The organism is Pseudomonas sp. OA65, from assembly GCF_017498305.1.
GTDB lineage: Bacteria > Pseudomonadota > Gammaproteobacteria > Pseudomonadales > Pseudomonadaceae > Aquipseudomonas > Aquipseudomonas zanjanensis.
Genome location: NZ_JAGDEZ010000043.1, coordinates 1 through 50022 on the forward strand (window position 1 = coordinate 1; position 50022 = coordinate 50022).

Annotated in this window: 41 protein-coding genes and 1 pseudogene; 22 read left to right on the plus strand and 20 right to left on the minus strand. The window is 60.5% G+C overall.

Translation table 11 applies throughout. The annotated features are described in order from the left end of the window. Nucleotides 1-225: 225 nt before the first annotated feature. Nucleotides 226-1593, minus strand: coding sequence for an HD domain-containing phosphohydrolase (locus tag J3361_RS24760; RefSeq protein ID WP_207966754.1), 1368 nt, complete (start codon nt 1591-1593; stop codon nt 226-228). 228 nt (nt 1594-1821) lie between these two features. On the opposite strand from J3361_RS24760, the gene J3361_RS24765 reads away from it, so the two are divergent. The 6 genes from J3361_RS24765 to J3361_RS24790 all read left to right on the plus strand — a co-directional run bounded on the left by J3361_RS24765 (nt 1822) and on the right by J3361_RS24790 (nt 12191). Beyond that, entirely contained in the window at nt 1822-4113 is a 2292-nt protein-coding gene (locus J3361_RS24765; RefSeq protein ID WP_207966755.1) for an EAL domain-containing protein, read from the plus strand. Next, nucleotides 4110-5984, plus strand: a complete 1875-nt coding sequence (locus J3361_RS24770) for a GGDEF and EAL domain-containing protein (RefSeq protein WP_207966756.1) — start codon at nt 4110-4112, stop codon at nt 5982-5984. The genes J3361_RS24765 and J3361_RS24770 overlap by 4 nt, the downstream gene beginning before the upstream one ends. 42 nt (nt 5985-6026) lie before the next feature. Next, the gene (locus tag J3361_RS24775; protein WP_207966757.1) at nt 6027-6986 is read left to right on the plus strand and encodes a cytochrome c peroxidase; all 960 of its coding nucleotides are present in this window, start codon (nt 6027-6029) and stop codon (nt 6984-6986) included. Continuing rightward, nucleotides 6983-8785, plus strand: coding sequence for a DAHL domain-containing protein (locus J3361_RS24780; RefSeq protein WP_207966758.1), 1803 nt, complete (start codon nt 6983-6985; stop codon nt 8783-8785). Before J3361_RS24775 ends, J3361_RS24780 begins: the two co-directional genes overlap by 4 nt. Further along, entirely contained in the window at nt 8782-10188 is a 1407-nt protein-coding gene (locus J3361_RS24785) for an ATP-binding protein (protein WP_207966759.1), read from the plus strand. The genes J3361_RS24780 and J3361_RS24785 overlap by 4 nt, the downstream gene beginning before the upstream one ends. Before the next feature lie 383 nt (nt 10189-10571). After that, nucleotides 10572-12191, plus strand: a complete 1620-nt coding sequence (locus tag J3361_RS24790) for an FMN-binding glutamate synthase family protein (protein WP_207966760.1) — start codon at nt 10572-10574, stop codon at nt 12189-12191. A gap of 70 nt (nt 12192-12261) precedes the next feature. Here J3361_RS24790 and J3361_RS24795 read toward each other — a convergent pair whose 3' ends face one another. The 6 genes and pseudogenes from J3361_RS24795 to J3361_RS24820 all read right to left on the minus strand — a co-directional run bounded on the left by J3361_RS24795 (nt 12262) and on the right by J3361_RS24820 (nt 17416). After that, the gene (locus J3361_RS24795) at nt 12262-13788 is read right to left on the minus strand and encodes a glucosyltransferase domain-containing protein (RefSeq protein ID WP_207966761.1); all 1527 of its coding nucleotides are present in this window, start codon (nt 13786-13788) and stop codon (nt 12262-12264) included. A gap of 142 nt (nt 13789-13930) precedes the next feature. After that, nucleotides 13931-14092 (minus strand): annotated as a pseudogene (locus tag J3361_RS24800) (glycosyltransferase); the annotation flags it as partial. After that, nucleotides 14089-14463, minus strand: a complete 375-nt coding sequence (locus tag J3361_RS24805) for a GtrA family protein (protein WP_207966762.1) — start codon at nt 14461-14463, stop codon at nt 14089-14091. The pseudogene J3361_RS24800 and the gene J3361_RS24805, both read right to left, overlap by 4 nt. Nucleotides 14464-14506: 43 nt before the next feature. Further along, nucleotides 14507-14872: a polysaccharide synthesis protein GtrA gene (locus tag J3361_RS24810; RefSeq protein WP_207966763.1), complete on the minus strand. Its 366-nt coding sequence runs from the start codon at nt 14870-14872 to the stop codon at nt 14507-14509. A gap of 175 nt (nt 14873-15047) precedes the next feature. Then, on the minus strand, nt 15048-16466 hold the full coding sequence (locus J3361_RS24815; protein WP_207966764.1) for an amino acid permease: 1419 nt from the start codon (nt 16464-16466) through the stop codon (nt 15048-15050). Nucleotides 16467-16954: 488 nt separating this feature from the next. Next, entirely contained in the window at nt 16955-17416 is a 462-nt protein-coding gene (locus J3361_RS24820; RefSeq protein ID WP_207966765.1) for a transposase, read from the minus strand. An 820-nt stretch (nt 17417-18236) separates the two neighbouring features. On the opposite strand from J3361_RS24820, the gene J3361_RS24825 reads away from it, so the two are divergent. Continuing rightward, nucleotides 18237-21344 (plus strand): transglycosylase domain-containing protein, encoded by a 3108-nt coding sequence (locus J3361_RS24825; protein ID WP_207966766.1) that lies wholly within the window; start codon nt 18237-18239, stop codon nt 21342-21344. 21 nt (nt 21345-21365) lie between these two features. On the opposite strand, the gene J3361_RS24830 is transcribed toward J3361_RS24825, so the two are convergent. Beyond that, nucleotides 21366-21875, minus strand: coding sequence for a CS1 type fimbrial major subunit (locus J3361_RS24830; protein ID WP_207966767.1), 510 nt, complete (start codon nt 21873-21875; stop codon nt 21366-21368). Nucleotides 21876-21959: 84 nt separating this feature from the next. Between J3361_RS24830 and J3361_RS24835 the strand changes: the two genes are divergently transcribed. After that, nucleotides 21960-22115, plus strand: coding sequence for a hypothetical protein (locus J3361_RS24835; protein ID WP_207966768.1), 156 nt, complete (start codon nt 21960-21962; stop codon nt 22113-22115). A 5-nt stretch (nt 22116-22120) separates the two neighbouring features. Here J3361_RS24835 and J3361_RS24840 read toward each other — a convergent pair whose 3' ends face one another. The 7 genes from J3361_RS24840 to J3361_RS24870 form a co-directional block, all read right to left on the minus strand. Beyond that, complete coding sequence (locus J3361_RS24840) at nt 22121-22630, minus strand: CS1 type fimbrial major subunit (RefSeq protein ID WP_207966769.1); 510 nt, start codon at nt 22628-22630, stop codon at nt 22121-22123. Nucleotides 22631-22734: 104 nt separating this feature from the next. After that, nucleotides 22735-23220, minus strand: a complete 486-nt coding sequence (locus tag J3361_RS24845) for a CS1 type fimbrial major subunit (protein WP_207966770.1) — start codon at nt 23218-23220, stop codon at nt 22735-22737. 44 nt (nt 23221-23264) lie between these two features. Continuing rightward, nucleotides 23265-24008, minus strand: coding sequence for a molecular chaperone (locus J3361_RS24850; protein WP_207966771.1), 744 nt, complete (start codon nt 24006-24008; stop codon nt 23265-23267). Nucleotides 24009-24069: 61 nt separating this feature from the next. Beyond that, entirely contained in the window at nt 24070-25302 is a 1233-nt protein-coding gene (locus tag J3361_RS24855; protein WP_207966791.1) for a hypothetical protein, read from the minus strand. A 62-nt stretch (nt 25303-25364) separates the two neighbouring features. Beyond that, nucleotides 25365-26771 (minus strand): hypothetical protein, encoded by a 1407-nt coding sequence (locus J3361_RS24860; RefSeq protein ID WP_347709642.1) that lies wholly within the window; start codon nt 26769-26771, stop codon nt 25365-25367. Nucleotides 26772-26801: 30 nt separating this feature from the next. Beyond that, nucleotides 26802-29336 carry a CS1-pili formation C-terminal domain-containing protein gene (locus J3361_RS24865; protein ID WP_207966772.1) on the minus strand — a complete coding sequence of 845 codons (2535 nt, stop codon included), beginning with the start codon at nt 29334-29336 and terminating at the stop codon, nt 26802-26804. A gap of 115 nt (nt 29337-29451) precedes the next feature. Further along, nucleotides 29452-29943, minus strand: coding sequence for a CS1 type fimbrial major subunit (locus tag J3361_RS24870; RefSeq protein WP_207966773.1), 492 nt, complete (start codon nt 29941-29943; stop codon nt 29452-29454). A gap of 431 nt (nt 29944-30374) precedes the next feature. On the opposite strand from J3361_RS24870, the gene J3361_RS24875 reads away from it, so the two are divergent. The 4 genes from J3361_RS24875 to purT all read left to right on the plus strand — a co-directional run bounded on the left by J3361_RS24875 (nt 30375) and on the right by purT (nt 33707). After that, a complete protein-coding gene (locus J3361_RS24875) occupies nt 30375-30935 on the plus strand; it encodes a PadR family transcriptional regulator (protein ID WP_207966774.1) in 561 nt (186 codons plus the stop codon). Between the two features lie 4 nt (nt 30936-30939). Continuing rightward, a complete protein-coding gene (locus J3361_RS24880; RefSeq protein WP_207966775.1) occupies nt 30940-31725 on the plus strand; it encodes a siderophore-interacting protein in 786 nt (261 codons plus the stop codon). A gap of 242 nt (nt 31726-31967) precedes the next feature. After that, nucleotides 31968-32435 carry a preQ0 transporter gene (locus tag J3361_RS24885; RefSeq protein WP_186709959.1) on the plus strand — a complete coding sequence of 156 codons (468 nt, stop codon included), beginning with the start codon at nt 31968-31970 and terminating at the stop codon, nt 32433-32435. A gap of 90 nt (nt 32436-32525) precedes the next feature. Further along, nucleotides 32526-33707 carry a formate-dependent phosphoribosylglycinamide formyltransferase gene (gene purT, locus J3361_RS24890; protein ID WP_207966776.1) on the plus strand — a complete coding sequence of 394 codons (1182 nt, stop codon included), beginning with the start codon at nt 32526-32528 and terminating at the stop codon, nt 33705-33707. A 222-nt stretch (nt 33708-33929) separates the two neighbouring features. Here the strand turns inward: purT and J3361_RS24895 are convergent, their stop codons facing one another. After that, nucleotides 33930-36344, minus strand: a complete 2415-nt coding sequence (locus J3361_RS24895) for a glucose/quinate/shikimate family membrane-bound PQQ-dependent dehydrogenase (protein ID WP_207966777.1) — start codon at nt 36342-36344, stop codon at nt 33930-33932. Nucleotides 36345-36828: 484 nt separating this feature from the next. Here J3361_RS24895 and J3361_RS24900 point away from each other — a divergent pair, with 484 nt between their 5' ends. Together J3361_RS24900 and J3361_RS24905 are read left to right on the plus strand one after the other, a co-directional pair. Continuing rightward, nucleotides 36829-37059, plus strand: a complete 231-nt coding sequence (locus J3361_RS24900) for a VF530 family protein (RefSeq protein WP_207966778.1) — start codon at nt 36829-36831, stop codon at nt 37057-37059. A gap of 6 nt (nt 37060-37065) precedes the next feature. Further along, nucleotides 37066-37719 carry a Pr6Pr family membrane protein gene (locus tag J3361_RS24905; protein ID WP_207966779.1) on the plus strand — a complete coding sequence of 218 codons (654 nt, stop codon included), beginning with the start codon at nt 37066-37068 and terminating at the stop codon, nt 37717-37719. A gap of 205 nt (nt 37720-37924) precedes the next feature. On the opposite strand, the gene J3361_RS24910 is transcribed toward J3361_RS24905, so the two are convergent. From J3361_RS24910 to J3361_RS24920, 3 genes are read right to left on the minus strand one after another with little or no spacing between them, the layout of a single operon-like run. Continuing rightward, on the minus strand, nt 37925-38134 hold the full coding sequence (locus tag J3361_RS24910) for a DUF1289 domain-containing protein (RefSeq protein ID WP_207966780.1): 210 nt from the start codon (nt 38132-38134) through the stop codon (nt 37925-37927). Then, a complete protein-coding gene (locus tag J3361_RS24915) occupies nt 38131-38655 on the minus strand; it encodes a gamma carbonic anhydrase family protein (protein WP_207966781.1) in 525 nt (174 codons plus the stop codon). Before J3361_RS24915 ends, J3361_RS24910 begins: the two co-directional genes overlap by 4 nt. Before the next feature lie 16 nt (nt 38656-38671). Further along, on the minus strand, nt 38672-39271 hold the full coding sequence (locus J3361_RS24920; protein ID WP_207966782.1) for a CoA pyrophosphatase: 600 nt from the start codon (nt 39269-39271) through the stop codon (nt 38672-38674). A 145-nt stretch (nt 39272-39416) separates the two neighbouring features. Here J3361_RS24920 and J3361_RS24925 point away from each other — a divergent pair, with 145 nt between their 5' ends. Next, complete coding sequence (locus tag J3361_RS24925; protein WP_207966783.1) at nt 39417-39968, plus strand: NUDIX hydrolase; 552 nt, start codon at nt 39417-39419, stop codon at nt 39966-39968. Between the two features lie 42 nt (nt 39969-40010). Then, nucleotides 40011-40517, plus strand: coding sequence for a L,D-transpeptidase family protein (locus tag J3361_RS24930; protein WP_207966784.1), 507 nt, complete (start codon nt 40011-40013; stop codon nt 40515-40517). A gap of 259 nt (nt 40518-40776) precedes the next feature. Here the strand turns inward: J3361_RS24930 and J3361_RS24935 are convergent, their stop codons facing one another. Next, entirely contained in the window at nt 40777-41229 is a 453-nt protein-coding gene (locus tag J3361_RS24935; protein WP_207966785.1) for a hypothetical protein, read from the minus strand. A 290-nt stretch (nt 41230-41519) separates the two neighbouring features. Here J3361_RS24935 and J3361_RS24940 point away from each other — a divergent pair, with 290 nt between their 5' ends. The 6 genes from J3361_RS24940 (at nt 41520) to nagE (ending at nt 49621) form a co-directional block, all read left to right on the plus strand. After that, nucleotides 41520-41684 carry a nucleoid-structuring protein H-NS gene (locus J3361_RS24940; protein ID WP_207966793.1) on the plus strand — a complete coding sequence of 55 codons (165 nt, stop codon included), beginning with the start codon at nt 41520-41522 and terminating at the stop codon, nt 41682-41684. Nucleotides 41685-42448: 764 nt separating this feature from the next. After that, on the plus strand, nt 42449-43180 hold the full coding sequence (locus tag J3361_RS24945) for a GntR family transcriptional regulator (RefSeq protein WP_207966786.1): 732 nt from the start codon (nt 42449-42451) through the stop codon (nt 43178-43180). Nucleotides 43181-43197: 17 nt separating this feature from the next. Beyond that, nucleotides 43198-44304, plus strand: coding sequence for an N-acetylglucosamine-6-phosphate deacetylase (gene nagA / locus J3361_RS24950; protein ID WP_207966787.1), 1107 nt, complete (start codon nt 43198-43200; stop codon nt 44302-44304). Next, a complete protein-coding gene (locus tag J3361_RS24955; RefSeq protein WP_207966788.1) occupies nt 44285-45307 on the plus strand; it encodes an SIS domain-containing protein in 1023 nt (340 codons plus the stop codon). Before nagA ends, J3361_RS24955 begins: the two co-directional genes overlap by 20 nt. 51 nt (nt 45308-45358) lie before the next feature. Beyond that, a complete protein-coding gene (ptsP, locus tag J3361_RS24960; RefSeq protein WP_207966789.1) occupies nt 45359-47872 on the plus strand; it encodes a phosphoenolpyruvate--protein phosphotransferase in 2514 nt (837 codons plus the stop codon). Nucleotides 47873-47905: 33 nt separating this feature from the next. Next, the gene (gene nagE / locus J3361_RS24965) at nt 47906-49621 is read left to right on the plus strand and encodes an N-acetylglucosamine-specific PTS transporter subunit IIBC (protein ID WP_207966790.1); all 1716 of its coding nucleotides are present in this window, start codon (nt 47906-47908) and stop codon (nt 49619-49621) included. Nucleotides 49622-50022: the final 401 nt, after the last annotated feature.

A 50022-nucleotide genomic window follows, 5' to 3' on the forward strand; every position in this document is an offset into this window, starting at 1 on the left:
GATAGCCGCGCTGGGCCATGGATGGCCCTTCGCGGCGGCCCACGGAGCAATGCCGGAGTGAGGGCATGCCGAGCCCTAGCGAGGCACCGAGTGGTGGGGCAAAGCGTTTTTGGTTACTTTTGGCGCTTTTCCAAAAGTGACCCGCCGTCAGGGCGGAACCCTAAGCCGCCGTTACCGCAGCAACGGATATGCACCCAATCCAATCCAATCCAATCCAACCCCCAGTCACCCCAAAATCGGCTTCGGCGCCAAAGGGTCGGCCGCCTCCTCGGGAATCTTGACGAACACGCTGTACCGCGCCCCCTCCATCGCTTCAAAGGCAATGAGTTTTTCGATCAACGGCCCGCTCAGGACCTTGCCAGCGTTGAGCAGCAACATACCGTTATCGGCATTGAGATTGCGCGCCAGGATCATCCCCGCAGTCAACTCGCGCGTAGTGGAGACTTGCACCGTCGGATCCGACAAGGTCACGTCTTCCAGGTACTCGGCACAGGCCTTGATGAAATCCTCGACCATGTCCGGGTCGTACAACTTGCCGGCGTACTTGCGGATGTAGACCAGCGCTTCGTCGCTGTTCATCTGCCGCTCCAGGATCAACCCGCGCTGCAGCTCGATGAAGTCCACCGCCAGCTTCAACAGCCGCGAACCGAACGGAATGGCCTCGCCCCGTAGGTGCTCGGGAAAGCCACTGCCGTCCCAACGCTCCTGATGATGCAGAATGATCCGCGCCGCGTCCTTCATCGGGTCCAGGGTCATCAGCAGCGACTCGCTCTGCTTCGGATAGGCCCGATAGAGGTCGAGTTCGTTGTGGTGCAGCAAATCGGCGGGCGTGACCATCATGTTGTCGGTCCAGCTCAGCTTGCCGATGTTGTAGAGCGCCGCCGCCATGGTCAGGTCGCGGTCGGTGGACTCATCGAGAAAGTTGAGCCGGCTATAGACCCGAATCAACTCGATGATCTGCCGGTTGGTCTGCTTGGCCTTGGGCAGGCGCAGGTTGGCGATCAGCGAAAACACCTCGGTGCTGGTCACATAGCTGCGCTTGAGCTCGTCATAGGCCAGGTCGAGCATGTCGGCGGTCTGCTGCAGCTCGGAGGTGCGCGACGCCACGCGTTTTTCCAGGGTGGCGTTCAGGGTCTTGAGTTGCTGGTTCTGCTCGCGGTTCAGCGCTTCGAGGCGCTGGCGCTCGCTTTCGGAATGCTGGTGGGCCAGAGCCTGGCGCAAGGCCTGCACCAATTCTTCGTCGTTCCACGGCTTGCTGAGGTAGCGGTAAAGCTGCCCCTCGTTGATGGCCTTGGTCATCATGTCCACATCGGCATAACCGGTGAGCAGGATGCGCAAGGTCGATGGATACAACTTGCGGATCTCGGCCAGCAGCGTGGCGCCATCCATGTTCGGCATGCGCGCGTCGGTCATGACCAGGTCGACCGGCCGCTCCTTGAGGATTTCCAGGGCCTTGGCGCCACTGTCGGCCAGCAGGATCTCGTACGGCTGGCTGCGCAATAGCCGACGCAGGCTATTGAGAATCGACTCTTCGTCGTCGACCAGCAGTACCGCTGGCTTTCTTACCGGAACATCCGGCGATTGATCTTCCATTTGCAACCCCCTCCTGATTCACGACAACCGTTCTACCTTAGCCCCAAAACACAGGCTAGTAGATTGCGAAAATTTAGACACATTTGCCATCAGTGGCCGAGCGCATCCCGAGCAGACGACTATGCTCTACCCCATGAAGGGCCATGTATAGGCCGAATACTCATGCCAGCGAAAGGGATAGCAGATGTCTCCAAGGTTCAATAGTCAGCATCAAAACGGTGCACGGCCATGAGCCTGCCTTTGGATAAAACCAATCGGCGGATCCTGATCGTCGACGACACCCCGACCATCCATGAGGATTTTCGCAAGATCCTCAGCCCGCAGATGAACGCCGAGGACAACCTGAGCAGCGCCGAAGAGGCCCTGTTCGGCGCACCAGTGGCAGTCTCCAGCATGAGTTTCGTGCTCGACTCGGCATTCCAGGGCATGGAGGCCTTGAACAAGGTCGAAGCGGCGCTGGCCCAAGGGCAACCCTACGCCATGGCGTTCATCGACATGCGCATGCCACCGGGCTGGGACGGCCTGGAAACCATCGAACGGCTATGGCGCGCCGACCCCAAGCTGCAAGTGGCGCTGTGCACCGCGTATTCGGATTATTCCTGGGAAGATATTTCCGAGCGCCTCGAACTGGGCGACCGCCTGCTCATCCTGAAAAAACCCTTCGACGCCATCGAGATCCGCCAGATGGCCAGCGCCTTGACCGTCAAATGGCAGATGACCGAAGACGCAGCGCTGAAAATGGACATGCTCGAACGAGCGGTCGAGGAACGCACCCGTGAGTTGGCCGACGCCAATATCATCGTGCAGAACAGCCCGACCATCCTCTATCGCTTGCGGGGCGAGCCGCCGTTCCCATTGATGTACATCTCCCACAACATCACCAAGTTCGGCCATGTCGCGGCGCAACTGATCGACTCGCCGGACTGGGCAGAAACCCTGATCCATGCCGATGACCAGGCCAAAGTCCAGGAGGCCATGGTGCGCGTCCTCGACCGTGACACCGTGGGGGCGTCCATCGAGTTTCGCATGCGCACCGGCGACGACACGTTCCGCTGGGTGGAGAACCGCTACATCCCGGTGCGCAACGACCAGGGCCTGCTGCTGGAAGTGGAAGGCATCATCCTCGACATCACCGAACGCAAGCTGGCCGAAGAAAAGATCGCCCTGCTCGCCCGCACCGACGGCCTGACCGGGCTGGCCAACCGCGCCACCATGATCGAGCGCTTGCACCAGGCCTTCGCCGCCGCGCGTCGCGGGGCCGCGCCGTTTGCCATGTTCTACCTGGACCTGGACCACTTCAAACGCATCAACGACACCCTGGGCCATCCCATCGGCGACCTGCTGTTGCAGGAAGTCGCCGTGCGCATCAAGGCCTGTACCCGGGAAAACGACGTGGTGGCGCGCCTGGGCGGCGACGAGTTCGCTCTGCTGCAACTGGACGTGCATGAAGCGACCCATTGCGCCGCGCTGGCGGGCAAGATCCGCGACGCCCTCGTGGCGCCGTACTCCCTGGACGGCAACGACGTGCGGATCTCGGTGAGCATCGGCATCGCCCTGTACACCCCGCAGAGCCTGAGTGCCGACAGCCTGATGGCGCAATCCGACATGGCCCTGTACCGCTCCAAGGAAAAGGGCCGCAACCAGTACCACTTCCACAACGAGGAGATCAACCAGGAAGTCACCGACCGGGTCGCCCTCGCCAACGACCTGCGCCAAGCCATCGAAAACCACGAGCTGCACCTGCACTACCTGCCGGAAGTCGACCTCGGCACCGGCAAGATCCTCGGCATGGGCGTGCAGGTGCGCTGGAACCACCCCGAACGGGGCTGGCTGGAGCCGGCGGCCTTCATGCCCGCTGCCGAGAAGACCGGGATCATCATTGGCCTGGGGCATTGGGTGCTGGACCAGGCCTGCCAGCAAATGCGCCAGTGGCGCGACCAGGGCATGGCGCCGCCGGTGATCGCCATCGACCTGTCCCTGACCCAGCTCAAGACCGGCCCGGAACTGATCTACGACGTGCTGCGCACCACCGCGCGCTGGGAACTGGCGCCCTGGGACCTGCGCTTCGACGTCACCGAAGCCACCCTGGCCCAGACCAAGTGGACCCACAACGACGTGCTGCCGCGCCTCTGCGAATTGGGTGTGCAGATCGCCATCGATGATTTCGGCACCGAATATTCCTCGTTCGACTACCTCAAGACCTACCGGGTCAATCACCTCAAGCTCGCCCAGCGGTTCCTGGACAGTGCCAGTGACAACCCCGAAAACGCCACGACCTTGCGGGCGATCATCAACTTTGCCCGGGACGTGGGCATCGGGATCATTGCCGAGGGCGTCGAGACCCAGGAGCAACGCACCACGCTGATGTCCAGCGGCGGGGCGATGCAGGCCCAGGGGCATTACTTCAGCACCGTGGTCGACAGCGGCCAGGCCGCCGAATTGCTCAAGGCCGGCACCATCATTCCCGCGACAGACCACTGGACCCGACCAGCGAGCCAGCTATCGGAGAGCAATCCATGAACCCCATGTCGGTACCTGCCAACCGGCGAATCCTGGTGGTGGACGACACGCCGGCGATCCACCAGGACTTTCGCAAGATCCTCAGCCCCAGCGCCGGCCTCGATGACTCGCTGGACGACACCGAGAGCCTGCTGTTCGGCACCCCGCAGGTCAGCCGGCTGCAGTTCCAGATCGACTCGGCCTACCAGGGCGAGGAGGCGCTGGAACTGGTCAAGCGCGCCCAGGCCGAAGGCCAGCCCTATGCGTTGGTGTTCGCCGACATGCGCATGCCGCCGGGCTGGGATGGCCTGCAAACCATCGAACGGCTGTGGGAGGCCGACCCACGGCTGCAAATCGCCCTGTGCACGGCGTTCTCGGATTACTCCTGGGAAACCATGTCCGAACGGATCGAGTTCGACGATCAGTTGCTGATCCTCAAGAAGCCCTTCGACACCCTGGAAATCCGCCAGATGGCCAGCGCCATGACCTGGAAATGGCAACTGGCCCAGGATGCGGCGAGGAAAATGCGCAGCCTGGAACGCACGATCGAAGAGCGCGTCCAGGAATTGCTCAAGGTCTCCCACCTGCTGCAATACGACGTGCTCACCGAACTGCCCAACAGCATGTTGCTCGGCGATCGCCTGACCCAGGCCATGGCCCAGTGCCGTCGGCACGACCGGCAACTGGCGGTGATGTTCCTCGGCCTGGACCGCTTCAAGCGTATTAACAATGCCCTGGGCCATCCGGTGGGTGATGAGATGCTCAAGCGCGTGGCGCGGACGTTGGCGACCGTGGTGCGCGAGTCCGACTCGGTGTTTCGCTACGGCTCCGATGAATTTGTCGTGGTGCTGGGGGACATTGTCGATCCGCAGCAGATCAAAGGCGTGGCCGACAAGCTGCTGGCGGCCATCAGTTCCCCGCAACCGATCGACGGCCATGACCTGAGCGTCACCGCGAGCCTGGGCATCAGCGTCTACCCGAGCGACGGTTTCGACGCCGTGGCGCTGATCAAGAAAGCCGAGACGGCGATGCGCAACGTCAAGGAGACCGGCCCCAACGACTACCGCTTTTTCACCGAGGATATGAACCGCCGGGCACGGCAGCAGCAGACCATCGAATCGGGCCTGCGCCTGGGCCTGCAACGCAAGGAATTCGTGCTGCATTACCAGCCCAAGCTCGACCTCAAGAGCGGCAAGGTGGTCGGCGTCGAGGCGCTGGTGCGCTGGGACAGGCCGGGGCACGGCATGGTCTACCCGTCGGATTTCATTCCGGTGGCCGAGGACAGCGGCCTGATCGTCCCACTGAGCCAATGGGTGCTCCAGGAAGCCTGCCAGCAGGCCTGTCGCTGGCAAGCCGAGGGCATGCGCCCGCTGTACCTGTCGGTGAACGTCTCGGCCATCGACTTTCGCCAGCGCGGCTTCGTCGAAGGCATCGCCCGCACCCTCAAGGAAACCGGCCTGGAACCGACACAGTTAGAACTGGAGATCACCGAAAGCGTACTGATGCAGAACGTCGATACCACGGTCGCCATCCTCAAGGCCATCAAGCAGTTGGGGATACGTCTGGCCATCGATGACTTCGGCACCGGCTATTCGAGCCTGAGCTACTTGCAGAAATTTCCGGTGGATGTGCTGAAGATCGACCAGTCGTTCGTCGGTGACCTGAGCATCGACAGCAACGATGCCAAGCTGGTGAGCACCATCATCAGCCTGGGCAAGAGCCTGAATCTGCACATCATCGCCGAAGGGGTGGAAACCCTTGAGCAGCTTGAATTTCTCAAGCAGCACCAATGCGAGGAAGTCCAAGGTTATTACTTCAGCAAGGCCGTCGAACCACAGGCCTTTGCCGACTGGATGACCGAATGGGAAAAACGCCAGAACCCGTTTTCGTGAACACCGGAGTGTCCTCAACCAACGTTTCAAGGAAAACATCCCATGGCGTTACATGGACTGACTCTGGCGCTCGGCCTGCTCGTGGGAATGAGCGTGGCCGCGCACGCCGCCCCACTGGACGAACCCCTCAAGCCCCTGCCACCGATCCCGACCCTGGACCCCAAGCGCGTCCAGCTGGGGCTGCGGCTGTTCAATGACCCGCGGCTGTCGGTCAACAACACGCTGTCCTGCGCCAGTTGCCATCGCCTGGAGAAGGGCGGCGCCGACGACAAACCGTTTTCCCTGGGCTTCGACGGCAAGCCGGTAGAGGTCAATACGCCGACCGTGTTCAACGCTGGCCTGAACTTTCACCAGTTCTGGGATGGCCGCGTCGATACGCTGGAAGAACAGGTCCACATCGTCGTGACCAGCCCGGCGGAAATGGGTAGCACCTGGGAGGCCGTGGTCAAGCGCATCGCCGATGATCCGGGTTATGCCAAGGATTTCAAGGACGCCTACCCCGACGGGGTGACCAAGCCCAATATCCAGGGCGCCCTGGCCGATTACGAACGCACCTTGCAGACACCCAATTCGCGCTTCGACCAGTACCTGCTGGGCAATACCGATGCCCTCACGCCCCGGGAAAAATTCGGGTACCAGCGGTTCAAGGAATACGGCTGCATTGCTTGTCACCAGGGCGTGAATATCGGGGGCAACATGTTCCAGAAGTTCGGCATCATGGGTGACTACTTCGTTGACCGCGGCAACCCCACCCGGGCCGACGAAGGACGCTTCAACATAACCGGTGATGAAAATGATCACCAGGTTTTCAAAGTACCGAGCCTGCGTAACGTGGCCGTTACCGCACCCTATTTCCATGACGGGTCGGCGCCAACCCTGGAGCGCGCGGTAGAGGTCATGTTCAAGTACCAACTGGGTCGTGAGCCCCTCAAGAACGATACGACGTTGATCGTCGAGTTCCTCAAGACCCTGACCGGTGAATGGGAGGGCAAGCCCCTATGACAGTCCTCCGTCGCCTCGGCCTGGCCTTCATTGGCGTCTTGCTGGCGGGCATCCTGTTATTCATGTACGTCAACTCGGGCGCCCAACAGGCCGCCTCGTACATTGAATCCCGGGACCTGATCCGCCTGCTCAAGCAACAGGACGCCATCTGGGACAACGAAATCCTCAAGTCGCGGATCGCCCTGACCCACAACTACGACCCGCTGGTCTCCCCGCTGCACGAAATGACACGCCTGTGGCAACGCCTGGACGCCATCGAGGCGGAGCCGGGCCGGCATGGGCCGTCACTCTGGGAGGCCCAGCGCGACGAATACCTCAAGCTGGTCAAGGAAAAGACCCGCTTGGTGGAACAGTTCAAGTCCCATAACGCGGTGTTGCGCAACTCCCTGGCCTTCCTGCCCACCGGCGAGGACGATATCCAGGGCCAGTTCGCCCGGCTGCCCGACACGTATCGGCTGGAGTTGCAGAACGTTGCCATCGACACCTACGACCTGTTGCTCAGCAGCATGGAGTTCGCCCAGCTCAGCTCCCCTGATATCGCGGCTGAGGTCCTGCTGGGGTTGAACCAGTTGGAGGTCAACAAGGAGCGCCTGCCTGAGGGACTGCTCAACTCCGTCGAAGTCCTGCGCAGACACATCGGGGTGATCCTGCGGGAACAGCCAAAGGTCAATGAATTATTAATGGGCATCGAAATGGTCCCCTTGGCCGGCCGCCTGGACACCATTACCAACCTACTGGAGAAAGACCAGGCAAAAGCCGCGGCCAAATACGAGCGCAACCACGTTTACCTGCTGGTGTTCGCCACGCTCCTGGTGTTGATCCTGATCTGGCTGGGGATCCGGCTGATCCGCAGCTTCGCCGAGATCAAGCGGGTCAACAACGCCCTGCAAACCGCCAACGACGAGCTGGAACAACGGGTCGAAGAGCGTACCCGCCAACTCAAGGACACCCAGAGCGAGCTGATGGACACCGCCCGCCAGGCCGGCATGGCGGAAATCGCCACCAACGTGCTGCACAACGTCGGCAATGTGCTCAACAGCGTGAACATTTCCGCCGACTTGGTCAGCCGTAAACTGCGCAGCAGCAAGGCCCTGGGGCTGGGCAAGGCGATGCAATTGATCAATGAGCACACCGACGACCTCGGCCACTTCCTCACCGAAGACGCCAAGGGCAAGCTGCTGCCCGGCTACCTCAACCAACTGGTGGAGGCCATCGCGTCGGAGCAGCAGAGTTTGACCGATGAGCTGGCGCAGTTGAGCAAGAGCGTGGACCACATCAAGGACATCGTCGCCACACAGCAATCCTATGCCGGGGCCAACAGTCTGCTCGAACCCCTGGTGGTCAGCGAGCTGCTCGAAGACGCCCTGCGCATGAACTCCGGCGCCCTGACCCGCCACCATGTTACGGTGATCAAGGAATACGGTGATGTGCCGCGGATCATGGGCGACAAGCACCGCTTGCTGTTGATTCTGATCAACCTGATCAGCAACGCCAAATACGCCATGGCCGGGGTGTCCAACCATGCGCGGAACATGACGCTCAAGGCGGACGTCGTCAATGGCGAGACCCTGCAGATCAGCGTCAAGGACGAAGGCGAAGGCATTCCGGAGGAGAACATGACGCGCATCTTCGCCCATGGCTTTACCACGCGTAAGGAAGGCCACGGCTTTGGCCTGCACAGCTGCGCATTGGCGGCCATTGAAATGAACGGCCACCTCACCGCCCACAGTGAGGGGCCAGGAAAAGGGGCGACATTCCAATTGCAGGTGCCCCTGAAACTTGCAGAAGGTGAGCCATGAACAGTATGAGTAACCGTCGCATCCTGTTGATCGACGACACACCCGCCATTCATGAAGATTTCCGCAAGATCCTCACCCCAGAGGATGACAGCAGCACGGACTTGCAGGACATGGAAAGCGCGCTGTTTGGCGAAGCGCCAAAACCTGCCGCCACCGTGTTCGAACTCGACTCGGCTTATGGCGGGCAGGAAGGCCTGAACAAGTTGCTGGAGGCATCGGCAAAAGGGCGTCCTTATGCCCTGGCCTTTGTCGACATGCGCATGCCCGAAGGCTGGGATGGCGCCAAGACCATCGAAGAACTCTGGAAGCGCGACCCGCTACTGCAAGTGGTGGTCTGCACCGCCTACTCGGATTACTCCTGGGATGAGCTGCTCGACCGCCTGAATGGCCACGACCGCTTGTTGATCCTGAAGAAGCCGTTCGACAACATCGAAGTCCAGCAGATGGCCAACACCCTGACCACCAAGTGGGAAATGACCTCCCGTGCGCAGTTGAAAATGAACAAGCTCGAAGACTTGGTGGAGCAACGTACCCAGGCGTTCAAACAGGCCAGCGAACTGCTGCAAATGGAGATCGACGAACGCAAGATGCTGGAAACCCAGTTGGTGCAATCGGAAAAACTCGCCTCGCTGGGGCAGTTGGCGGCCGGCGTGGCCCACGAAATCAACAACCCGATCGGTTTCATTTCTTCGAACCTGGGGGCGCTGGACGGCTACTTCAGCAAGCTCCAGGAAATGCTCAGCGCCTACAGCAGCGCCGAGGAGGCCATCGCCTCGCCGGAGCTGGTGGTGAATTTGAGAAAGCTGCGCGAACAGGTGGAGCTGGATTTCCTGGTGGAGGACATACCCCTGCTGATCAAGGAATCCAAGGATGGCATCGGCCGGGTCGGGCAGATCGTCAAGGACCTGAAGGACTTCTCCCGCGTCGACTCCAGCCAGGAATGGCAGATGGCCAATTTGCAGCAAGGCATGGATTCGACCTTGAACATCGTCGCCAACGAGATCAAGTACAAGGCAGACGTGGTCAAGGAGTACACGCCACTGCCGGAGGTGGAATGCCTGCCGTCGCAGATCAACCAGGTGATCATGAACCTGATCGTCAACGCCGCCCAGGCCATCGGCCCCGAACGCGGGACCATCACCTTGCGCAACGGCGTCGGTGACGAAACCGTCTGGATAGAAGTGGCGGACAACGGCTCGGGCATTCCTCCCGAAACCCTGCAGAAAATCTTCGACCCGTTCTTCACCACCAAACCGATTGGCCAAGGCACCGGGCTGGGGCTGTCGTTGTCCTACGGCATCGTGAAAAAACACCACGGCGAGATTACCGTCCGCAGCGAAGTCGGCGTCGGCACCACCTTCCGCGTGGAGCTGCCGGTGCGGCAGATGAAGCAGGCGAGCTGAGCCCCGCACCGCACAGCTGCTGCGGGAGAGCTTTTGTGGCGAGGGGATTTATCCCCGCTGGGCTGCGAAGCAGCCCTAAAGCAGTGAACTCAATCTTCCTGACACACCGAGTTGCCTGGCTTAGGGGCTGCTGCGCAGCCCAGCGGGGATAAATCCCCTCGCCACAGATAAATCCCCTCGATCTGTGGGAGCAAAGCTTGCTCGCGATACAGGCGCCTCGGTTTCTGAAGTACCGAGTCGTCCCCAATCGCGGGCAAGCCTTGCTCTCACAGCCCCTTTGCTGCCACATCCTTCTCATAACAATCCCCTCCTCATAGGGTTGCCCGCCGTTTCGCTGCCAGCGCAGAATGCCTGCGCCCCCATCGCGCCCCCAAGGAACCCGCATGAGCCTGTCGCTGCTGAGCCGTTACGCCTTCTTCGCTGGCTGTGTCATCTTCACCCTCGCCAGCCTGCCGTTCCTGCAACACGACTGGCTCTGGCCCATTGCGCTGGTGACCGGGCTGTTGAGCCTGCTGGGGCTGTTCGATCTGCTGCAGAGCCGCCACGCCGTACGGCGTAACTATCCAATCCTGGGCAATATCCGCTACCTGGTCGAAGGCATCCGCCCAGAGATCCGCCAGTACCTGCTCGAATCCGACAGCGATGCCCTGCCCTTCTCCCGCGCCCAGCGCTCGCTGGTGTACTCCCGGGCCAAGAACGAAAGCGCCGACAAACCCTTCGGCACCTTGATCGACGTCTACCAGACCGGTTTCGAATTCATCGGCCACTCCATGCGCCCGGCGCCGTTGAGCGACCCCAGCGGCTTTCGCGTGACGGTCGGCGGCCCGCAATGCACCCAGCCCTACTCGGCCTCGGTGTTCAACATCTCGGCCATGAGCTTCGGCTCCCTGAGCGCCAACGCCATCCGGGCATTGAATCAAGGCGCCAAGCTCGGCAACTTCGCCCACGACACCGGTGAAGGCAGCATCAGCCCCTACCACCGCGAACACGGTGGCGACCTGACCTGGGAACTGGGCAGCGGCTATTTCGGTTGTCGCACCAGCGACGGACGCTTCGACCCCGAGCGTTTCGCCGCCCAGGCCCGGAACCCGCAGGTGCGGATGATCGAAATCAAGATGAGCCAGGGCGCCAAGCCCGGCCATGGCGGGATCCTGCCCAAGCACAAAGTCACTCGGGAAATCGCCGAGACCCGCGGCATCCTCATGGGCGAGGATTGTATTTCGCCGTCCTGCCACAGCGCGTTCTCCACGCCGATCGAACTGATGCAGTTCGTCCAGCAACTGCGAGAACTGTCCGGCGGCAAACCGGTGGGTTTCAAGTTCTGCCTGGGGCATCCATGGGAATTCATGGGCATCGCCAAGGCCATGCTGGAAACCGGGATCCTGCCCGACTTCATCGTCGTCGATGGCAAGGAAGGCGGCACCGGCGCCGCGCCCGTGGAGTTCACCGACCACATCGGCGTGCCGTTGCGCGAAGGCCTGCTGTTCGTGCACAACACCCTGGTGGGCCTGAACCTGCGGGACAAGATCAAGCTCGGCGCCAGCGGCAAGATCGTCAGCGCCTTCGACATCGCCAGCGTCCTGGCCATCGGCGCCGACTGGGCCAACGCCGCGCGCGGCTTCATGTTCGCCATCGGCTGCATCCAGTCGCAAAGCTGCCACACCAACAAATGCCCCACCGGCGTCGCCACCCAGGACACCCTGCGCCAACGCGCCCTGGTCGTCCCGGACAAGGCCCAGCGGGTCTACAACTTCCACCGCAACACCCTCAAAGCCCTGGCCGAAATGCTCGCCGCCGCCGGGCTCGAGCATCCGTCGCAATTGCAGCCCAAGCATTTGGTGCGGCGCATGTCGGCCACCGAGGTGAAGTTGTTCTCGCAGTTGCATGTGTTTTTGAAGCCGGGGGAATTGCTGACGGGCGAGGTCAATGGGGCGTTTTATTCGCGGATGTGGCAGATGGCGCGGGCGGATAGTTTTGAGCCGCGGGAGGTGGTGGCGGCATGAATAATCCCGCAGCAAACCGTTTTCGACACTATGGAATTTCAACACAAACTGTAGAGAAACTTTCCCAATGTTAATCAGCCAGATCGCGGCAGTTAACAGTGCTCCGATTGATCCGCGCGGGCTCTTTCATAACGATGAAACCATAGTCTCCCAGTAGATAAATCCGGTAATACTGATTGTCCATCACGGGCACATATCCTAGATAGCCGACGTGGGTCGCATTACGCCGCTCACGTTCGACCGCCACGTTGGTGATGCCCATTAACGGTAAGTTTTTCGAAAGCATAAAGTAGTCGATGTTGAGCAGATAATGCAGAACCGGCAGCTGTTTGAACGAGCCGCAAGCGCTTGCCAACCAAGAGTCAGAATAAGTGACGGATATGTAAATCCGCTTGGCTTTGTACAGCGCCCGGTGCGAAGTGATGTCATGCCCTAGACTGTAAAGCGCTCCATTGGCGAAGGTTTTTTGTAAGGTCAACACTCGGCCATAAGCGAAGGACAGCGAAAGCGTTGCCAAAAGCGGAATGACCAGCAGCAGCGGCAGTCGACGATGAATCGGCGCAAGGGCCAGATAAGCAAGATAAAACAGCAATAGCAACAGCACCCCGAAGCCCATCAGGGTGCGAGCACCTTCATTGAAGTCGCGAAAAAACAGCGTGATGCCAGGTACCAACAGAGCCAATAAGGGCAGCGTCAGCAAACAACCCAGCAGCGTCATCACAGTTTTCCAACGTTGCCCTTCAAGCGCGCACACCCGGCAGCTCAATCGTACGAAACCGATCAGCGCACACAGGACCAACACAGAGAATATCCAGGTGTATCCGCCGTGAAACAACAGCGCTGCCTTCTCCACCACCCGTCCAATATTGGTGCTGATCTGCAGAAGCGGATCGGCTTTCCAATTCAATAATGCAGTCCGCTCGGTTCTCATGAACATGACGGCGGCAGCGAAGTAAATCAGCATCGCCAAGCCAAGCTGAGCCAGCTTCCAACCCAACATTTGCAACCACTGTAGGCATGACTCCCGTTTGTATGCCGCCCTGAGCAGTTCTAGGCAACACAGGCCCAGAAACACATTGAAGCTTATCTGATAGAGCCCGAATGCCAGCACCAACAACGCCGTTGGCATCCACCACTGACGAATTCGCGATGCACTCTGAAAAGTAATTGCGTAAATAACAGCGACCAGACTCAGCGCCATACCGGGACCATCGTATTGATACGACAGGTTCTGCAACAGGAAGGGGTTGTACCAGAGGGGCAACGTAACCAGGCAGCACGCCAGTGTCGGCTGAGGAAAGTAATAAAAGGTCAGGCGAGTCAAAGCCAGGGACATAGCCAACACGGCGAGCAACAAAGGTAGCGGAAAAATGTCCGGCGCGGCGGCGGTGAAGGACAACGCTTGATACAACAAATCACTGAACCAACGTCCTTGGTCAGTCCAAGCAGTACCCGCTTCCAGCGTCCGCCAGTTATCGTCGATATAGCGAAAATCAGCGAGGATCAACGGCAGGACGTACAGCAAGCTTGCTGATAAAAAAAACAGCGCGATCTGTTGCCGATTGAGTTCGCGATAGACAAGATCGCTGATTCTCATTTCATCGCCCCCATGATCGTTGCGGTCGATTGATCACTCGCCGCCCCCTGCGATCAAGGATTACAGGTAAACAACTGGTTTTGTCCACACGGAGCAACTGCGCCAGGATTCATCCCGGGGCTTTCAAGTTATCAGTCTGCACAATGTCGCGAGCCAGAAATCCAGTCTGCTCAACGCTGCCATCGTTGATAAACACGATCTCGACGCTGTATTCGACCAGCGCCGGATGCTGGCGAACGCTTTTGTAGAACAACTCAAGGGTCTGCTCTTCATTGAACACCGGAACAACCAGCGAGATTTTCATGGGCGGTGTCCACGAAACACCAGGAACCGGGAGAGCAGGAAACCGAACACCAGACTCAGCAGGGAAAATACCGCCACCGTGAGTAACCCATGGAGCCGCCAGCGGTCTCCCAGATAACCCACGGCATAACTGAGCACTCCCATGACGCACAGGAAAACCACATACCCCGTCACCGAGTGTTTGGCCTCGAAGGTATAGAGCGCATTGAGGTAATAGGAAAAGGACGCCGCCACACAGAACGCAGCAAGATTACTGATCGACTGATCAAGACCGATTGCCACGCGCAGTACAAAAAATATCTGCCAGTGAACCAGCGTATTGGCCAACCCGACCAGTGAATAAGTGAGGAAAACACGCCAGATCGCTTTCATGCTCGGCCCCGAACGTTTCGGTGCTTCACTTGCGCAAAGACGGTCATACCCGCTGACGACCACGAAGCAACTTGAACCGGAAAAAGCTGTACCCCGTCGTCAGGTTCAGCAAGAAGTACAACGCCAGCGTCTCCCATCCAGGCAAATTCAGGGCGTCGCCGATCGAACCGATACCGTAGCTCAGCGCGCCCGTTATGCAATTGAGCAGGAGATAGCCACTCCATGATTCCTGGGGCCCGAAGATGTAAAGCGCACTCACATAAAACGAAAACGCCGATGCCACACAAAACGCCGCGAGGTTACTGGTTGCCTGAGTCAGGCCAACGGCGTCATACAGCAAGAAAAAAACCTGGCCATGGATCAGTCCATTGACCAGTGCGATAGCCATCAACGCAGAAAAACCGTTCATTGTGCAGCCTTGCCATTTGCCAGTTGGCGGGCTTCCAAGCTAGGTCAGGGTATTGCGGTGGTCTACTGTCAGATCTTACAGGTCGGGCAACTGTTCCGACGGACGGTCTGGCTCACGCCTACAAAAAAGCCCCGGTCATCTGACCAGGGCTTTCTTTACCTCGCGCTTTATCTTACTAAACCGAACGCACGGCTCCCCGTACATTCCCGGTCGGCTGTAACTTGAACGTGTAGAACAACACTGTCAGCAATACGAGGAACGCCGGGCCGATATACAGCGCCACGCGCGTGTCGGGGAAATACGCCATCAAGCCCACCACCAACACCAGGAACGCCAGCGCCAAATACGAGCTGACCGGATAGAGCCACATGCGATATTTCAACGCCGCCCGCTCGGAAGCGCTCAAGCCTTTGCGGAATTTGAGCTGGGCCAGCAGGATCATCACCCAAGTCCAGATCGCGCCGAAGGTGGCAATGGACGTCACCCAGACGAAGACTTTTTCCGGCACCAGGTAGTTGAGCAGCACGCCCAGCAGCAACGCAGCGATAGACAGCAGCAGTGCGCGGCGTGGTACGCCATTGCTGGAGGTCTTGGCGAAACCGGCCGGGGCCTGGCCGTTCTGCGCCAGGCTGTAGAGCATCCGTCCGGTGCTGAAGATCCCGCCGTTGCAGGAGGACAGCGCGGCAGTGATGACCACGAAGTTGATGATGCCGGCGGCGGTCTTGATGCCCAGGCGCTCGAAGGTCATCACGAACGGGCTGCCCTGGGTGCCGATTTCGTTCCATGGGTAGATCGACAGGATCACGAACAACGCGCCGACGTAAAACAACAGGATCCGCCAGAACACCGAGCCGATGGCGTTGGGGATGGTTTTCTGTGGGTTCTTCGCTTCACCGGCGGTCAGGCCGATCATCTCCACGCCCAGGTAGGCGAACATGACCATTTGCAGGGACATCAACACGCCCGACACACCGTTGGGCATGAAACCGCCGTGGGCCCAGAGGTTGGAAATGCCGAGGGCCACGCCGTCGTTACCGAAGCCGAAGGCGATGATGCCGACGCCGCCGATGACCATGGCGATGATGGTGACAATCTTGATCAGGGCAAACCAGAATTCGAATTCGCCGAAGGCCTTGACCGCGATCAGGTTGATCGAGCCCATGCTGACCAGCGCGGCCAGGGCCCAGATCCAGCGGGGCACGTCGGGGAACCAGACGCCCATGTACACCGCCACGGCGGTGATTTCCGCCACGCAGGTCACCAGCCAAAGGAACCAGTAGTTCCAACCGGTCAGGAAGCCTGCCAGTGGGCCGAGGTAATCCTGGGCGTAGCGGCTGAACGAACCGGCCACCGGGTTGTGCACGGCCATTTCACCGAGGGCGCGCATAATCACCAGGATCGCCAGGCCACCGATGATGTAGGACAGCATGATCGCCGGGCCGGCCATTTCGATGGCCTTGGCCGAGCCGAGGAACAGCCCGACACCGATGCAGGCGCCGAGCGCCATCAGGCGGATATGCCGCTCACCGAGTTCACGTTTGAGCGGACCACCCTGGGCGGTCTCGCCATGGGGCAGATGATTGCCGACTGGCATAAGGGATAACCTCGTCTTGTTATTGGATTAGCCACCGAGTGTCCAAAGCCACAGGCCGGTAAGCCTGCCGCCTTGCCGAAACCGGGTCTGTCTTGTGGGCAGACCGTCCTGTGGAACGACAACCTCAGGATCAGCGGGTCGTGCAGTATAAAAAGCCAGGGATAGAGAGTTTCACTGTAAAACCTGGAAAATTCAGGGATAAGCCTGGCCCTGATTCGGGTTTCCGAGAGGACTTGTCTGGGATCCAGGTCATACAGAAAACGCCGTCGAGTATTGCACAGTGATGGTGCAGCGTCATGTTCTGGCATGGGGCGATGGCTCTAGTGCAAGGCTTTCAGGCATCAATACCCTGGGATTCAAACACCCCCATCCCTGTGGCGAGGGAGCTTGCTCCCGCTCGGCTGCGCAGCCGCCCGCTTCTAAAAGCTGAAAAGCGAGGGCGGCTTCGCCGCCCAGCGGGAGCAAGCTCCCTCGCCCACAAAAAGCGGCTAAAGCCACACTGTGTCCCAGAGAGGGTAATCGCCGATACGATCTACCAACCCTGCACGAAGCGGATTGGCGATGATGTAGCGGGCGAAGGGCTTCAGATCCTCGTTGTCGCGGACCGCGCGGTCATGGAAGCCGCTTTGCCAGAAGGCGCCCTTTCTGTTCATTGCTCGATTGATTGTGAGGGTGCTGCGGGATTTGACTGTCTGCATCACTTTTGTGAGCTGAGCTTGCTCCAGTTGCACCAGCCAATGCAGATGGTCCGGCATCACAACCCAGGCCAGCGAATTGACCTGACCTCGCTCATGAGCCAGGCGCATTTCTGCAATCAGTAAGCGGCCTAGTCGCCAGTCCTTGAAGATCGGTGTGCGTCGGTGAACGACCGTAGTAACGAGATAACCTCGCCCCGGTTCCGAAGAACGTCCGCGGCGTAAGCGATGAGAGTTTGGGTGCGAAGGACGCATTCCTTGGCTTCCTGTGGTTGGGGGTCTACTTACGGTAGCCTCACCCGCGACGATCCGACACGATGATAGTTGAGCGACTTTTCCGAAGACGGCGTAGTACCTGTGGCGAGGGAGCTTGCTCCCGCTGGGTGGCGCAGCCGCCCTCGCTTTTCAACCGCTGAAACTCTTCAGCCTGCCACCTTTGCGGCTGCTGCGCAGCCGAGCGGGAGCAAGCTCCCTCGCCACAAAAGCCCCCTCAGATCATGACAACTCCAAGCCCCCTGTGCACTCTTCGTGAAGGGCTGGCCCCATCCTTCATGGAGGGCAGGCCCCCATCCTGAAGGCATACCTACCGTGGCGAGGGAGCTTGCTCCCGCTGGGGGGCGCAGCCGCCCTCGTTTTTCAAGCGCTGAAACTCTTCAGACATGCCACCTTTGCGGCTGCTGCGCAGCCGAGCGGGAGCAAGCTCCCTCGCCACAAAAAGCCCCCTCAGATCATGACAATTACAAGCCCCCTGTGCACTCTTCGTGAAGGGCTGGCCCCATCCTTCATGGAGGGCCGGCCCCCATCCTGAAGGCATACCTACCGTGGCGAGGGAGCTTGCTCCCGCTGGGGGGCGCAGCCGCCCTCGTTTTTCAACCGCCGAAACTCTTCAGCCTGCCACCTTTGCGGCTGCTGCGCAGCCGAGCGGGAGCAAGCTCCCTCGCCACAAAAGCTCATCAGCCAATGACCTCTGACAAGCGTTCGCATGTCGGCTGTCCACAATTTCCCCTCCCCCCACGCCAACCACCGTCTAAGCTTCAAGCAAGTCCGATCAATCTGCTTAATGGATCAGTCGACTATGGGCGCTTTGTGGCAAACCGATTCGAATGAACCTGTGGTCCCGACTGAACGTATGGAAGAAGCGCCTTTACCTCAAGAAAAACGCCGCGCACGGCATGGCTGGCGGGCGTTCTGGTTGTTGTTGCTGATTATCGTCGTGGTGGTCGGCCTGGCGGCGGCCAAGGAAATGCGCACGTCGCGGTTTCAGGCCCGGGAGATCAGCAAGTACGCCGAGTCCCTGAGCTATTCGGTACAGCCGGGGCCCAGCGATGCCATCGCCTATCCGGGTGCAGGCCCGTTCGACCGGCGCTTGGGCTACAGCGCGCTGGGGGAATTCCTGCCGCGGCTGTTCAAGCGCGACTACGTGATCGAGGCCCAGGCGAGGTTCTCGCCGGCCTTGATGGACTACGTCGAGAAAGGCCTGTTCGTGCCTTATGTGGAAAAGATCCAGGCCGGGCTGACCATCACCGATTGTCGTGCCGCGCCGGTCTATCAGTTCAAGTACCCGCAGCAACTGTATGCAAGCTTCGAAGCGATCCCGCCCGTGGTGGTGCAGAGCCTGTTGTTCATCGAGAACCGTTTTCTGCTCGACCCCAAGCAACCCTTGGCCAACCCGGCCGTGGACTGGCCACGCTTCGGCATGGCGGCCTGGTCGCAAGTCGCCAAGCTGTTGAGCCTGCCGGGGCAGTCCGCCGGCGGCAGCACCTTGGCGACACAATTGGAGAAGTACCGCCACTCGCCTGAAGGCCTGACCGTGTCCGGCGCGGAGAAAATCCGCCAGATGATTTCCGCCAGCGTGCGCGCCTACCAGGCCGGCCCACAGACCCTCGAGGCGCGGCAGCGGATCATCCGCGACTACCTCAACAGCGTGCCGCTTTCCGCCGTGCCGGGGCATGGCGAGGTCCATGGCATGGCGGAAGGGCTGCGGGTCTGGTATGGCGCGGATTTCAAACGGGCCAATGAGCGCTTGTTCAGCACCGCCACCGACCCCAAGAGCCTGGCGGAAAAAGGCCTGGCCCTGCGGGAAATGCTGTCGTTGATGATCGCCCAGCGGCGCCCGTCCCATTATCTTTCGAAGGGTCATGATGAACTGGCGCGCCTCACCGACAGCCACATCCGCCTGCTGGCACAGAACGGCGTGATCGACGCCGCGTTGTCCGAGGCGGCCCTGGCCAGCAAGGTCAGCTACCGCGACTGGGTCCAGGACCCGACCGTCCAGCCCATCGAAACCAACAAGGGCATCAGTGCCGCCCGCAGTCGTATCGCCGCGCTGCTCAACCGCCCGCTGTACGACCTCGATCGCCTCGACCTCTCCGCCACCAGCACCTTGCAAAGCGATTTGCAGGCCCAGGCCACCGAGTACCTCAAGCGTTTGGCCGACCCGGCCTTCGCGACCGAGATCGGCCTGATGGGAGAACGCCTGCTGACCCCCACCAGCACCACGCAGGTGCGCTACAGCTTCACCTTGCTGGAACTGACCCCGGACGGCTCCCGGGTGCGCGTACAAACCGATAGCACCGACCAACCTTTCGACATCAACGAAGGCAGCAAGCTGGAACTGGGCTCCACCGCCAAGTTGCGGGTGCTCACCACATACCTGCAGATTATCGCCGAACTCCACGAGCGTTATGCCCAGCAGACCCCGGCAGCCTTGAAGAAAACCGAGATCGCCGACCAGGACCGCCTGTCCCGCTGGGCGGTGGACTACCTGATCGAAAACACCGACCGCAGCCTGCCGAAGATGCTCGAAGCAGCGCTGGACCGCACCTATTCAGCCAGCCCCGGCGAGGCGTTTTTTACCGGCGGCGGGCTGCACACTTTTCATAACTTCCGCAAGGAAGACGACGGCCGCCTGCCGACGCTGCGCGATTCCTTGCGCGAATCCATCAACCTGCCGTTCATTCGCCTGATGCGCGACCTGGTGCGCTACGCCACCTACGCCGGCCCCAACAACAGTTCCGAACTGCTCAAGGACGACAAGGACCCGCGCCGCCAGGAATACCTGGCCCAGTTCGCCGATCGCGAAGGCACTTCGTTCCTGCTCAGGTTCTGGAAGAAGTACCAGAAAAAGGACACCGGCCAGCGCCTCGAAACCTTCCTCGACGGCATGCGCCCCACTGCGATCCGCCTGGCCGCCGTGCACCGTTATTTCTTTCCCAACGACAGCCAGGAAAACTTCAATCGCTTCGTGCGCGCGCATTTGAAGTCGGCCAAGAGCGCCGAAAAACTCACTGACGAACGCCTGGAACGGCTCTACCAAAGCTATGGCCCCGGCGCCTACGACCTGCCAGACCAAGGCTTCATCGCCAAGGTCCATCCGCTGGACCTATGGTTGATGGGTTACCTGCTGAACAACCCCGAGGCCAAGTTCAGCCAGATCGTCAAGGCCAGCCAGTTCGAGCGTCAGGAAGTCTACAGCTGGCTGTTCAAGAGCCGGCACAAGAGCGCCCGGGACAGTCGCATCCGGACCATGCTGGAGATCGAAGCCTTCCTGGATATCCATCAGCGCTGGCAGCAGGTCGGCTATCCGTTCGACCATCTGGTGCCGTCGCTGGCCACCGCCATCGGCAGCTCCGGCGACCGCCCCGCTGCCCTGGCGGAACTGGTGGGCACCATCCTCAACGACGGCATCCGGCAACCGGCCTTGCGCGTCGATAGCCTGGACTTTGCCGTCAATACGCCCTACGAAACACGACTGGTCAACAACCCGGACACCGGCAAACGGGTGATGCCGGTGGAAGTGGCCCAGGCCTTGCGCGGTGCGCTGTCCCAGGTGGTGGACGCCGGCACCGCGAAACGCGTGGCCGGCAGTTTCAAACTGGCCGATGGCACGCCCCTGCAAATGGGCGGCAAGACCGGCACCGGCGACAACCGCATCGAAGCGGTCGGCTCCGGTGGGCGGGTGATCAGCTCCAAATCGATCAACCGCACAGCGACCTTTGTGTTCTACATCGGCGACAGCCATTTCGGCACACTCACCGCCTACGTCCCGGGGGCGTCGGCGCAGAACTTCAAATTCACCTCGGCCTTGCCGGTGCAGGTGCTCAAGGGCATGGCGCCATTCCTCTCACCGTACTTGCAGCCGGGCAGTCATACCCAGTGTAAGCCGTTAGTGGCGAGCCAGTAACTTGAGCAGGCACATTCACAGTTACAGGGTTACGCGAGGCACCGCATCGAAGATGACAGTGAAGCTGCCGGTGTACAGGCCAGGTTTGAGACGGTAAATCAAATCATGAGCGCTGATGTGCATATCGGCTTGGGTCCCAGGCGTGGATGAGGCGTCGTCTACAACTTCTTGAGGAAAATTATTCAACTCTATTCCATTGAATTTGACGAACAGCGGAATGTAATGTTCACCATTGTAAAGAGCAACTCTTCCCGACGACGATCCTGCCTCATAAAGATAAGCATGAACCGAGCCATCGGTATTCTTCACATCAAATGTCTCGCGCAAAGGGCTCAATAGGTTGCTGACTGGATTGTAATACATGTATTCATCTTTACCGAAATCCGGATTGCGTGGCTGCACATGAAACTGCTTGTTCGGGATGTTCGCAGTAATGTGGATGGAGGAACGTGCATCATCAGCAGCGAACACCCACGAAGAACTCAAGACAGCGACACCCAGAGCAGTAACCAACATCATTTTCTTAAACATGCTTGACACCTTTTTATAGTAAATAAAGCCTGTAGCGAGAGAACAAATTCCTCATCACAGGGTTTCATACGGATGCTCAGATCCATGAGCCTCACTACTCTCCTTGAAATATTGGCGCAGTTATTCAAACTCATCACGCCCTTGCCGATGCGGCTCACCAAAGGCATGGCGCCGTTTCTGTCAGCCTATTTGCAACCTGACGACCAAGCCCAATGCAAACCATTGCTCGCGAACCAATGACGACGTCACAGCTGTATCCGAGGTACTGCATCGAAGATCACCGTGAAATCGGCGTTGTACACGCCAGGAGAGAGCGGGCCGGTAGGCTGGTTCGCAACGACGACCAGCATCTCCGCCTGGGTTCCGGGTGTGGATGTAGCATCGTCCACGACTTCCTTGGGTCGATTGTCCAGTGGGACATCGTTGAATATCACCCTCAAGCCGACATAATCCACGCCGTTGGTCAACGGGATAGAGCCGGTGCTCTCGCCATTTTCGATATAGGCGTGAACCGAGCCATCGGTGTTCTTCACGTCGAACGTATGCCGTAAAGAGCTAAATTTGTAGGTCAGCGGGTTGTAATACAGGTACTCATCCCTTCCGAAATCAGGATTGCGCGGCTGTACATGAAACTGTTTGGTGGGAATGTCCGCCGTGATATGAATGGGCGCACGAGCGTCATCGGCAGCCAATACCAGCGAAGGATTAAGCGCTGTAGCGCCCAGCACTGTACCGAACACCATTGTCCTCAACATACCTGTCACCTTTTCAGTAATACACAAAGTGGATAAATCCGCCGTTAATGTCGCAACGCGCCCGATTGACCTTTACATGCCCATCCAAATGAAGGTCGACAGCCCTACGGCGCAACCGCGTCGAATACCATGTGTACCGTGCCGTAATAATCCCCAGGCTTATAGTTTTCGCCGGCGGGCCTGATGGCGGCTATTTCCAGAGGCACATGGCGTCCGGGGCGTGCCTCGCCGGCCGACACTACCGGGGTGGAATCGAGGGACAGCTGGACGTTGTTGAAGCTCACCCGAAGATCGATGCGATCGTGACCATTGGACAGATACGCCTCTTGCGCCAGACGCGCATCGATGGCGCCGTTGCTGTTCTTCACTTCATAGGTTGCCCGCAGCGGGGTGAGCTCGCCGGTGATGGTGCTGAAAGGCAAGCGTTGTTCACGCTGCACCAACTGCGGGTCGAGGGGCAGCACATGAAAATCGACCGTGGGAATGGTCACGTAGACTTCGAAGGTTTCCCGCTCCACCGCCCCCCAAGCCGAAGCGCAAGGCAAAACCAGGACGGTCAATGCGAGTGGGCGTACCAGTGTCTTGAACATATTGATTACCTTTGGCGTCAACGACGATTCAACGACGAGAATCGTCAACCCTTGATCTCGATGGCCTTGCTCTGGCTACCCTCGATCAACGTGAAGCGGTATTCACGCCCCGCCTCTTTGTCGAAAGAAAAGGTACGGCCGGCCATGACGTGGTGCTTGGTGGTCGGCCGGCAGTCGTTTTCATTCTTCGCGACGCAATCCTTGAACTCATCGATCACCAGGACGCTGTTGCCGTTATTGCGCATCAGGTACTTATTGGCGGTGTCCTCGATGACGGTCTGGAATCGAGTTTCCTTGGGCCGCACGAAAAACACCGTGCCGTAGCCCGCCAGGACCTTGACCCCGGCGGCCACACGTTCCTTTTTGTATTCTTCGCGTTCTTCCTCACTGATGGCGAACTCGTCTTCGGCTTCCGGCACCACCGGCACAAAACGCACCCGGAAATAACGCTCCTTGTCGCGATTGCCCATGAACAGCAATCGCGTGCCCTGCACCCCGTTGGCCGGGACGATCAACCGCGCGGGGCTGGCCATCAACCCATCCTTGGCCAGGCCCCCTTCCTGGCTTTGTACCGGCTCCTCGCGGTAGCTGCCGTCTTCGTTGTAGTGAATTTCCAGAACGTTGACCTTGACGAACGCGGTGGACGTCCCGCCGTTGAAAACCCGCTTCATATAGGTGCTCTTGTCGCCGTCCAGGTAGTCATAAACCACCCCCACGCCAATTTGCGGCCCGGCCTGGGCCACGCCACAGAACAGACAGAAACTCATCCATGCCATTACATATTTCATCACTGCTTGAACCTCATGTGTTGATCACAATTCACTGAATACACTCGGCCCCTGGGGCCATTCAAACTTCCGAATCCCAGATCACCGTGACGTTGCCGGTATAGATTTTGGCGCCGCTGTCCAGCATCGCCTCGACACTGCCCTGGGCCACCTCGAAGTGCAGCGCCCCCAACCTGCGATCGAGGTAGAAGCCTGGCTGGAATAAATCGGTGCCGCTGCCATCGCGCAGCAAGGGACGACGGTTGACCGGTTGATTGGCGCCGTCGGTTACGCCCTCGGGCAAGGTCACGCTGACAGCCACAGGCACGGTATGACCGGTGCCGGTGTCGGCGATCGCGCAGGTATTACCACTGACGTGCTGGCATTCAAGACCCATCTTGAAACGTGACGAGACCGAAATATGGAAACGCTGGTCGCGAAACAGACGCGTGGGTTTGCGTCCGCTGTTCAACCAGGCCTGCCAACCTTCCTGGGGCACCAGTTCGACGCGGTTGCCACCGGGAGGAACGTCGATCTTGAGTGTGTGCTCGACATCCAGCTTGAAATTCAGGGTGATCACCGAGTCGCTGGGGATCATGACGTCCCCCATGTCGAAGTCTTGCCCCGGCCCAACGCCATAGCTCAACGAACCCGTGTATTGACCGGACGACATTCTCAACGGGTTGGGTGCGCGTAACTCGTAGCTGAAGTCCAAGTGGCGGTAGGACATGCTGGGGATCAGGTAACTGGCTCTTTTGGCGCACACACCTTCGGTAGGCGTCTTCCAGAAAAAGTTAAAGATCATGCTGTTGTAAGTCCCAAAGCCGGTGCCTTGGCAGGGAGAGGGCGCGTAGTACCAGCTCGAGTTGCCCCACAGCTGCTGATGGGCCTGCCAGGGCGAGACGCCTCCGCCGACCAAGTCCACAACACTGCCAGGAAATTGATACCGCGAACCGACACCGGATATTCGCAATTGAACGATTTCATGTTCTCCCGTACCGGTGTGAGTCACCTGTGCCAGACGCCAGCCTGCCGGTACATCGAACATCGCCCCCTGCCTGGAATTCCCATGGTTTGCCTGAATAGGCCCCGTCGACTCGAAGGCAATGGGTACCTGGAGACTGAAAATTTTCTCTTTTTCACACACCGCCGGATAAAGGGCGCAAAAACCCGAGACCGGCGTGGTGTTGCGAAAGGTATTTTCGTTGGGCTTCGAGGGATCGGGCCTGAATATTGCGGTGACGTCTTTGCTCACGGCATAAGCCGTCGATACGCAGGTCAACAACATCACCGATACCATGCCTTGCACTGCCATTGGTAACTGCTTCATTTCTTCCTTTGTCCTCAAATCGGCTCGGACTGGCCGAGCCACTCCTTTCAAACTTCCGAATCCCAAATCACCGTGACGTTGCCGGTATAGGCCTTGGCGCCGTTGTCGAGCATTTCTCCAACGCTTTGACCGCCGACCTCGAAATGCAGAAGCCCCCGTTGTCGATTGACAAAAAAACTGGGCTTGAACAATTCGGTGCCGCTGCCATCGAGCAACAATCGACGACGGTTGACCGGCTGCCCGGTGGCGTCCGTCAGTCCGTCGGGCAAACTCACGCTGACATCCACCGGCACGGCGTGTCCTGAGCCGGCCTCGGCAATCGCGCAGGTATTACCGCTGATGTGCTGGCATTCGAGCCGCATCTTGAAATACGAAGAAGCCGAGATATGGAAGGTCTGGTCACGGAACAACCGCGTCGGCTTGCTACCGGTGGTCAACCACGATTGCCACCCTTCCTGGGGCACCAGTTCGACGCGGTTTCCACCGGGAGGGACCTCCACCCGGAAGGCGTGGTCGACCTCTAAATTGAAATTGAGGGTGAGCGTCTGGTCATCGGGATGCATGACATCGCCCATATCGAAGTCTTGCCCCGGCCCAACCGAATACGTTAATGATCCTGTATACATGCCGGACAACATCTTCAAAGGATCGGGAGTGCGTAGCTCATAGGTGTAATTGAAATTCTGATAGCGAAGCGCAGGTATCAAGTATTTCGCGCCTTTGGCACAGACAAAATCCTGTTGCGGTGTATGCCAGAAAAAACCGAAACCGTTGACGCCATAAAATTGGGAGTGCGGCAAACCGTTCCTACATGGTTGAGGAGGGCTGTTCCAATGGCCTCCCCAAAGCATCCGATGCGCTTCAATGAAATCTACCTCTTCCCCGACCAGCTCGACGGGGTTCACGTCGAGTCGGTAGACCGCTCCCACACCGGCGATTCGTATCGAGACCTCTTCGCTTTTACCGGTAGCCGAATCAACAATCCGTACAGTGCGCCAACCGCTGGGTAACGAGAACATGGCGCCTTTTCGGACATCGGTGTGATTCGGCTGGATAGGTTGGGACGAAGTAAAATTGATGCGTGCCAAATGGCTATGGAGGCCCAGGTTGGCGCATTGCCCTGGCTCCTCACGACAAAAACCCCAAACAGGTGTGGTATTGATGAACTTGTTGTTCGTCGGGTTCGAAGGATTCGGCCTGAATACCGCAGTGATTTCCTGAGTCATGGCTTCAGCCATGGGTATGCAGAGCAGCAATAATGCCGACCCCACCACGCCCCAGACCAATTTCAAAATTTTCATCAATATAACCTCGTACAGCGAATCCGCCCGAATCGGCCCGGACGGCAAGATTTCCAAATTCCAGATCACTGTGAAATTCTCGGCATTGGTTCTGGCACCGCTGTCGAGCATCGCTGCCACGCTGCAACCGACGATGTGCAGTGCCTCATCCATCGAACCCGCGCTGCCCTTGTTCCAGATAGCTCATGAGCGCTGTTTCTCACCGTGAGCCTCGGCAAGCGTCGTATCGGCCAACGTATCCGGTGTGCAACGCAAATCACCGATCATCAAAATATCGCCTTCGCGCTGGGCACTGTCCGGGTCGAGTCGGAACCGGCAAAACAACTCACTGCCATACCGCACTTCGAGGGTGGGCGAACCGGCATTCATTTCCATGGAGAAGAACCCGTCCGCCTCGCTGACACCGCGGCTGGCGTGGTTGATCACGTGATGCCCCTTGAGTGGCTGCCCTTGGTCGTCCAACAGGCGACCCAGCACGGTCACCGTTCTCAACACACTGATCTTGCGGTAATCCACCCCGCCCTTGTTCAAGTGATAACGGGTGCGCGACGGCTCGATGCTTGCCGCCGGTGGGTGAACACCTTCGAAGTCGAAGGTCACCATGCTGTTTTTATAAGCGGTGATAGGGACGAAGTTGCGGCCCGGACGCAAGGTGGTGCTGCCGCCGGTCAAATCATCGGCGCGCAGGATCACGTCATCCACGTCGGCTTCCACATCGACGATCATGCCCGCGCCGTGCCCATGGGGCACGGCGATAAAGGCTGCCTTGCTGCCACCCACGGCCACCGTGCTGCTCAGGTTCAGGCCTCCGGTCAGGTTGTCGTTATAGGATGAGCGCTGGACAAAGCCATCGCCGTACAGCGAATCGGTCTGGAAACTGGCGATGCCGGACAAGCCCACGCCATATGTGTCGGCCAGCGCCGTGGCGGAGACGCTTTGCAGCACATGGTCTTGCAGGTCTCGGCGGTATGAAAGCGAGGCATTGTTGTCTCGCGCGCCATCGCGGGAAGTGCGCGTGCCAAGGCTGCCCGACCAGTGTTCGCCCGGCCCGCCCAAGGCGACGCTGACGCTCAGGTCCAGGCCGCGATTACGTTTGTCGGCGGTACTCGACGTACCGGGGCGGTCGAACACCGACAACCGCCAGTTGGCATCGCTGCCGCGCAGCTTTGCGCGCTGGGTCCAGCCCAGGTCCAGGCCGGTGCCCTGGACGTTGCCCTCGCTGTAGGCCAGCCGTCCGTTGACGGAGGTCTTGTTGCTCAGGCGATGATTGACCGACAGCGACGAATTGCTGGTATGGCCGACGTACACGTTGCGTTGGCGGATCCGAGTACCGTCCGGCAGAGTCTCGTAAGTGTTGCGAGTGTCCAGCCAGCTGCGGTTGTGGCTGGCGACGATGCTGCCCTGGCCGTAGGTGTACAGGCCTTGCAAGTCCAAGCCGTTGCCATAGCGCTCGGTCTGGTAGACGTTGGCGTACAGGCTGGTGCTGCTGCCCAGCGTCCAGTCCACCGAAGTGCCGACTTGCATTCGGTCCTGCACCTTGCGCGTTGAGGCACCAAGGATGACGCGGGGATGCAGCAGGTAGTTGAGGCCGACCCCGGCCGTCATGAAGCCCGAGGGTTGTTCTTCCCAGTTGCTCCAGAGCTTGGTTTCACGGCCGGCGAACAGGTTGTAGCGCCAGCGGTCCTCTGAGTTGGTCCAGTTATTGGGCTTGTAGACCAGCTCCTGGCTGGTGGCGGTGGTTTGCCCGTCCTCGATAAGCCGCACTTCCACTTCGTAGATACCGCCGGGCAAGGAGCGGGTGTCGAGGCTTTGCAAACCGGCACTGACGGCCTGGGTATTGATCAACAGGCCGTTGCGATAGATTTCCACCGAAGCCTGGCGGCTGGCGGTGACATAAATGGGGTAGACGCTGGGTTTCGGATTGTCGATCGCCAAGCTGTCGGAACTGCCATACATCAAGCCCAAGGCGGTGTCCGGGTTGGCACCGAACGAGCGAATCTGGCGATTCAAGCCATCGGAACTGGGGGTGAAATACCCCAGGCGAAAGAAGTTGCCCTCTGTTTCTCGCTGGGTATAAAGCTGGTGGACGGCGTGATACAGCTTGTCATCCGGACCGCCAAGGCGCGAGAGCTGGAGATCGAGCGACTGGCTCCAGTTGCCCAGGCTCGAACTGGCGTTCAGGCCATAACGCCCGCCTGTGTCTTGTTCCTGGCCGCCATTGAGGTTGAGTTGGTTGTTGAAGATCAGGCCAAAGCTGCCGTTTTCAGGCTGGTCGTAATAGCGCTTGGTCTCGGTCGTACGTTCCACATCCCGGGTCAGGATCGACACCAATGAATTCTCAAGGCTGTAGTGCACGGCGAGCAGGCCCGACGGGCAACTGGCTTCGCACGCACCCAGCGGATGACCTTGCTTGAGATGTTGCTCCCATTGCCCGCGTTCAGCGGTACTTATCGCACTGCCTTGCGTGTCATTAAATTCGAGCAGGGTAATTCGGTCGTCTCGCGTCAACACCACCATGGCTTCGCCGAGGTACTGTTGATTGATTTCAACACGAACCGCCAAAGGCACATCGAAGAAGTGGGATTCAAACTCCGCCGGCAGGCCCTTGGCCTGGGATAACAGGCTTTTCGGTGTCGTACCGGGGGCAGTCGGCGCGGCTAAAGCGTTTGCGCACAACAACAGCGCGAGCGCACCCGCGATGGGTGTCATCGGAAACATCAACGGACTCTCTAATCAGCGAGCTATCAAGACGTACAAAGTGCAGGGCGACCGGCTGGGGAGTACCAGTCGCCCTGCGGCAATGCCCGTGAGACTCAGCGGGCATCAAATAGCATCACGGGGTAGCGCGAGGCACCGCGTCGAAGATGACGGTCATGTCAGCGGTGTACAGGCCGTTCTGGGTATCGAGCGGCCTGGCCGCTACGATGGTCATGTCGGCCTGGGTACCAGGGGTAGACGTTGCATCATCCACGACTTCCTGAGGCAGGGCGGTCAGGGTGACACCGTTGAAAGCCGTGGTCAGCGCGATTGCATCTCGGCCGTTATACAGGGACGCCGGGCCACCTTCGACGTAGGCATGAACCGAGCCATCAGTGTTTTTCACATTGTAGGTCTGGCGCAACGACGACAACGTGCCACTGACCGTGTTGTAGCTCATGGTCTCGTCCTTACCAAATTCCGGATTGACAGGCTGTACATGGAATTGCTGGGTCGGGATGTTCGCGGTGATATGGATCGACGAGCGCGCGTCATCGGCGGCAAATGTCAGCGAGGAACTCAGGGCAGCGGCTGCCAGGGAAGCACCGGTTACGAATTGTTTGAGCATGTTGTTAACACCTGTTCATAGCAATAAAGAGAAGGTTGCAATTGCGGCCCGACAACAAGTTGTAAGGCTGCACTTCCAACGCCGGGCATGATCAGCTCTCTTCAACTAAAAAAAAGCAGGCAAATTCCCACAAGCATGTAGTACGTTCGGCATGCGAGCGCGCGAAAAGTACAACACTTTATTGAAATATTAAGTTTGGATGTCAGAAACAACCTACATACCCAGCAAGGCCGCGGCATTGGTAAAAGCCAAGAGATACTTGTAAAAAACCTTATCATCGCCTGCGAGCCTAATTCCGGTAAGGTCTTATTTTTACTACCTGCAACCAACAACAGAACTAGATATATCTTAATTAAAAAACATTCAATCGCAAGATATATCTCACACGAAAAATATAGTCAGTTACTGCTTATGCAAATGGAGAACAGCATATGGCGATCCCTTATTCCTTCCCCAACCGCAACCAAGACGGTTTCGAAATACAGTCGACAGGCCGTGAACGTACCAGCCGTGCCCCACGCGTTTTCGCCGCTGGAGACCTTAAGTTATTGATGCTGGCTCTGGTCGCCGAAAAGCCATGCCACGGCTACGACCTGATCCGCCGGATCGAGCATATGTTCGAGGGCGCCTACAGCCCCAGCCCGGGCGTGATCTACCCGACCCTGACCTTCCTGGAAATGAACGCCATGATCAGCTGCGGCGTCGAAGATGGAAAAAAGTGCTACAGCGTGACCGATGCCGGACGTCTATTTCTTGAAGGCCAGGCCGAAACGCTGGATGAGGTGCGTACGCGCATTGAAATCAGCAAGCGAACCTTGCACGGCCATGATCGCCCCCCGGAAATTCATGAAGCGGTGTATAACCTGCGCGATGCCCTGCAAAAGCACCATGGCCACTGGAGCCCGGAAGAAATCCGACGGGTGCGCGACCTGCTCAACGACACCGCCAAAGCCATTGTCGACGGCCCTGGCCGTCCAACCGTTTCGGAGTAGAAGCATGACCGAAGTCGATCCAAACACCATCCACCGCGTCAACCACGAGATCAAACGCCGCCGCCTGCAAGTGCTGCGGGTGGTCGACCTGACACCGCGCATGCGCCGCATCACCGTCGGCGGGCCGGAACTGGCCGGGTTCGCCAGCCTGGGCACCGACGACCATGTGAAACTGCTGTTCCCGCAGAACGCCGAGGAACAGGCCGCCCTGGATAATTTCAACCCCAGCGCGGGCAAGGCTCAGGGCCCGATGCCCGAGATGCGCGACTACACGCCGCGCCGCTATGACCTGGACACCTTGGAGCTGGACATCGATTTCGTGCTCCACGGCGACGGCCCGGCCTCGACCTGGGCGGCCCAGGCGGCGCCCGGGCAATACCTCGACATCGCCGGGCCACGGGGCTCGATGATCGTGCCGGACATTTTCGACAGCTACCTGCTGGTCGGCGACGAAACCGCCCTGCCCGCCATCGCCCGCCGCCTCGAAGGGCTGGCGCCCAACCGGCGTGCGCTGGTGGTGGTGGAGGTGGAAAACGGCGCCGAGCAACAAATCCTCCAGAGCCCGGCGCAGGTGCACGTGATCTGGGTGCTGCGCGAGGGCCGCCAGGACAACCTGCTGCGCACCGTGCAACAGTTGGACATGCCTGGCGGCAAGCTGTACGCCTGGGTCGCGACCGAGAGCAAGGTGTCGCGGCAGATTCGCAAGGTGTTGCTGGAAGAGAAAGGGTTGGATCAGGATTTTGTGAAGGCGGTGGGGTATTGGAAGCTGGATGACAGTGAGGAAGATTGAGGGAGTGGCGGTGCTGAAGTACCCTTCACTCACTGACTGAGCACAGCCTTTGTGGCGAGGGAGCTTGCTCCCGCTGGGCTGCGCAGCAGCCCCCAAAGCAGTCATCTCGACTATCTGATCCACCGAGTTGTCAGGTTTTGGGTCTGCTTCGCAGCCCAGCGGGAGCAAGCTCCCTCGCCACAGGGGGCTTCGTTGCCCTTGAGGGTTTCACCGACATCCATCCCCACCAGGTACCCCGCCCCATGCTTTTCCTGCTTGCCTACATCAGCAGCGTCGTGCTGATCAACTTCGCGTTTTCCGCCGCGCCGCACCTGGACATCATCTGGTCGGCCTGGGGCGGACTGGTGTTTATCCTGCGGGACATGGTGCAGACCCGTTTCGGCCATGGCGCCATCGTGGCGATGCTGGCGGCGCTGGTGTTGTCCTATGTGACATCGGACCCGACCATCGCCCTGGCCAGCGCCACGGCGTTCGCGGTGTCCGAGTGCATCGACTGGCTGGTGTTCACGATCACCAAGCGCCCGCTCCATGACCGGTTGTGGATCAGCTCGGCCCTGAGTATTCCCCTGGACACGTTCATTTTCTTCGGCCTGATCGACGCCCTGACGCCCGCCGTGGTGATCACCGCCCTGCTCTCGAAATTCGCCGGGGTCACCGCCGTCTGGCTGATCATGGCCTGGCGTCTGCGCAAACAGGCCGTCGCCGGCTGACGCGGTTCATGTAAAATGCCGCGCTTTCTCCCATGGGAAGCTCGCCCGGCGCGCGCCCCCGATGATCCGCTCCTGTTTGAGGACCTTCAGATGACCCGTATCGGAACCCCATTGTCGCCCACCGCGACCCGCGTTTTGTTGTGTGGCAGCGGTGAGCTGGGTAAGGAAGTGGTGATCGAACTGCAGCGCCTGGGTGTCGAAGTGATTGCCGTGGATCGCTACGCCAACGCGCCGGCCATGCAAGTGGCCCACCGCAGCCATGTGATCAACATGCTCGACGGCGCGGCCCTGCGTGCGGTCATCGAAGCCGAGAAGCCGCATTTCATCGTGCCGGAAATCGAAGCCATCGCCACCGCCACCCTGGTGGAGCTGGAAGCGGAAGGTTTCACGGTGATCCCAACGGCTCGCGCCGCGCAGCTGACCATGAACCGTGAAGGCATCCGTCGCCTGGCCGCCGAAGAACTGGGCCTGCCCACCTCGCCGTACTTCTTCGCCGACACCGTGGAAGACTACCGCAAGGCCGTCGAGACCCTGGGTTTCCCCTGCGTAGTCAAGCCGGTGATGAGTTCCTCGGGCAAGGGCCAGAGCCTGCTGCGCAGCGCTGATGACGTGCAGAAAGCCTGGGACTATGCCCAGGAAGGCGGCCGTGCCGGCAAGGGCCGGGTGATCATCGAAGGTTTTATCGACTTCGACTACGAAATCACCTTGCTCACCGTGCGTCACGTCGGCGGTACCACGTTCTGTGCACCGGTCGGCCATCGTCAGGAAAAAGGCGACTATCAGGAATCCTGGCAGCCCCAGGCCATGAGCCCGGTGGCCCTGGCCGAATCCGAGCGCGTCGCCAAGGCGGTGACCGAAGCCCTGGGTGGTCGCGGCCTGTTTGGCGTCGAGCTGTTCATCAAGGGTGACCAGGTGTGGTTCAGCGAAGTCTCGCCACGCCCGCACGACACCGGCCTGGTGACGCTGATTTCCCAAGACCTGTCGCAGTTCGCCTTGCATGCCCGTGCCATTCTCGGCTTGCCGATCCCGCTGATCCGCCAGTTCGGCCCGTCGGCCTCGGCGGTGATCCTGGTGGAAGGTCAATCGACCCAGACCGCCTTCGCCAACCTGGGCGTGGCCCTGAGCGAACCGGACACCGCCCTGCGCTTGTTCGGCAAGCCGGAAGTCAACGGCCAGCGCCGCCTGGGCGTGGCCCTGGCCCGCGATGAGTCCATCGAAGCCGCCCGCGCCAAGGCGACCCGGGCTTCCCAGGCGGTCAAGATCGAGCTGTAAAGCCCAGGGCTGAGTACAAGTCCTAGGCTAAGCACGATCCCCTGTGGCGAGGGAGCTTGCTCCCGCTGGATGCGTCAGCATCCCCTGTGGTGGGATGGCTGGCAAAGCAGGGGGCCGCTTCGCAGCCCAGCGGGAGCAAGCTCCCTCGCCACAAAGGCTCGGTGGTATTAAAAAAGGCGACACCCTTGCGGGTGTCGCCTTTTTCATGAGCGCCGGTTGGGCTTAATCCGGCAGCTTGTAGGCAATCACATAATCACCCTGCTTGGTGCCCAGGGAACCGTGACCGCCGGCAACGACCAGCACGTATTGCTTGCCGTCCTTGCCGGTGTAGGTCATCGGGGTGGTCTGGGCGCCGGCGGGCAGGCGGCCTTCCCACAGCTGCTTGCCGTTCTTCACGTCGTAGGCACGCAGGTACTGGTCCAGCGTGCCGCTGAGGAACGCCAGGCCGCTGGCGGTGGTGAACGTGCCACCCAGGCTCGGGACGCCCATGCTCAGCGGGATCGGAACCGGCGAGCTGTCGCGCACGGTGCCGTTCTTGTGCTTCCACAGGGTCTTGTTGTTGGTCAGGTCCACGGCCGCGACATAACCCCACGCAGGCGCCTGGCACGGCAGGCCCATGGGCGAGAGCAGCGCTTCGAGGATCACGCCATAGGGCGCGCCCTTGTTCGGCTGCACGCCTTCGGTTTCGCTCTTGCGACCCGGGCCACCGGCCACTTCCGCCGCCGGCACCAGTTTCGACTTGAACGCCATGTAGCTCGGGTTGACGAAAGCGATCTGGCGCACCGGGTCCACCGAAATGCCACCCCAGTCGAACACGCCGAAGTTGCCTGGGTAGACGATCGAGCCTTGCAGCGACGGCGGCGTGAACATGCCGTCGTAACGCAAGGACTTGAAGTCGATCCGGCACAGCATCTGGTCGAACGGGGTCACGCCCCACATGTCGCGTTCCTGAAGGACCGGCGGCACGAAGTTCAGGTCGGACATCGGCTGGGTCGGCGAGGTGAAGTCGCCTTCCACCGCGCCTTGCGGCACCGGGATCTCCTTGATCGGCACGATCGGCTGGCCGTTGCTGCGGTCCAGCACGTAAATGCTGCCCTGCTTGGTCGACGCCAGGACGGCCGGTTTAACGCCATCGGCGGTCTTCAGGTCCATCAGGGTCGGTTGACCGCCGACGTCCATGTCCCACAGGTCGTGGTGGGTGAACTGGAAGTACCAGCGCACCTTGCCGGTGGCGATGTCCAGGGCGGTCAGGCCGGCGGCGTATTTTTCCGATTCCGGTGTGCGGAATCCACCGAACTGGTCAGGGGTCTGGTTGCCCATCGGCAGGTAGAGCATGCCGAGTTTTTCGTCGACGCTGAACATGGACCACATGTTCGGCGAGTTGCGGGTGTAGGTCTTGCCTTCGGCAATCGGCGTGGTGTCGTCGGGGTTGCCGCTGTCCCAGTTCCACACCAGCTTGCCGGTGTGCACGTCGTAGGCACGGATGACACCGCTTGGTTCGTCGGTGGAAACGTTATCGGTGACGTGACCGCCGATCACCACCAGGTTTTGGGTGACCGCCGGTGGCGACGTGGAGTAGTAACCACCGGCCGTGAAACCGCCGATGTTGGCGGTCAGGTCGACCTGGCCCTTGTCGCCGAAGTCTTCGCACATTTTACCGGTGTCGGCATTGAGGGCGATCAGGCGGGTGTCGGCGGTCGGCAGGAAGATCCGCCGTGGGCACACGGTGCTGGCCGGCGTGGTGCTGGCGGTGCCGGTCGGGCTCTGCTCGGCGGAGGCGTACACGGCGTCATCGTGGTAGGTCACGCCTCGGCAGGTCATGTGGGCCCAACCCTTGAAGTTTTCCGCTTTTTGCGTGGAAAGCTTCGGATCGAAACGCCAGATTTCCTTGCCGGTCTCAGGCTCCAGGGCAATCACCTGGCTGTGAGGCGTGCACACGTAGAGCATGCCGTTGACCTTTAGCGGGGTGTTTTCGGCGGTGGTTTCACCCGGGTCGTTCGGCCCTGGCAGGTCGCCGGTGCGATAGGACCAGGCTTCCTTCAACTTGCCGACGTTCTCAGGGGTGATCTGCGCCAGCGGCGAATAGCGGTCGCCATGGGCACTGCGCCCGTAGGAGTTCCAGTCGCCGTCCGGCATGGCCGGTGCGGTGTTGGCCATGCCCGGCACGCTGTCGCGGTCCAGTTGGCCCTTGATCTCACCCGGGTTAGTGAACTGGCTGGCGAGCGCGGCGATACCGGCGATGACCACGGCGGCACCCAATGCGCGGGTGCCCATGGCCGAGGCATCGGCGGTCAGCAGCGGGCGACGGAACCACGGCAGCAACATGACGATGCCCAAGGCAAACAGCATCGCCAGGCGCGGCACCAGTTGCCACCAGTCCAGGCCCACTTCCCAGAGTGCCCACACGGTGCTGGCGAACAGCACCAGTGCGTATAGGCCCAAGGCCGCGCGACGGGCCATGATCAACAGCACGCCGGTCAGCGCCAGGCCGATACCGGCCAGCAGGTAATACAGCGAGCCGCCGAGCGTGCTCAGCTTGATTCCTCCGGCCAGCAGGGCCAGGCCCATCAATAGAAGCAGAATGCCGAGCAAGCTCGGTAGCAGACGGCTTCGACTCAAAGCACCCTCAGTGCTCATAGTGTGATTCTCCGTGTCGTTTTGAAGAGTCCCGCGCAAGTAGTCACTTTAGATGACGATCTTGAGGGGCCATGGTTCAGTAAAAGGTATTCAGCTATTGCCAATACCTTGTGGGAGCGAGCCTGCTCGCGATTGCGATTTCACATTCAGCCACGATGTCGACTGCCAATCCGCAATCGCGAGCAGGCTCGCTCCCACAGGTCTCCCGCAAAGACAGCGCTATCTTTCGGGACCGGAATTTTAGATCTTCAGTAGGAATAAGCTGTACGCAGAGGCTCTGGCACACCAGAAGAAGCGTTTCAGCAAGCGGCGCAAGGATAATGTCCAGTTACAAATAGAGAAAGCGCTTTTATTGACATGAATCATTTCGGATTCAGTAACAGTGCGCCTGGCTCGGGAGGTCACGATGAAGGCTATGCTTTCCACCACAAGGGCACCTCGGCTAAGGTGCGCGGCTTTACCCTTTTTCCCGCGAAGGCCTCCGATGACCGAACCCAACAACAACCCGCTGCACGGCGTGACGCTGGAGCAGATCCTCAATGCCCTCGTACAGCATTACGAATGGTCCGGCCTGGCTGAACGCATCGATATCCGCTGCTTCAAGAGCGACCCGAGCATCAAGTCGAGCCTGACTTTCTTGCGCAAGACGCCTTGGGCGCGGGAGAAAGTCGAGCGCCTGTACATCAAGTTGATGCGCACCAAACGGCTGGTCTGAACAGCCGTGGGGATTGATAAGGGTCCTCACCTCACGCTGCGACAACGCTTCGTGTCGGTGGCGGCGCTGCTGGCCTGGGCTGGGCTGGGTATCCAGCTGTACCTGATTCTGCTGGGCCGCTGGGAACTGGGCGCGAGCCTGCTGGGCGGGTTGGTGAGTTTCTTCAGCTTTTTTACGGTGCTGACCAATCTGTTGGTGGCCGTGGTCCTGACTTGGGAGCTGAACCCGCGTCCCTCCTCAGTCCGACGCTGGTTCCTGCTGCCCAGCGTACGCAGCGGCGTCGCCGTGAGCATCGCCCTGGTCAGCCTGGCCTACAACCTGCTGCTGCGCCATCTCTGGCAACCCGAAGGCTGGCAGTTCGTGGCCGATGAACTACTGCATGACGTGGTGCCGTTGCTGTACATCGCCTATTGGTGGCGATGCGTGCCCAAAGGCAGCCTGCGCCTGGGCCACATCGGGCTGTGGATGATCTACCCCTTGGTCTATTTCGCCTACGTCCTGTTGCGCGGGGATTTGCTGGCGGCCTACCCCTACCCATTCATCGACGTGACGAGCCTGGGTTATCCACAGGTGTTCATCAATGCCGGGGGGATATTGGTGGGGTTTGTTGGGATTGCGCTGGGGGTGGTGGGGTTAGATCGGTGGGCATCGTTGAAATAGAGGCCAGCAGAGCGCATAGCTGTGTGAGCCAAACCTGTGGGAGCAAGGCTTGCCCGCGATGACTGTGGGAGCAAGGCTTGCCCGCGATGAAGATCACGCGGTCTACCTGAAGACCACGGCGCCCGCATCGCGAGCAAGCTTTGCTCCCACAGATAGGTGTCCCCCAGGTAGGTGTCCCACAAGGATTTGTATTTCATCTCCGGTATCACCGCCTCGCCGGCAACATCCACACCAACCCACTGGCCTTGGCCCGTTCATGGCACAACGCCAAAACCCCGCGTCGCTCGTCATTGTCCATCCGGCTCCACCGGGTGATTTCCGCCACGGTGCGTTGGCAGCCGGTGCAGATGTCGTCATCGTCCAATGCGCAGATGTTCACGCAGGGCGACGGCACCGGGCGTTCAGGGGCGTTCATTGTTCTTGCTCGGCCAGGTCGCGGGCGTAGCGCTGGGCGTTGTGGACGTAGTGCGCGGCGCTGGCCACGAGCATGTTCTTCTGGGCTTCGGTCAGTTCACGCACCACCTTGCCGGGCGAGCCCATCACCAGCGAACCGTCGGGAATCTCCTTGTTTTCGCCGATCAGCGCGTTGGCGCCGATGATGCAGTGCTTGCCGATCTTCGCGCCGTTGAGGATCACCGCGTTGATGCCGATGAGGCTGTAGTCGCCTACCGTACAGCCATGGAGCATGGCGTTGTGGCCGATGGTCACGCCGGTGCCGATGGTCAGCGGATAGCCCATGTCAGTGTGCATCACGGTGCCGTCCTGCACGTTGCTGTCCTTGCCGATCAGGATCAGTTCGTTGTCGCCGCGCAGCACGGCGTTGAACCAGACGCTTGCACCCTCTTCGAGGCGGACCTTGCCCACCAGCGTGGCGTTGGGCGCGACCCAGCTCTGTGGGTGGGTGTCGACACGGGCATCGCCCAGGCGGTATTTCATGAGAGTCCTCGGGGCATCAGGTATTGATGAAAGTCTTCGGCGGGGTGTGCAGGTCGATCTCGGCGTCGTACAGCAGGTTGACCAGTTCGACGATCATGATCGCCGTCAGCCCCCAGATCTTGTAGCCCTCGAAACGATAACTGGGCACGTACCAGCTACAGCCCTGGTAATCGATACGGTGGGTGTGTTCGCGCGGATCCTTGCGGAAGAACTCCAGTGGCACGCTGAACACCGCCGCGATCTCGGCATCGTTGGCCTGGTATTCGACGTAGTCCGGAATCACCCCGACGTACGGCGTGACCTTGATGCCGTGCAGCGAGATCAACGGGCTGAGGGGACCGATCACTTCCACCAGTCCCGGTGGCAGGCCGATTTCTTCCTCGGCTTCGCGCAGGGCGGTGAAGATCAGGTCCGGGTCTTCCGGGTCGCGACGCCCGCCGGGAAACGCCACTTCGCCGCCATGGGTCGAGAGCCCACTGGCGCGCAGGGTCAGTACCAGCTCCGGTTCATTGCTGCGGGTGATCGGCACCAGCACCGCGGCTTCCGGGAAACGTCGGTCGGCCTGCAGGTCACGCGGGGTATGGTTGCTTACTCGATGCAGTAGCTCGTCCAGCATGAGACTTCTCGATTTATTCGCTACCTTGCATCATGCACCAATCGTTCAAGCGGCCCAACCCCCGCACCGCGTCGTGTCGCGAAACGACAACTTGCCGCACCGGCCTACGCACGCCAAGATAGGCGCAGCATTCAGGAACCCAAGCATGAAATTCTGCAGCCAGTGCGGTAACCCGGTGACCCAACGCATACCCGAAGGCGACGCGCGCCTGCGCTTTGTCTGCGACACCTGCCACACCATCCATTACCAAAACCCCAACATCGTGGCCGGTTGCGTACCGACCTGGGGCAGCAAGGTCTTGCTGTGCCGGCGCGCCATCGAGCCCCGGCGCGGTTATTGGACATTGCCGGCGGGCTTCATGGAGAACGGCGAGACCATCGAACAGGCCGCCGTGCGCGAAACCGCCGAAGAAGCCTGCGCCCGGGTGCGAAACTTGAGCATCTACACGCTGATTGACGTACCGCATATCAGCCAGGTACATGTATTCTTCCGCGCCGAACTGGTGGACGAGGATTTCGCCGCCGGGCCCGAGAGCCTGGAAGTGAAATTGTTCGAAGAGGCCGATATACCGTGGGACGAGCTGGCTTTCCGCACGGTGGGCCGTACCCTGGAATACTTCTACGCTGATCGGCGAGCCGAGGACTACCCGGTGCGATCCGAGTCGATACCGCCGCTGACTCAGCCTGCCAACACCTGAAAACAATCTATATAGCCGCGACACTCTAGGGATACCGTTTCAATGCGCTGGTTGCTTGTGCTGTTCTGCTTGTCGTTCACCGCTGTATCCCAGGCCGCCGCCGTGGGAACCTACAACGGCAAGGTTATCGAAAAAGTGCTGGTGCTCAAGTCTGCCCATCAATTGCAATTGATCAACGACGGCAAGCCCCTCAAGACCTATCGCATCTCGCTGGGCAAAGGCGCCAAAAAAGGCCCCAAGCTGATAGAAGGCGACAAGCGCACCCCGGAAGGTTTTTACTGGATCGACTGGCGCAAGATCAGCGACAAGTTCTACCTGTCGATGCACATTTCCTACCCCAACATCACCGACGCCGCCCGCGCCCGCCGCGAAGGCGTGGAACCGGGGGGCATGATCATGATCCACGGCACACCGGATTCGGAAGAGAACCCTGAACAGTTGTTCCATACCCTGGACTGGACCGACGGCTGCATCGCCATGCGCAACGTGGACATGCGCGAGGTCTGGAACCTGGTGCCGGACGGGACGATGATCGAGATTCGGCCGTAGCACCCTATTTTTTTGCGGCGAGGGGCTCCTGTGGATAAGGGTTCCTGTGGCAAGGGAGCTTGCTCCCGCTGGGTTGCGCAGCAACCCTAAAACCAGGCAATTCGGTGCCTCAGGCAAATTGAGTTGCCTGCTTTGGGGCCGCATCGCAGCCCAGCGGGAGCAAGCTCCCTCGCCACGGTTTGTGTGTTTGCCCGTGCTATCCACTTAACTGACTGGCATTAGGCCTAAGCCGGTTTTTGTTAATGACATGACATCTTATTCACCCAGAAGCTGCGCGCTGCTCAGCCTCATAATGCCGGGTCTGAAAGGGCAAGAGGGTTTGCACCTTCAAGCCAAGCCCTTCATTCAGCCCCCAAGAGAGAGCGAGTTCATCACTGCGTCTGCGAAGCGCAACAGCTGTTTGCGAGGTTACTGCTTGCTTGGGTGTCGAGCGTAAAAACAGCTCAAGGGCTTTGAAGACTTCCACTGCACGACTGTCCGTGACGCAGGAAAATCGGGTGAGTCGTTCGAGCAAATACCCTGCACGACGCAACTCGACCTCATCCGTGTGTTGGCTCAGAAAAGCTTGGGCTGCGCTTATCAAGTCCGAGTCGGAATACCAAACAGCTTTGGCTGCACTTACGAGCGCAACATCATCTGCATGATTCAACGGGCTTCTGACCAATGTGTCCAGAGCGGCTGATAGAACGTGGCCGTTAGCAGGCTTCGCCATCTGGAATCTCCAAATAATTTGCAAGATATGGAAGCTAGAGTTCCCGCTTCCGAGGCACAACCTTAAAAACATGTCGGAAACTTCGGTGCGTCTGACAGACCACCCATCTGATCAGGGATGTTTCGCACAAAGTTTGCGGGGAGCCTTTTTTTGAATGTAATGGGAGTACATATCCGTTGCTGCGGTAACGGCCACTTAGGGTTCCGCCCTGACGGCGGGTCACTTTTGAAAAGCGCAAAAGTAACCAAAACGCTTTTGCCCCACCACTCGGTGCCTCGCTAGGGCTCGGCATGCCCTCACTCCGGCATTGCTCCGTGGGCCGCCGCGAAGGGCCGTCCATGGCCCAGCGCGGCTATCCCGGCATCCATGCCGGGATGCCCACTCCACAATGCCTGCGTTCGGCCATCGTGGTTAACGGGGCGCCCGAGATCAACGTCCTCCCCGAGGCGGCCTGAGAGCCGACCTGGCTCTGGGTGGGACCGCGTTTATCCTGTGGGAGCAAAGCTTGCTCGCGATGACGGCAGCAAATCCAAATCTGTGTAACTGAACCACCGCTATCGCGAGCAAGCTTTGCTCCCACAGGACCAGCTCAAACAGATCTGATGGGTGTACGACCAGGAGAACCAGGTCGGCTACTAGGCCGCCTCGTTTTTTGCTTTTGATCTGGGGCGCCCCGTTAACCACGATGGCCGAACGCAGGTATTGCGTAGTGGGCATCCCGGCATGGATGCCGGGATAGCCGCGCTGGGCCATGGATGGCCCTTCGCGGCGGGCCCACGGAGCAATGCCTGCGTTCGGGCATGCCGAGCCTAGGCGAGGCACCGAGTGGTGGGGCAAGAGCGTTTTGCTTACTTTTGACTGGGCCGGCTTCCGGGCTTTTCAAAAGTGAGCCGCCGTCAGGGCGGAACCCTAAGTGGCCGTTACCGCAGCAACGGATATACACACAAAACGCCCCACCACCGCTCACCACCAAAAATAAATCTCCAATCTCAAAACCCGCCCCTCATGCATACCACTGACCTCTAAAAACCCCAGCCCAACGCTGCAATTCAACGCCACATCATCACCACCCTAATACCACTTGAAGAACCACCCTCATAGACATCCAGAAAACGCGATAAAACCCAGGAAAAGCAGCGTTGACATGGTATTCAAGTGGTATTAGTTTCCACCCCGTTAGCCGAGGAAGACTCCTACAATCGCATCGGACGCATCGCCAATGAACGACATCCTGGTCCTACGCCCCGACGACACCCAACCCACCCCGCTCTACCTGCAACTGGCCCGCAACCTCGAAGCGGCCATCCACGCCGGCCAGTGGAAAGCCGAGCAAGCGATGCCGTCCGAGCGCAGCCTGAGCGAGCAACTGGGCATTTCCCGGGTGACCGCCCGCAAGGCGCTGGAAGTGCTGTTCGAACAAGGCCTGATCCGCCGCAACCAAGGCTCGGGAACCTTCATCACGCCGCGCCTGGAACAACCGCTCTCGCGCCTCAGCGGCTTCAGCGAGATGCTCCGGCTCAAAGGCTTCGTGCCCGGTTCCCAGTGGCTGGAGCGGAACATCACCCCGCCGACCCACGAAGAACTGATCCGCCTGGGCCTGTCGCCCACCGACAAAGTTGCCCGGCTCAAACGGCTGCGCAAGGCCGACGACACGGTCATGGCCATCGAGATGAGCACCCTGCCCGCATCAATCATTCCCAAGCCACAAGCGGTGGGCGATTCGCTTTATGAATTTCTCGACGCTATCGGCAAACCCGTGGTGCGCGCCTTGCAACACATCCAGGCCATCAACGCCTCGGATGAGTTCGCCGCCCTGGTGGGCATTGCCCCCGGCACCGCGATGCTGCTGATGACCCGGGTCGGCTATCTGGAAGACAACACGCCCATCGAAGTCACCGACACCTATTGCCGCAACGACTACTACGACTTTGTCGCAGAGCTGCGGCGCTAGACGACCAGAGAATCCCCATGTCCGAAGACAACATCCTCAGCGCCAACGGCTGGATACGCGGCCGCCTGGTCCATGAACACGGCAAGGTCGTGGCCATCGAAGGCCAGCCTTGCGATCCGACGAGCAACGACCTGCCCTATCTGCTGCCCGGCTTCATCGACCTGCATGTGCACGGCGGTGGCGGCAAGGACATCATGGAAGGCGCGCCAGCGTTCGAAACCATTGCCCGCACCCACGTGCGCTTCGGCACCACGGCGTTGCTCGCCACCACCATGACGGCACCGAGCGAAGAAATCGCCAGCGTCCTCAAGGCCCTCGGTGAGTTCTGCGAACAGCGGCCCAGCGGCAGCGCGCGCATCCTCGGCGTGCATTTGGAAGGCCCCTATATCAACCCCGGCAAACTCGGCGCCCAACCGAATTTCGCCCACACCGCGTTGATGGCCGAAGTGGAGGCCTACCTGGCCCTGGCACCGATCCGGGTGATTACCGTCGCGCCGGAGATCGCCGGGCACGACGCCTTGATTCGTGCCCTCAGCGCCCGGGGCGTGCGCATGCAGATCGGCCATACCCTGGGCAGCTACGAAGAAGGCGTCGCGGCATTGGCGGCCGGGGCCAGCAGTTTCACCCATTTGTACAACGCCATGAGCCCGTTGCATCATCGCGAACCGGGCATCGTCGGCGCGGCGCTGGCCCATGCCCGGTATGCCGAGCTGATCCCCGATCTGCTCCACGTACACCCCGGCGCCATGCGCGTGGCCTTGCGTTCAATCCCGTGCCTGTATTGCGTCACCGATTCCACCGCCGCCGCCGGCATGCCCGACGGTGAATACAAGCTGGGCAGCCACACCGTGACCAAATGCCTGGGCGGTGTGCGCCTGGCCGACGGCACGCTGGCCGGCAGCACCCTGACCATGGACCAGGCCCTGCGCAACCTGGTGAAGATCGGCCTGCCCATCGCCGAAGCCTCGCAACGCCTGTCGCAATTCCCCGCCGACTACCTCGGCCTGCCCGAGCGCGGACGCCTGCAACCGGGCGCCTGGGCCGACTGTGTGCGCCTTGACCGTGCCCTGAACCTGATCGACGTGATGGTCGAAGGAGAAGCCATTGACTTCCAAAATGCTTGAAGAGGCCCTTGCCTCAGCCGAAGCCGTCGAGCGCCAATTGCAGCGATTGGACCCGGCCCTGCAGGAAATTGCCGGACGCCTACGCCGCCAGCCGCCGCAAGTGGCGATGACCGTGGCCCGTGGCAGCTCCGACCATGCTGCCAGCTACTTTGCCTACCTGACCATGCAACAACTCGGTTTGCCGGTGGCCTCGTTGCCGATGTCGGTGGTGACCATGCAACAGGCGCCGCTGAAGGTCAGTGGCCAAGTGGCGTTCGCATTCTCCCAATCGGGGCAAAGCCCGGACCTGGTGAATAGCCTGCGCCTGTTGCGCAAGCGCGGCGCGTTGAGCGTGGCGATGGTCAATGCAGAAGACTCTCCGCTGGAGGCGGCTTGTGAATTCAGCGTGCCCTTGTGCGCCGGCGTCGAAAGCAGTGTCGCCGCCACCAAGAGTTTCATCGCCACCCTCAGCGCCAGCGCGCGGCTGGTGGCTCAGTGGAAAGACGACGCCGAGTTGCTCGAAGCCGGCGCCGCATTGCCCGAAGGCCTGCGTGATGCCACCCGCCAGGATTGGAGCGCCGCCGTCGAGGCGCTGCGTGATTGTCAGCGCTTGATGGTCATCGGCCGTGGCGCCGGGTTCGCCATCGCCCAGGAAGCGGCGCTCAAATTCAAGGAGACCTCGGCGATCCAGGCCGAAGCCTTCAGCAGTGCCGAGGTTCGTCACGGGCCGATGGCGCTGATCGACGAGCACTATCCGCTGCTGGTGTTCGCCCCCCGCGGTGCCGAGCAGGCCGGAGTGTTGAGCCTGGCCGCCGACATGCGCCAGCGCGGCGCCCGGGTGCTGCTGGCCGCGCCCGATGACATCGCCGAGCGCGACCTGACGCTGACCCGTGCCGAACACTCGGCCCTGGACCCGATCCTGGCAATCCAGAGCTTTTACCGGATGGCCGCCAGCCTGGCCGAGGCCCGAGGCCTGAACCCGGACCAGCCACGGTACTTGAGCAAGGTCACCCGGACCCACTGAACCGACAGTCCTTTAACGCAAGGCCACTAAGACTTCACAGAGAGCGAGCCCATGCCCAACAACAATAAAGAGCTGACCCTCAGCGCCCCGCTCAGCGGGCCGGTGCTCACCCTCGCCAACGTCCCGGACGCGGTGTTCGCCAGCGGCGCGATGGGCGACGGGATCGCCATCGACCCGCTGAACGACACCCTCTACGCCCCCTGCGACGGCGAGGTGATCCACGTCGCTCGCACCGGCCACGCCGTGACCCTGCGGGCCGACAACGGTGCCGAACTGCTGCTGCACCTCGGGCTGGACACTGTCGAGTTGCAGGGCGACGGCTTTTCCATGCTGGTCAAGGAAGGCGCGCGGGTCAGCAACGGCCAGGCGCTGCTGCGCTACGACCTGGACAGCGTGGCACAGCGCTGCAAAAGCCTGGTCAGCCTGCTGATCATCACCAACGGCGAACACTTCCAGGCACGGCCCATTACCCTCAAAGGCGTCAAGGTCGGCGAGCCGTTGCTGCACATCGTCGGCAAGAAACCGAGTGAAACACGCGACGATGAGCCGGACGGCGGCATCGAAGTGTTCGGCCAGATCCGTATCGCCCACCGAGGCGGCCTGCACGCGCGACCAGCCGCCTTGGTTCGCCAGACCGCCCAGGGCTTCAAGAGTCGCTCGCAGCTGCACTACAGTGGCCGGTCGGCGTCCTGCGACAGTGTGATGGGCATGATGGGCCTGGCGATCACCGAACAGGCCGAAGTGCACGTCAGTTGTCGCGGCAGCGATGCCGAAGCGGCGTTGCAAGCGTTGCTGGCGACCCTGTCCACGGCGTTGGCCGAAGAGGTCCACGCGAAGGCGCCGCAGGTCCCGCTGCCCAGGCATGCCGCTGAAGATGGCGTGTTGCAAGGCGTCTGCGCCACGCCTGGCCTGGTGAGCGGGCCGCTGGTTCGATTGGACGGCATTCAATTGCCCGAGGATCTCGGCGGCCACGACGTCGAAGAACAACGGCAACGATTGCGCCAGGCCCTGGGGCAAGTCAGCCGCGATATCCAGCAGACGCTGGAAAACGCCCAAGCCCGGCACCACGTCGATGAGCAAGCGATCTTCAGCGCCCACCTGGCGTTGCTGGAAGATCCGGTCCTGCTTGACGCCGCCTACCTGTCTATCGAGCAAGGTTGCGGCGCGCCCCACGCCTGGAGCCGGTCAATCGATGTGCAGTGCCAAGTGCTGCGGCAATTGCAAAGTACGCTGCTGGCCGAGCGCGCCAATGATTTGCATGACCTGCGCCAGCGAGTCCTGCGGGCGCTGCTGGGTGAGGCTTGGCAATTTGACGTGCCGGCGGGCGCCATTGTCGTCGCCCAGGAACTGACTCCATCGGACTTGTTGCAGCTCAGCGCCCAAGGCGTGGCCGGCGTGTGCATGGCCGAGGGCGGCGCGACCTCCCATGTGGCGATCCTGGCCCGTGGCAAAGGCCTGCCCTGCTTGGTGGCGTTGGGCGAGGCAGTGCTTGCTCAGCCGCTGGGCCAATCGGTAGTGCTGGATGCTGACAATGGCCGCCTCGAACTCACGTCAACCGCCGAGAGACTGGCGCAGGTGCAACAAGCACAGACCCGACGCGCAGCCCTGCGCGCCGAGCATCAGACCCTCGCCCATACGCCCGCGAAAACCGTCGACGGGGTGAATGTTGAAGTCGCCACCAACGTCGCCTCCAGCGCCGAAGCCAGCCAGGCCTTTGTCAATGGCGCCGATGGCGTTGGCTTGTTGCGCACCGAATTTCTCTTCGTCGACCGCCACACCGCCCCGGACGAAGAGGAGCAGCGCCAGGCCTATCAAGCCGTGCTCGATGCCATGGGCGACAAGCCGGTGATCATCCGCACCATCGACGTCGGCGGCGACAAACAACTGGACTATCTGCCGCTGCCGACCGAAGCCAACCCGGTGCTCGGCCTGCGGGGCATTCGCCTGGCCCAGGCGCGGCCGGAACTGCTGGATCAGCAATTGCGAGCCCTGCTGCAGACTCGCCCGCTGCACCGCTGCCGGATTTTGTTACCGATGGTCACCGAGGTCGACGAACTGCTGCACATCCGCCAGCGGCTCGAGGTATTGGGTGCCGAACTCGGCGTGAGCGAACGTCCGCAACTGGGGGTGATGATCGAAGTGCCGGCCGCCGCCTTGCTGGCCGAGCAATTGGCCGAGCACGCGGACTTCCTGTCCATCGGCACCAACGACCTGTCCCAGTACACCCTCGCCATGGACCGCGACCACGCCGGTCTCGCCGCCCGGGTCGATGCCTTGCACCCGGCACTGTTGCGGCTGATCGCCCAGACCTGCGCCGGCGCCGCCAAACATGGGCGTTGGGTTGGCGTGTGCGGGGCCCTGGCGTCTGATCCCCTGGCGACGCCGGTCCTGATCGGGCTGGGTGTGCGGGAGCTATCGGTCAGCCCGCCGCAGGTCGGCGAGATCAAGGACCGCGTGCGTCACCTCGATGCCGCCCAGTGCCGCGGCGTCAGTACCGATTTGCTGAACCTGACCAGTGCCGCCGCCGTGCGCCAGGCCTGTCATCAACACTGGCCCTTGGGCTGAGCCACGTCGGACAACAATAAAAGGAGAGACGCCATGTACCAGCATTTCATCGAAGGGCTGCAACGCCTCGGCCGGGCGCTGATGCTACCCATCGCGATCCTGCCGATCGCCGGCCTGCTGCTGCGCCTGGGTGACACGGACCTGTTGAACATCGCGATCATCCACGACGCCGGCGAAGCGATCTTCGCCAACCTGCCGATGATCTTCTCCATCGGCATCGCCGTGGGTTTCGCCCGGGACAACAACGGCACGGCCGGGCTGGCCGGGGCCATCGGCTATCTGGTGATGATCGCGACGTTGAAGGTGCTCGACGCGACCATCAACATGGGCATGCTTGCCGGGATCATCAGCGGCCTGTTGGCCGGCGCGCTGTACAACCGCTTCAAGGACATCAAGCTGCCGGAATACCTGGCGTTCTTTGGCGGGCGACGCTTCGTGCCGATTGTCACCGGCTTCAGCGCCGTGGGCCTGGGCCTGGTGTTCGGCCTGGTCTGGCCGCCGATCCAGCACGGCATCAACAGCTTCGGCGAACTGCTGATGGCCAGCGGCAGCTTCGGCGCGTTCGTCTTTGGTGTATTCAATCGATTGCTGATCGTCACCGGCCTGCACCACATCCTCAACAACATGGCCTGGTTCATCTTCGGCAGTTTCACCGACCCGCAAACCGGCGCGGTGGTGACCGGTGACCTGACCCGCTATTTCGCTGGCGACCCCAAGGGCGGCCAATTCATGACCGGCATGTTCCCGGTGATGCTCTTCGGCCTGCCCGCCGCGTGCCTGGCGATGTACCGCAACGCCCTGCCCCAGCGGCGCAAGGTCATGGGCGGGATCCTGTTGTCGATGGCGCTGACGTCGTTCTTGACCGGCGTCACCGAGCCCATCGAATTTGCCTTCATGTTCCTCGCGCCATTGTTGTATCTGGTCCACGCACTGCTCACCGGTCTGTCGATGGCGGTGACCAACCTATTGAATATTCACTTGGGCTTCACCTTCTCCGGCGGCTTCATCGACATGGTCCTGGGCTGGGGCAAATCCACCAACGGCTGGCTGGTCGTGCCGGTGGGCCTGGCCTACGCGGCGATCTATTACCTGGTGTTTGACTTCTGCATCCGTCGCTTCGACCTGAAGACGCCGGGGCGTGAAGAGGTGCCGGCGGGCGATAAGCCGGTCATTGCCGAAAACCAGCGGGCCGCCGCCTATATCCAGGCCTTGGGTGGCGCTGACAACCTGATCACCCTCGGCGCTTGCACCACACGCCTGCGACTGGATCTGGTGGATCGCAACAAGGCATCCGACGCCCAACTCAAGGCCCTCGGCGCCATGGCCGTGGTTCGCCCCGGCAGTGGCGGCAGCTTGCAGGTGGTGGTGGGGCCGATGGCCGACAGCATCGCCGATGAGATCCGCCTGGCTTTGCCGTCTTCCGATAGGCCAGTCAGTGCGCCCGCGAACGCCGTGGTCGAGCCGACCTTAACGACAATTGTCTCGGAGGCCGAAGCACAGCAATGGCTCGATGCCCTGGGCGGTGGCAGGAACGTGTTGCAGCTCGATTGCGTAGCGACGAGCCGTTTGCGGGTGCGGTTGGCTGATGGCAAGGGGGTGTCGGAGAACCAGCTCAAGGCGCTGGGTTGCCAGGGGGTCAGTTCGCTGGAAGGCGGCGTTTGGCACTTGTTGCTAGGGGAGAAAGCGCCGGGGTTGTGGCGGGCGTTGGAGGCGGTCATCGTGAATCCCAGGGCTGGGGTCAAGGCTTAGATTCTCGGTGCCTGTTCTGGCCTCTTCGCGAGCAGGCTCGCTCCCACAGTGGTTTTGTGGTTTTGCAGATATTTGTGACTTACATCCTATCCTGTGGGAGCGAGCCTGCTCGCGATGGGGCCGGCACACACCCAACACCTATATCTGACACACAACAATCCCGTGGCGAGGGAGCTTGCTCCCGCTCGGTTGCGCAGCAACCGCCAAAAAGCCTGGGGCCGCTGCGCAGCCCAGCAGGAGCAAGCTCCCTCGCCACAATAGCTCCCGGTCACACAAAACCAACCCAAAAAAAAACCCCCTTATCGATCCCCTCTCTTTTTTCAACAACCCACCTTCCCCCCGCCACCTCCAGCCGTATCTTCCCCACTATCTCCCCGCTTCTCTCCCTCATCCACAGTAGT

Excerpts from the sequence above, each read along its gene's own strand:
- J3361_RS24895 (WP_207966777.1), bottom strand. The coding sequence starts at position 36,344 with ATGAGCACTGAGGGTGCTTTGAGTCGAAGCCGTCTGCTACCGAGCTTG.
- J3361_RS24920 (WP_207966782.1), bottom strand. The coding sequence starts at position 39,271 with ATGCTGGACGAGCTACTGCATCGAGTAAGCAACCATACCCCGCGTGAC.
- purT (WP_207966776.1), top strand. The coding sequence starts at position 32,526 with ATGACCCGTATCGGAACCCCATTGTCGCCCACCGCGACCCGCGTTTTG.
- J3361_RS24810 (WP_207966763.1), bottom strand. The coding sequence starts at position 14,872 with ATGAACGGTTTTTCTGCGTTGATGGCTATCGCACTGGTCAATGGACTG.
- J3361_RS24885 (WP_186709959.1), top strand. The coding sequence starts at position 31,968 with ATGCTTTTCCTGCTTGCCTACATCAGCAGCGTCGTGCTGATCAACTTC.
- J3361_RS24935 (WP_207966785.1), bottom strand. The coding sequence starts at position 41,229 with ATGGCGAAGCCTGCTAACGGCCACGTTCTATCAGCCGCTCTGGACACA.
- nagA (WP_207966787.1), top strand. The coding sequence starts at position 43,198 with ATGTCCGAAGACAACATCCTCAGCGCCAACGGCTGGATACGCGGCCGC.
- J3361_RS24765 (WP_207966755.1), top strand. The coding sequence starts at position 1,822 with ATGAGCCTGCCTTTGGATAAAACCAATCGGCGGATCCTGATCGTCGAC.
- J3361_RS24780 (WP_207966758.1), top strand. The coding sequence starts at position 6,983 with ATGACAGTCCTCCGTCGCCTCGGCCTGGCCTTCATTGGCGTCTTGCTG.
- J3361_RS24945 (WP_207966786.1), top strand. The coding sequence starts at position 42,449 with ATGAACGACATCCTGGTCCTACGCCCCGACGACACCCAACCCACCCCG.
- J3361_RS24790 (WP_207966760.1), top strand. The coding sequence starts at position 10,572 with ATGAGCCTGTCGCTGCTGAGCCGTTACGCCTTCTTCGCTGGCTGTGTC.
- J3361_RS24820 (WP_207966765.1), bottom strand. The coding sequence starts at position 17,416 with ATGCGTCCTTCGCACCCAAACTCTCATCGCTTACGCCGCGGACGTTCT.
- nagE (WP_207966790.1), top strand. The coding sequence starts at position 47,906 with ATGTACCAGCATTTCATCGAAGGGCTGCAACGCCTCGGCCGGGCGCTG.
- J3361_RS24875 (WP_207966774.1), top strand. The coding sequence starts at position 30,375 with ATGGCGATCCCTTATTCCTTCCCCAACCGCAACCAAGACGGTTTCGAA.
- J3361_RS24850 (WP_207966771.1), bottom strand. The coding sequence starts at position 24,008 with ATGAAATATGTAATGGCATGGATGAGTTTCTGTCTGTTCTGTGGCGTG.
- J3361_RS24915 (WP_207966781.1), bottom strand. The coding sequence starts at position 38,655 with ATGAAATACCGCCTGGGCGATGCCCGTGTCGACACCCACCCACAGAGC.
- J3361_RS24855 (WP_207966791.1), bottom strand. The coding sequence starts at position 25,302 with ATGGCAGTGCAAGGCATGGTATCGGTGATGTTGTTGACCTGCGTATCG.
- J3361_RS24775 (WP_207966757.1), top strand. The coding sequence starts at position 6,027 with ATGGCGTTACATGGACTGACTCTGGCGCTCGGCCTGCTCGTGGGAATG.
- J3361_RS24785 (WP_207966759.1), top strand. The coding sequence starts at position 8,782 with ATGAACAGTATGAGTAACCGTCGCATCCTGTTGATCGACGACACACCC.
- J3361_RS24870 (WP_207966773.1), bottom strand. The coding sequence starts at position 29,943 with ATGCTCAAACAATTCGTAACCGGTGCTTCCCTGGCAGCCGCTGCCCTG.
- J3361_RS24930 (WP_207966784.1), top strand. The coding sequence starts at position 40,011 with ATGCGCTGGTTGCTTGTGCTGTTCTGCTTGTCGTTCACCGCTGTATCC.
- J3361_RS24795 (WP_207966761.1), bottom strand. The coding sequence starts at position 13,788 with ATGAGAATCAGCGATCTTGTCTATCGCGAACTCAATCGGCAACAGATC.
- ptsP (WP_207966789.1), top strand. The coding sequence starts at position 45,359 with ATGCCCAACAACAATAAAGAGCTGACCCTCAGCGCCCCGCTCAGCGGG.
- J3361_RS24825 (WP_207966766.1), top strand. The coding sequence starts at position 18,237 with ATGGGCGCTTTGTGGCAAACCGATTCGAATGAACCTGTGGTCCCGACT.
- J3361_RS24835 (WP_207966768.1), top strand. The coding sequence starts at position 21,960 with ATGAGCCTCACTACTCTCCTTGAAATATTGGCGCAGTTATTCAAACTC.
- J3361_RS24910 (WP_207966780.1), bottom strand. The coding sequence starts at position 38,134 with ATGAACGCCCCTGAACGCCCGGTGCCGTCGCCCTGCGTGAACATCTGC.
- J3361_RS24815 (WP_207966764.1), bottom strand. The coding sequence starts at position 16,466 with ATGCCAGTCGGCAATCATCTGCCCCATGGCGAGACCGCCCAGGGTGGT.
- J3361_RS24760 (WP_207966754.1), bottom strand. The coding sequence starts at position 1,593 with ATGGAAGATCAATCGCCGGATGTTCCGGTAAGAAAGCCAGCGGTACTG.
- J3361_RS24830 (WP_207966767.1), bottom strand. The coding sequence starts at position 21,875 with ATGTTTAAGAAAATGATGTTGGTTACTGCTCTGGGTGTCGCTGTCTTG.
- J3361_RS24845 (WP_207966770.1), bottom strand. The coding sequence starts at position 23,220 with ATGTTCAAGACACTGGTACGCCCACTCGCATTGACCGTCCTGGTTTTG.
- J3361_RS24865 (WP_207966772.1), bottom strand. The coding sequence starts at position 29,336 with ATGTTTCCGATGACACCCATCGCGGGTGCGCTCGCGCTGTTGTTGTGC.
- J3361_RS24860 (WP_347709642.1), bottom strand. The coding sequence starts at position 26,771 with ATGGATGAGGCACTGCACATCGTCGGTTGCAGCGTGGCAGCGATGCTC.
- J3361_RS24925 (WP_207966783.1), top strand. The coding sequence starts at position 39,417 with ATGAAATTCTGCAGCCAGTGCGGTAACCCGGTGACCCAACGCATACCC.
- J3361_RS24900 (WP_207966778.1), top strand. The coding sequence starts at position 36,829 with ATGACCGAACCCAACAACAACCCGCTGCACGGCGTGACGCTGGAGCAG.
- J3361_RS24770 (WP_207966756.1), top strand. The coding sequence starts at position 4,110 with ATGAACCCCATGTCGGTACCTGCCAACCGGCGAATCCTGGTGGTGGAC.
- J3361_RS24940 (WP_207966793.1), top strand. The coding sequence starts at position 41,520 with ATGCCCTCACTCCGGCATTGCTCCGTGGGCCGCCGCGAAGGGCCGTCC.
- J3361_RS24805 (WP_207966762.1), bottom strand. The coding sequence starts at position 14,463 with ATGAAAGCGATCTGGCGTGTTTTCCTCACTTATTCACTGGTCGGGTTG.
- J3361_RS24840 (WP_207966769.1), bottom strand. The coding sequence starts at position 22,630 with ATGTTGAGGACAATGGTGTTCGGTACAGTGCTGGGCGCTACAGCGCTT.
- J3361_RS24880 (WP_207966775.1), top strand. The coding sequence starts at position 30,940 with ATGACCGAAGTCGATCCAAACACCATCCACCGCGTCAACCACGAGATC.